Source organism: Pseudomonas sp. BMS12 (assembly GCF_001592875.1).
Lineage (GTDB): Bacteria > Pseudomonadota > Gammaproteobacteria > Pseudomonadales > Pseudomonadaceae > Aquipseudomonas.
In genome coordinates, this window is record NZ_LSOF01000006.1 from 109,085 (window position 1) to 166,755 (window position 57,671).

Consider the following 57,671-nt stretch of genomic DNA (forward strand, 5'->3'; position numbering starts at 1 on the left):
TGGCAAGCTGGACCGCGCCGCGCTGCCGGAGCCTACCTGGCAGAGCCAGGACTACGAGGCGCCGCAGACCGACAACGAGCGCATCCTCGCCGCCATCTGGGCCGAAGTCCTCGGTGTGGAGCGAGTAGGGCGCCAGGACCACTTCTTCGAGCTGGGCGGCGATTCCATCGTCGCGCTCAAGGTAGTCAGCCGCATTCGCCAGCAGGGTCTGCAGCTGCCGCTCAAGGCGCTGTTCGAGCAGAGCCGCCTGGTCGACTGTGCCATCGCGCTACAGCGCGAGGCGGCCGATGCGCCGGTGCTACGCGCGTTGCCGCGTGGCGGCGATCTGCCGCTGTCGCATGCCCAGCAACGCCTGTGGTTCCTCAATCGTCTCGATCCGAGCAACGGCGCCTACCATATGCCGGCGGGCCTCGATCTTCAGGGCCGCCTGGATCGCCAAGCGCTGCAGGCAGCTTTCGACCAGCTGGAGGCGCGCCATGAGGCGCTGCGTACCCGCTTCGTCGAAGTGAATGGCGAGGCGCGCCAGCGCATCCTGTCGGCCCAGGGCCAGCGCATTGACTGGCTCGACCTGCGTGAACTGCCCGCCAGTGAGCGTGAAGTCGAGGCGCGCGATTATGCGCAGAAGCTGCTCACGCGCCCGTTCAACCTGGCTTCCGAGCCGCTGCTGCGGGTGAGCGTGCTGCGCCTGGCCGATCAGGAGTACCGCCTGCTGCTGGTCCAGCACCACATTGTCTCCGATGGCTGGTCGATGCAGCGCTTTATCGGCGAGTTCTCCGCCGCCTACGCGGCCTCTGCCGAGGGGCGCAATGCGCAGTTTGCGCCGCTGCCGTTGCAGTACGCCGACTACGCCCAGTGGCAGCGTGACTGGCTGAAATCCAGCGAGGCCGCGCGCCAGCTCGACTACTGGAAGGCCCGCCTGGGTGAACACCAGCCACTGCTGGAACTGCCCACCGACCATCCGCGCCCGGCACATGGCAGCCGTCAGGGTCTGCGCTGGCGTTTCGAGCTGTCCTCGGCGCTCACCGCGCAACTGCGCGCCCTGGCCCAGCGCGAGGGCAGCACGCTGTTCAGCCTGTTGCTGGCGGCCTGGCAGACCTTGCTGCACCGCTACAGCGGCCAGGAGGATATCCGCGTCGGCGTGCCGGTAGCCGGGCGTAGCCTGGCGGAAATGGACGGCGTGCTCGGTTGCTTTATCAATACCCTGGTATTGCGCGGCGAGCTTTCCGGGCTCAAGCCGTTCCGCAGCTTGCTCGGCGAGCTGGCCCAAGCCAGCCGCGATGCCCTGGCCAATCAGGAGCTGCCGTTCGACCAACTGGTGGAAGCGCTGCAACCGACGCGCAGCCTGAGCCATCACCCGCTGTTCCAGGTGGCGTTCAACCATCAGCAGGTGGACTTCAGCGCCCTCGGCAACCTGCCGGGCCTGCGCGTGCAACCGCATGACCCGGGCGCCGCCGGCGCGCAGTTCGACTTGGCCCTGGATACCGAGGAGGCGGCCGATGGCAGCCTCAGTGGTTTCGTCAGCTACGCCGCCGAGCTGTTCGAGGCACGCACCATCGCCCGCCTGGCGCGGCATTTCGTGCGTCTGCTGGAAGGTATCTGCGCCGACCCGAGCCAGCCCATCGGCCTGCTGCCGTTGCTGGAAGAGGATGAGCAGGCCCAGCTCACCGCTTGGAACGACACGACCAAGGACTACGGCCCGTTGGTCAACCTCAGCGAGCAGATCAGCCAGCAGGCGGCACGCACGCCGCAGGCGCCAGCCCTGGTGTTCGGCGAGCAGGCGCTGAGCTACGCCGATCTGGAGCAACGGATCAACCAGCTGGCCAACCGCCTGCGCAGCCTCGGCGTGCAGCGTGGCAGCCTGGTCGGCATCAGCCTGGAGCGCTCGCTGGAGCTGGTGATCGGTTTGCACGCCATTGTCCGCGCCGGCGGTGCTTACGTGCCGCTCGACCCGGAATACCCGCTGGAACGCCTGGCCTACCTGCTGGAGGACTCCGGCGTCGACCTGCTGCTGTCGCACAGCGCGCTGGTCGAGCGCCTGCCACTGCCGGCCGGGCTCAAGGCGCTGGGCCTGGACCGCGAGGATTGCTCCAGCGAGAGCGCAACGCCGCCGGCCGTGAGCCTGCAGGGTAACGATCTGGCCTACGTCATCTACACCTCCGGCTCCACCGGCAAGCCCAAGGGCGCTGGCAACAGCCACGAGGCCCTGGCCAACCGCATTCTGTGGATGCAGGAGGCCTACCAGATTGGTGCTGGCGATGTGGTGCTGCAGAAAACCCCGTTCAGCTTCGACGTTTCGGTATGGGAGTTCTTCTGGCCGCTGATCACCGGCGCCTGCCTGGCCGTGGCCGCGCCGGGCGACCATCGCGATCCGCAGAAACTGGTGGAGCTGATCCACCGCCACCGCGTCAGCACGCTGCACTTCGTACCGTCCATGCTGCAGGCCTTCCTGCTGCACCCGGATGTGGAACAGTGCCAGAGCCTGACCCGCGTGATCTGCAGCGGCGAGGCGCTGCCGGCGGAGCTGCAGGTGCGGACCTTCCAGCGTCTGCCGCAGGCGGGCCTGTACAACCTGTACGGGCCGACCGAGGCGGCCATCGACGTTAGCCACTGGACCTGCGTGGAGGAGGGGCGGCATGCCGTGCCGATCGGTCGACCGATCGCCAACCTGCGCCTGCATATTCTCGATGCCCAGCTCAACCCGGTGCCGCAGGGCGTGCCCGGCGAGCTGTACATCGCCGGCATCGGCCTGGCGCGCGGCTACCATCGCCGTCCGGAACTGACCGCCGAGCGCTTCCTGCCCGATCCGTTCAGCACCGATGGCGGACGCATGTACCGCACCGGTGATCTGGTGCGCTGGCGCGCCGACGGCGCCATCGACTACCTGGGGCGCATCGACCATCAGGTGAAGATTCGTGGCTTCCGCGTCGAGTTGGGCGAGATCGAGGCCCAGCTCGGTGCCCAGTCGGGCGTCGCCGAGGCCGTGGTGGTGGCTCGCGATAGCCAGATCGGCAAGCAGCTGGTCGGCTACCTGGTGGCCGACCCGCTGCCGGCGGATGAGACCGCCTGGCTGGCCGGCATCAAGGCGGCATTGAAGAGCGAGCTACCCGAGCACATGGTGCCCTCGATCCTGATGCGCCTGGATCGCATGCCGCTGTCGCCCAATGGCAAGCTGGAGCGTCGCGCGCTGCCCGAGCCGGTGTGGCAGGCGCGCAGCTATCGGGCGCCGCAGTCCGTGCTGGAAATCACTCTGGCCAGCATCTGGCAGGAAGTGCTGGAAGTGGCTCAGGTCGGCCTTGACGACAACTTCTTCGAACTCGGCGGCCATTCGCTTCTGGCTACCCAGGCCGTGGCCCTGCTGCGCCAGCGCCTGGGCCTGGAGTTGCCGCTGCGCGCCTTCTTCGAGGCACAAGACCTGGCGGCCCTGGCCGCCGCCCTCGATGGCCAAGCTCCGGCTGCTGCCGAGGAAGAAGACCAATACCTGCGCGACATGGCCGCGCTGCTCGACGAACTGGAGGCCCTGTGACCGCGCCCATCGACAAGGCCGCCCTGGCGCGCCGTTTCCTCGCCCTCGGGTCCACCGAGCAGAAGCGTTTCTTCGAACTGCTGGCGACCAAGGGCATCCGCTTCGATCGCCTGCCGCTGGTACCGGCGCCGCGCGGCGAGCACCTGACCGCCTCGCACGCCCAACAGCGCCTATGGCTGGTTGCCCAGCTGGAGCCGGACAGCAGCGCCTACCATATGGTTGGCGCCTTTGCCCTGGAGGGTGAGCTGGATCGGGCCGCGCTGTTGGCGGCTCTGGAGCTGATTGTCGAGCGCCACGAGGCGCTGCGCACGCGTTTCTACGAGCATGCCGGCCAGCTGTGCCAGCGTATCGACCTGCCGGGCCCGTTGGCCCTGGAGGAGCGCGATCTGCGGGGCGAGCCGGAGCAGTTGCAGGCTCTGGCCGATGCTCATGCGGCGCGCACTTTTGACCTGATCGAAGGGCCGCTGCTGCGCGTGCAGCTGCTGCGTCTGGACGAGCAGCAATGGCGCTTGCAGATCGTCTGCCACCATATCGTCTCCGACGGCTGGTCGATCGGCGTATTTGCCGAAGAACTGGGCCGCGCCTATGCCGCCCTGCGCCAGGGGCAGGCGCCGCAGCTGGCCGAGCTGCCGATCCAGTACGCCGACTATGCCCAGTGGCAACGCGCCTGGCTGGAGGCCGGCGAGCGCGAGCGCCAGCTCGGCTACTGGCGCGAGCGCCTGGGTAGTGAGCAGCCGGTGCTGGCCTTGCCCTACAAGCTGAACGCCTCCGGCCAGCGGCATGCCGCGCGCCAGGCCATCGCCGTGCCGCCGGCCCTGGCCGAACGCCTGCGCCAGCTGGCCCAGGGTGAGGGCGCGACCCTGTTCATGCTGCTGCTGGCCGCCTTCCAGCTGCTGCTGGCGCGCTACAGTAACCAGCGCGATATCCGCGTCGGGGTGCCGGTGGCCAACCGCCAACGCGCCGAGACCGCGCCGCTGGTGGGCTTCTTCGTCAACACCCAGGTGCTGCGCGCCGAGTTCGATGCCGGCATGAGTTTCCGTCAGCTGCTGGCCGAGGTACGCCGCCATGCGCTGGACGCCCAGGACCAGCAGGACCTGCCGTTCGACCAGCTGGTGGAGGCCCTGGCGCCCGAGCGTAGCCTGGGCCAGACGCCGCTGTTCCAGGTGCTGTTCAACCACCAGAAGCGCGACCTCGGCGCCCTGCAGCTGCCCGGTCTGTGCCTGGAGCCGCTGGCTCAGGGCGTGCCGCACGCGCTGTTCGACCTGGCGCTGGACAGCCTGGAAGACAGCGCCGGCCAGCTGCGCCTGACCCTGACCTGGGCCCGCGAGCGCCTGGATGATGCGCAGATGCAGCAGATGACTGCCCATCTGCTGGGCCTGCTGGAGCAGGTCAGCACGTCACCGGATCAGCCCCTGGTTCAGTTGCAGCTGCTGAACGCCAATGATCAGGCCCGCCTGGCCAAATGGAACACTCCGTGCCAGTCGTTCGAAGCAGCACGCCTGCTGCCCGAGCTGATCGCTGGGCAGGCGTGCCGGCGTCCGGAGGCCATCGCCCTGGTGCATGACGGTGAACGTATTTCTTTCGCCGAGCTGGAGTCCCGCGCCAACCGCCTGGCTCATCTGCTGGTGGCCCATGGCGTGTGTGCCGAGTCCCGCGTGGGCGTGTCACTTGAGCGTGGCAACGCGATGATCGTGGCCATGCTGGCGGTACTGAAATCCGGTGGTGCCTTTGTGCCGCTCGATCCGGATTATCCGCGTGAGCGCCTGAGCTATATGGTCGAGGATTCTGGGCTGAGGTGGCTGATCACCAGTTCCGATCTGGCCGAACGTTTGCCGCTGGGCGAGGGCGTCGAGCCGCTGTATCTGGATCAGCTCGACCTGAGCGGCTTTGTGTCGTCAGTGCCGAGTGTTGAGCTATACCCGCTGAATCTGGCTTACCTGATCTACACCTCCGGTTCCACCGGCCAACCCAAGGGCGTGGCGGTGAACCACCTCGGCCTGACGATGCATGTGCAGACCATCGGCCAGCGCTACGGCATGACGCCGGACGATGTGGAACTGCACTTTGCTTCAATCAGTTTCGACGGCGCCCTGGAGCGCTGGACGGTGCCGCTGGCTTTCGGCAGCCGCCTGGTAATCCGTGACCAGGAGCTGTGGAGCGCGGAAAAAACCTGCCAGGTGATCGCCGACGAAGGCGTGACCATCTCCTGCCTGCCGCCGAGCTATGCCCAACAACTGCTGGACTGGGTGGAGAGCCAGAACCTCAAGCTGCCGGTGCGTTCCTGGACCCTGGGTGGTGAAGCCTTTACCCGCGAGACCTACGAGCGCCTGCAGAAAGTGCTGCAACCGCAACGGATCATCAACGGCTATGGCCCGACGGAGACTGTGGTGACTCCGCTGATCTGGGAAGCTTTCCCTGGGGATACCTTCGAGGCCGCCTATGCGCCGATCGGCAACCCGGTGGGCCCGCGCAGCCTCTATGTCCTGGATGCCGAACTGAACCTGCTGCCCATCGGCGTGGCTGGCGAGCTGTATATCGGTGGCGAAGTCGGTTTGGCCCGCGGCTACTTCCAGCGTCCCGAACTGACTGCCGAACGCTTCCTGCCCGATCCGTTCGGCGCCGCAGGCGAGCGTATGTACCGCACCGGCGACCTGGTGCGCTGGCGTGCCGACGGCACCCTGGACTACCTGGGCCGCGTCGATCATCAGGTGAAGATCCGCGGCTTCCGCATCGAACTGGGTGAGATCGAGAGCCAGTTGCTGGCCCTCGACGGCGTGCAGGAAGCGGCGGTGATCGCCCGCGAGACGCCGACCGGCAAGCAGTTGGTGGGCTATGTGGTCGCTCGCGACAACAGCGATACCAATTCCTTGCGCAGTGAGCTGGCCAAGATCCTGCCGGACTATATGGTCCCCGCGCAGATCATCGCCATGAAAAAACTGCCGCTGACCCCAGCCGGCAAGCTGGACCGTGCCGCGCTGCCGGAGCCGACCTGGCACAGCCAGGACTACGAGGCGCCGCAAACCGATAACGAGCGCATCCTCGCCGCCATTTTGGCCGAAGTGCTGGGCGTGGAGCAGGTAGGGCGCCAGGACCATTTCTTCGAACTGGGCGGCGACTCCATTGTCGCTTTGCAGGTGGTCAGCCGCGTGCGCCAGCAAGGGCTGCAACTGGCGCCGCGCGAGCTGTTCCAGTTCCCGCGACTGGCCGAGCTGGCCAAGGCGGCCCGCGCCGCCGGTGAGGAAGTGGCGCAGGAACCGGTCACCGGCGAACTGCCGCTTGCGCCGATCCAGGCGCACTTCTTCGCCATGGGCCAGGCCGAGCCAGCGCACTGGAATCAGGCGCTGAATCTGGAGCTGCTGCGACCACTCGACCCGGTCCTGCTGGAACAGGCGCTACAGGCGCTGGTGGCGCATCACGATGGACTGCGCCTGCGTTTCGAGCAGCACGACGGTCGCTGGACCCAGCGCTACGGTGAGGTACAAGCCGAGCAGTCGCTGCTCTGGCAGCACAAAGCGACCGACGACGCGCAGGCCGAGGCGCTGTGCAACGAGGCCCAGCGCAGCCTGGATCTGGCCCGTGGGCCACTGCTGCGCGGCCTGCACCTGCGTCAGGCGGGTAAGGCGAACCGTTTGTTACTCGCCGTCCATCACCTGGTGGTGGACGGGGTGTCCTGGCGCATCCTGCTGGAAGACCTTCTTGCCGCTTACCGTCAGCTGGAGGCCGGCCAGGCTGTGCGTCTGCCGAGCAAGAGCCAGTCCTACAAGCGCTGGACCGAGGCCCTGCAAGAATGGGCTGGCAGCGAAGCGGCGCAGGTCGAGCTGGACGCTTGGTGCAGCCGCCTGAGCGGCCCGGCGCGGGCCTTGCCGCGCGAACTAGACGGCATCAGTGCCAGCCATGGCGACAAACGCGAAGTGCGCTTGGCCCTAGATGCCGCCGAGACCAAGCGCCTGTTGCAAGCCCCGGCGCAGCTGGGCGTGCGTATCGACGCCCTGTTGCTCAGCGCGCTGACTCGCACCCTGTGCCGCTGGAGCGGGCATTCCGCCCTGCGGGTCAACCTCGAAGGCCATGGCCGCGAGGCACTGGCTGGCGAGCTGGACCTGTCGCGCACGGTCGGCTGGTTCACCAGCCTGTACCCGCTGCAGTTGCCGCAACTGGACGATCCGCAGCAACAGCTACAACGCGTACAGCAGGCGCTGGAGCAGATCGAGCATGGTGGCCAGGGCTACGGCACGCTGCGCTGGCTGGGCGATGCACAGGCGCAGTCCGCGCTGGCCGAGTTGCCGGCCGCCGAAGTGATCTTCAACTACCTCGGTCAGTATCAGGCCGGCGCAGCGGCGGACTGGTTCCGCCCGGCCGCTGGCGGTGGCGTGGCGGTGGCTGCTGACAACCCGCTGGCGGCGCGTCTGGCGGTCAACGGCCAGGTGTTCGACGGTCAGTTGCAGCTGTCCTGGGAGTACGCCGCCAACCAGTATCGCGCCGAGACCATCGAGACCCTGGCCGCGAACTATCGCCGGGAACTGCTCGGCCTGCTGGAACTGGCGCGTGGCCAGGCAATGCAAGGGCCATCGCCGCGGCTGCGCCTGACTCGCCAGGTTGCGCCGGCAGCGCCTGTGTTCTGCCCGCATCCGGTCACCGGCCGGGTCACCGGCTACCAGCCGCTGGCGGCGCGCCTGGAAGGGCAGCGCGAGGTATTTGGCCTGCAATGCCGCAGCTTCCTCGACCCGAGCTGGCGCGATGCCTCGCTAACCGAGATGGCCGATGCCTACCTGGCCGCGTTGCTCCAGCAGCAGCCGCAGGGGCCGTACCACCTGGTCGGCTGGTCGCTCGGCGGTAGTTTGGCTCTGGAGCTGGCAGCACGTTTGGAGGCACGGGGCGAGGAGGTGGCCTTCCTCGGCCTGCTCGATTGTTATGTTCCGGGCACCGAGATCGCCGGCGACGACGCCCGCCATCCCCAGGCGCGCGCCAAGCTGGTCGAACATCTGCAGCTGCTGGCGCCGGAGCTGCCGGCCAAGGCCTGGGATGGTCTGTTCGAACGACTGTTGCAGCTGGAGCCGCTGGACTGGCCGCAAGCCGCCAGCTCCTGGTTCGCCGCGCAGCCGCTGGACGGCATGACCCGCCAGAGTCTGGAGGAACTGCTGTTCGCCTGGGCGCTTGAGCAGCATATGCGCCGCCTGTGTGCTGGCTATGCACTGCCCAAGGTCAGGGTTCGCCCGCATTGCTGGTGGGCGGCGCAGCCGGCCGGGCGCGCGGCGCTGCTGGAAAGCGGTCTGGAGCAGGTGCAGGGCAGGGCGGCGCAGCATCGGCTGGTGGATACCGACCACCAGGGCATCGTGCGCCATCCGCAAGTGCTCACGGAGCTGGCGACACTGCTGAGCCAATAAGAAATGTAGGGAACAGTAAATTTTTTCAGAAGCGATACGTCTAGTAGAGGCAATGCATGCAAATGCGAATCCTTCTAATTAGATTTATCTGGGGAGTGGTTGATGGAACAGCAGTCGAAATACCAGCCCAAAGTGCCTTTCGCCAAGGCTCGCCTGCCATTGGCGATGGCCTGTGCGCTAAGCGCGTTCAGCGCAGGCTTGCATGCTGAGGAACAGGTGCTGGAACTCGGTGCTACCAATATCAGTGGTGAGCTGGATAGCCCGGTTGGTGAGGATCAGGGCTATGTCGCCAAGAACAGCCGCAGCGCTACCAAGACCAACACGCCACTGCATGAGACTCCTCGTTCGGTATCTGTCGTAACCGAACAACAAATGAAGGATCGCAACGTCCAGACCATCAGCGATGCCCTGCGCTATTCGGCAGGTATCCAGGCCGGCTATTTCGGCGACGACAACAAACAGGACTGGTTCATCCTGCGTGGTTTCAAACAGGCCAACAACGGCCTGTTCCAGGACGGCGTACGGGTCTACTCCAGCGGTTTCTACAGCTGGCAGGTCGATCCCTACATGCTCGAGCGGGTCGAAGTTCTGAAGGGGGCCTCCTCGGTGCTCTACGGCCAGTCCACTCCGGGTGGCGTCATCAACCTGCAAAGCAAGCGCCCAACGGCTGATGCGCAGAACGAGATCGGCGTGCAGTACGGCAGCTTCGACCGCAAGCAGATCAATCTGGACGTTGGCGGCAAGCTGGATGAGGAAGGCAACGTGCTGTACCGCGTGGTGGCGCTGAGCCGCGATACCGGTACCCAGGTCGATGACGTGGATGCCGAGCGTCTGCTGTTGGCACCGTCCATGACCTTCAACTTCAACGACGACACCTCGTTGACCTTGCTAGCCAGCGTGCAGAAGGACAACTCGGACCCGCAGCTGCAGTTTCTGCCGGCAGAAGGCACGCTGTACAACGGTGGCAATGGCTATATCGATACCGATACTGCCATCGGCGACCCGAGCTACGAGAAGTTCGACCGCACCCAGTACACCCTGGGCTACGAGTTGAACCATCGCTTGAGCGATGCCTGGGACTTCCAGCAGAACTTCCGTTACGGCCACATGGATGTAGAGCTGCAACAGCTGTATTACGCGGGGCATTCGATTGATCTTCTGCGCAGTGCCGCCTCGGCGTTGGTCGGTGGGGCAACCAGTGGCCCGGCGTTCGATTTCGCCTTTGCCGGTGTCAGCGCGGCCTATCCAGACCTGAATGATCCGAGCAGGCAGAAGGTGGTCCGTGGCCTCAGCTATACGGACGGCCAGGCGGACAACGTCTCGCTGGATAATCGTCTGGTCAACTACTGGAGCGGCGAGGGCCTGGAAAGCACCTTCCTGGTGGGTGTCGACTACCAGCAACTGAATATCGACGAGAAGTCTTTTGCCAGTGATCCGCTAATCCGTCAGCCTCTGAATGTCTACAACCCAAGCTACGGCGACGTAAGCCTGGTGAACGCCTCAACGCTGGCTCCAGTTACTGAGGCTGACCTGCAAGACAAACGTACTCGTGCCGATCAGTTGGGGCTCTATGTGCAGGAGCAGCTCAAGCTTGATGACCATTGGGTATTCCTGCTCGGTGGCCGCTATGACAACGCTCGCTCGGACATCGACAATCGTACTACCGATGTGCACAAGAATATCCGCGATGAGGAATTCACCTGGACTGCCGGTGCTGCCTATGTTGCCGACAATGGTCTGACGCCCTATGCCAGCTACTCGGAGTTCTTCCTGCCCGTCGCGGATCTGAACCCCAGTACAGGGGAACCCTACGAACCGGAAACCGGCGATCAGAAAGAGATTGGCCTGAAGTACCAACCCGCGGGTTTCGCAGGTGCATTCAATGTGGCTCTGTTCGAGATCACCCAGCAGAACGTACGCAAGACTGCGACAGGAAATATCCGTACCCAGCTGGGTGAAGTGCGTAGCCGCGGTATCGAGTTCGAGGCCAGCGCAGATGTCACCAGCAACCTGAGCCTGGTCGGCGCTGTGACCTTCCTGGATGCGGAAACCACCAAAACCAGCAACGCAGCCGAAGCCGAGAAAGGCAAGACACCGTCGCAGGTGGCGGATCGTCTGGCTTCCCTGTGGGCGACCTATCGCTTCAATGAGGGCTTGCTGAATGGCTTCGCCATCGGTGCAGGTGCTCGATACACAGGCGAAACCTATGGCGACAACCGCGAAACCGACAGCCTGCGCGTCCCGTCCTACACGATCTATGACGCGATGATCAGCTACCGCCTGCAGGATGTAACGCTCCAGCTCAACGCCAACAACCTGGCCGACAAGGAGTACGTTGCAACCTGCGACTACTACTGCTGGTACGGCAACCGTCGCAATGTTATCGCCAGTGTCAGCTATGACTTCTAAGCCGCTCGCAAGCCTGCCGTTGCCATCCGGGCAGCGGCTGGTGGCCCGTGACGATGGCGCCAGTCTGGCCCTGCACCTAGACGAGCGCGCGCTGTTGCGCGTTCGTCGCCAGGGTGAGGAGCTGATGCCACTGGAACTGGTTGTAGAGGAGCAGGCCGAGGCGCTGTGGGCGCTGGCCTACTGGTGCTTCGCCAATGATCCCCAGCTGCAGACCGTGCGCCTGCAACTGGGCCAGGTCGATCCGACCCTGTTCGCCAGCGGTCTGCTGGTCGGCAAGGGCGACAGTCTGCGCATCGAGCGTGCGCTGTTCTGGCAGCTGCCCGCCAGCTTCCTGCGCAATATCGGCAGCGTCGGTTACCCGCAGCAGATGGTCATGCACGACAGTGGTCGTCGCCATCCGCGCCGGGCGCCCAAACCGGTGGGCGAGGTCTACCGCCGTTTCGATGCCCGCTTGGGCGCCTGGATTTCGCTGCGCAGCCTGGACATCGACAGCGATCTCGAACGCTTCAACCGCTGGCAGAACAGCGCCCGCGTGGCCGCGTTCTGGCAGGAGGAGGGCGACCTGGCCAAGCATCGCCGCTACCTGGAAGAACTGGCCGCCGACCCGCGCGTACTGACGCTGATCGGCTGCTTCGACGACGAGCCCTTCGCCTATTACGAGGCCTACTGGGCCAAGGAAGATCGTATCGCGCCGTTCTATGACGCGGGCGACTACGACCGTGGTATCCACATGCTGGTCGGCGAGGAAGGCCATCGCGGCCCGCACAAGGTGGCCAGCTGGCTGAGTGCGCTGACCCACTACCTGTTCCTTGACGATCCTCGCACCCAGCGCGTCGTCGCCGAGCCCCGCGCGGACAACGCGCGGATGATCGGCCATATGCAGGCGCAGGGTTACCACAAGCTCAAGGAGTTCGACTTCCCACACAAGCGCGCGGCCCTGATGGTGCAGTCGCGTGAGGTGTTCTTCGATCATTGCAGCCTGGCGTGAGCCGGGTTGCCGGGAGCCTGCCATGCAGTTCAGGCATCCCTTTCTCACCGCAGTTTCTGGTGAGACACAACAACAGAGCCGTGCCCGAGCGCGGCCGTGAACTGATGAGGTTGGGCGAGGCTATCTGCCTCCAGGGGCTGACTTGGCCTTTACACGAACCATCCGCCGAGGATCGGGGCCTGACATGAGCATAGAAACACTGGAATACGATGTAATCGGCCTGGGCTTCGGTCCGGCCAACCTGGCCATTGCGGTGGCCCTGGAAGAGGATCGCCGCGTGCGCGAGCATGGCCTGCGCTACTGCTTCCTGGAAAAGAAACCCGCGTTCGCCTGGCATGGCGGCATGCTGCTGGACGACAGCCGCATGCAGATTTCCTTCCTCAAGGACCTGGCCACGCTGCGCAACCCGGCCAGCCGCTACACCTTCGTCAACTACCTGCATCAGAAGCAGCGCCTGGAAGCGTTCATCAACATCAGCACCTTTACCCCGTCGCGCCTGGAGTACAACGACTACCTGGGCTGGGCCGCCGCGCATTTTGCCGAGCGCGTGCACTACAGCGAGGAAGTGATCGGCGTGGAGCCGGTACTGGAAGGCAATGAGATCAGCCGGGTGAAAGTCATTTCCCGCCTGGCCGATGGCCGTACCCGCGCGCGCATCACCCGCAACCTGGTGGTCAGCATTGGCGGCGAGCCGACGGTGCCCGAGGTCTTCCGTCCGCTCAAGGGCGATAGCCGCGTCATGCATTCCTCGACCTATCTCGAGCGTATCCAGGGCTGCCAGGAGCCTCGCCGCTTGGCCGTGATCGGCTCCGGGCAGAGCGCTGCGGAAATCTTCAATGACCTGTGCGGGCGTTATCCCAACGCCGAAGTGTCCATGGTGATGCGCAGCCAGGCCCTGCGCCCGGCGGACGACAGCCCCTTCGTCAACGAGATCTTCGACCCGGCCTATACCGACGTGATCTATGGCCAGGCCCCGGAAGAGCGCGAGGCGTTCATCCAGGCCAATGCCCAGACCAACTACTCGGTGGTCAACCTGGACCTGATCGAGAGCATCTACCAGCGCCTCTACCAGCAGAAGATCACGGGCCATGCGCCGCACAACCTGCTGCCACAGCGGCGGATCGAGGCGGTGGAGGCGGGCGAGCAGGGCATCCGCCTGGCCATGCAGGGGCCGGAAGGCCACGAAGACTGTCTGTTCGACGCCGTGATTCTGGCCACCGGCTACCGCCGCGACGGCTACAAGCGCCTGCTGGCGGGCCTGCAGGAGCATCTGGGCGAAGGCGTCGAGCGCGACTATCGCCTGAGCTGCCAGCCGCAGCTGAGCGCCGGCATCTACCTGCAGGGTTGCTGCGAGGCCAGCCACGGCCTGAGCGATACGCTACTGTCGGTCCTGGCGATACGCTCCCAAGAAGTGGTCGACGCTTTGCTGGATAATCGCCGCCATCGTCACACGACAGGAGTCGCCAGCGCATGCGCTTGATCCAGGCAGGGAATCGATGATTCCAGCTATCGCCCCCCTGTTCCAGGGGGGCTTTGCCCACTACCGCGATGTGCTCACCCTTGCGGATGACCCACGCCCGGGATTACCCGGGCGTGAGTTCGTCAGCGCCGAGCGTCTGGAAGAACAGATGCTGCGCTTCGGCCCGGAGCATGCCGAGGGCGATCGCCGGGCGCTGATGTCGCTGTGGTCGAAGTATTACTTCCTGCGCCTGATCCCGCCGGTGCTGGCCGCCGGGTTGATCCTCAACTGGCGCCTGCCGCTGGATTTCGACGAGATCCAGGTCGTGGTCGGTGCGGACGGCCTGCCCGAAGCCTTCAAGCTGCCGCATGCCGGCGAGCGCTGGAGCAGCGCGCCGGCAAATGGTTTCGAGCGTTTCGAAGGCTTGCTCGACGACAACCTGCAGCCCTTCATCGAAGCCCTGCGCGCCCATCGCAAGATCGCCGCACGGGTGTTGTGGAGCAATGCCGGCAACTACTTCGAGTGGTTCATGAGCACCCTCGGCGGCCTGCCATTCCCCAAGCCGATGTTGGCCCAGGGCTTCGAAGTGCTGGAGTCCAGGCTGCGCCCGGACGGCCGCCGCAACCCCCTGTTCGAGCCGGTGCACTATGTGCCGCAGGGCGAAGGCTGTGCCCCCTGGCGGCAGCGCAAGCAGTGCTGCATCCGCAACGAGTTGGGTATGGAGATGTGCGACAACTGCCCGCTGCTGGAGGAGCCGCCGGCAGAGATTGCGGACGCATTGGCCTGACGCCCGGCTATGCTCTCACCCAAGGCCAGAGGCTCTTGGCCAGGGAGGTGAGCAAATGGCTTTCCGTGCCGCCCGGACGTTGGGCGTTCTTCTCTTATCTGCATCGTTAACCTTCATTCTCGGCCAACAGCTGAGCGCGCTGCGCCGCGACGAACTGCTCCAGCGACTGGATGTGCAGGCGGGGCTACGACAGGCATTGCTGCAGGAAAGCGTCGACCAGTTGCATCGACATGTGCAGTTTTTGGCGAGGGTACCGCCGATCCAGGGCATTGCTGCCGCGCAGAACATCGACTCGTCTGCGGCGAAAAGATCAATCAGCCAACAACAATGGAAGCGCCAGTTGCAGAGCATATTTGCCAGCTACATGGCCGTGCATCCGGACATTATTCAGCTGCGCTACATAGGCATGAAGGATGGCGGCAAAGAGGTGGTTCGAGTGGATAGGGTGGACGACATTGTGGTTGCCCTGGCCCCGCACCTGCTGCAAAGCAAGGCTGCACGCGACTACTTCAAGGCCACCGCGCGCCTGGGACCAGGCCAGATCTATACCTCCGATCTCAACCTGAACCGCGAGTTTGGCAAGATCGAAGTCCCTCACATTGCCACGCTCAGGGCCTCGATCCCCGTGTTCGGCCCGTCGGATGCCCGCGACGGCATGCTGGTGGTCAATATCAATGCCGGCAATATGCTCGCTCAGCTGAACAAGAATGTTCCGGCAGGGCTGCGCCTGTACCTGTGTAATGAGCGTGGCGACTTTCTACTGCACCCTGAGCCCGGCAAGAGCTTTGGATTCGACCTGGGCGAGCGGCATCTATGGAAGGAAGAATTTACGGCAGCGCCTGGTCCGGGGCCATTCGCCGAAGGGCAGGAAGCCGTCGACTCGCCGAGCGGCCGGGTCTATGTCGTTACCCGCCAAGTACAGCTGGATAACAAAGACGGGCGCATTCTGATACTGCGAATAACCGCTCCATTCGAGCTGGCTGCGTTACCCCTGGAGTCGCTTGTTCTGCTGATCCTGCTCGGCGCAGCGTTGGCCACGGCATTGCTGCTACTGGTAGGTCGCAGTCCCAAGGCCTCCGCACGAGTCGACCCTAGCCACGGCGATACAGGCACAGCATGAAATAGGCGCCACCGAGCAGCGAGGCCAGCAGACCCGCCGGCAATTGCGCCGGAAACAGCAGGGTGCGCCCCAGCCAGTCCGCCACCACCATCACCAGCGCACCGAGCAGCGCCGCGCCGAGCAGTTGCGGTACGGCACGGGCCAGGCCGAGCAGGCGTGCCAGGTGGGGTGCCAGCAAACCGATGAAACTGAGCGGGCCGACGATCAGGGTGGCCCCGGCGGTGAGCAATGCCGCCAGCAGCAGCAGGGCAAAGCGACTGCGCCCCAGCGGCACGCCCAAAGCGCGCGGCGTACCGTCGCCCAGTGGCAACAGTTCCAGCCAGCGGCCGAAGGGCAGCGCGACGAGCAGCAATACCAGGCTGCAGCCCAGCACCCACAAAGCCATCTGCGGGCCGACGAAATAGGTGGAGCCGGACATCCAGCCCAGCAGGTTCTGCCCGCGCGGGTCGCCGCCGGCCAGCAAAATCACCTGCAGCGCGTCAAACAGCGCGGTGATGCTGATGCCGATCAACAGCACGCGCTCGGGAGCAAAACCGGAGCGCCGCGACAGCCCCAGCAAGAGCAACAGGGTCAGCCCGGCGCCCAGGCCGCCCAGCGCCAGCTGCGCCAGCGGCCCGGAGTAGGGCAGCAGGAAGAGCAGGGCGATCAGTCCGAGCGCCGCACCGGCGCTGATGCCGAGTACCTCGGGACTGGCCATCGGGTTGCCGGTCAGGCGCTGGATCATGCAGCCGGCCAGGGCCAGCATGCAGCCGGCGCTGGCGGCGGCCATGACCCGTGGCCAGCGCCATTCGAGCAGCGTGCCGTCGACCAGGCTCCATTGCCAGCCATGCGTGCCCTGACCCAGGCCCAGGGCCAGCAGCAGCGCGCAGGCCAGCAACAGCAGCAAGGGCAGCAGGCGGTGCGCCGGCAAGGGGTGACGCGGAAAATGCTGGCCATCACCACTGTGTGGCTGGCCACCAGGCAGGCGCAGGCGTGGCAGCAGCCAGAGCAGCAGCGGTGCGCCGAGCAGCGCCGTGGCGGCGCCGGTGGGCACCAGTTCGGCCAGCGCTCCGGCCAGGCGCTGAATGGCCAGATCGGTGACGCACAGCAGCAATCCACCCAGCAGCGGCGCCCAGAGCAGACGCTGGGCCAGGGTGCGAGCGCCGAGCAGGCGTACCAGGGCTGGCGCGGCCAGACCGATGAAACCGATCACGCCGACCACGCTGACCGTGCAGGCGGTCAGGTACACGGCCAACACCAGGGTGGTGAAGCGCAGGAAGCGCAGCGGTACGCCCAGGCTCTTCACGCCGCTGTCGTCCAGTTCCAGCAGGGCCAGCGGGCGCAGCAACGGCAGTATCAGCAACAGGCCCACGGCCAGGCGCGGCAGCAACAGCTGAATACCGCCCCAGCTGTTCTGACTGAGCGAGCCCGAGCCCCAGATGAATACCGCATCGAGGTCCTGCTGCTGGACCAGCATCAGGGCGATGTTCAGCGCACTGAGATAGAGGGTCACTACCAGGCCGGCGAGGATCAGCGTCAGTGGTGCCAGGCCGCGGCGCCAGGCCAGGGCGAACACCAGCAGCGTGGCCAGGCCACCACCGGCCAGGGCCACCCATTCGCGGCCGAGTTCCAGCACCCAGGGCGCCCACAAGGTGGCGATCAGCAGGCCGAGCTGGGCGCCACTGGCCACGCCGAGGGTGGTAGGCGAGGCCAGCGGGTTGCGTAGAACCTGCTGCATCAATACGCCAGACAGCGCCAGTACCGCCCCGCAGAGCAGCGCCATGCACAGGCGCGGCAACCAGCTGAAATGCAGGATCAGCTGACGCATGTCGTTGCTGTCCGGGGCAAAGGCGGCGGACAGCCACTGGGCGGCAGGCAGGCGGGCACTCAGGTCGATGCCGATCAGCAGTACGACCAGGCCCAGCAGCAAGGCGCAGAGCCAGGCCGGATGGCTGGCGAAACTTCGTCGAGTGCGGGCGGGCAGCACGCCCGGAGCCAACAGGTCGCTCATGGCGCACTCTCCGGCGCCAGGCGCGCCTCCAGCAGGTTGGCAAAGCGTTCGGCGGCCATCAGGCCATTGAAGCTCCATACCGGCGGCAGGGCATACAGCCGCTGTTCGCGTACCGCCGGGAGGTGTTTCCACAGCTCGCTACGGGCCAGGCCATCGGCAGTGCCGGGCGGCAGGGGTTCCAGGTAGAGCAGGGCGGCACTCGGCTCGCCGGCCAGGCTGTCGATACCTTGCTGGCTGAAGCCCCAATAGTTGGTCGGGCCGGTCCAGGCGTTGCGCAGGCCGACGCGATCAAGCACGCCCTGGTAGATGCTCTGCTTGCCAAACAGGCGTACATGACGCTGGTCGAGGAAGGTCATCACATACAACGGCGGTAGATGAAGCGCGCTCAGGCGCTGACCGACCCGCGCCATGGTGGCCTCGATACGGACAATCATCGCCTCGCCCTCGGCCTGGCGGCCGAGCAGCTCGGCCAGCTCGCGAGTCACCCTCTGGGCGCCGACGTAGGCCTCGGCCTCCGGGGTGTAGATGGCCAGGCTGTGCACCGGGGCGATACGCTCCAGCTGGGCGCGGCTGGCAGCGAATTGCGGGGTGATCAGGATCATGTCCGGCTTGAGCTGGCTGAGCAGTTCCAGATTGGGCTCGATGCGCAGGCCCAGGTCGATCACCTCGGCGGGCAGCTCGGGCGCCTGTACCCAGCGCCGGTAGCCCTCGGTCTGGGCCACGGCCAGCGGCGTCACGCCCAGGCCCAACAGGGTCTCGGTCAGGCCCCAGTCGATCACCGCGATGCGCGGCTGGCGCGTATCGGCCTGAACCAGGCCCGCCAGCAGGACGAGCAGGCACAAGAACCCGCGCATCAGACCACCACGGCGATGGGCTGCTGGCCCTGTGGGTGGCTGAGTACCTGCATGGGCAGGCCGTAGATGGCTTCCAGGTTGCTGTCGGTCATCAGCTCGGCGGGGCTGCCGTCGAGCAGCAGGCGGCCGCTGTGCAGGGCGATGAGACGGTCGCAGTAGCGCGCGGCCATGTTGATGTCGTGCAGCACCACGATCACGCTCAGACCCAGTTGCTGGCTGAGCCGGTGCACCAGGCCGAGCACATCGACCTGATGGGCGATGTCGAGGGCCGAGGTGGGTTCGTCGAGCAGCAGATAGCGGCTGTTCTGCGCCAGCAGCATGGCCAGCCACACGCGCTGACGCTCGCCGCCGGAGAGGCTGTCGACCATGCGTTCGGCGAAGCGTGCGGTGTCGGTCAGCGCCATCGCCTCATCGACCTTGGCGTGGTCCTCGACGCCAAAGCGGCCGAGCAGGCCGTGCCAGGGATAGCGGCCAAAGCCGACCAGTTCCCGCACGCTGAGGCTGTCGGCGGCGGGCAACTGTTGCGGCAGGTAGGCGACCTGACGGGCGAAGTCGCGGTCCTTCCAGTCGGCCAGCGGCTTGTCATCGAGCAGAACATGGCCCGAGGTAGCCGCTTGCTGGCGGGCCAGCATCTTCAGCAGGGTGGATTTGCCGGAGCCGTTGTGACCGATCAGGCCGACCATCTGGCCCTGGGGAATGTCGAGGCTGAGCGGGTGCAGAAGCGTGCGCTCCGGCAGGCCGAAGCTGACTCCATCGAGTCGGAACATGGACAATCCTTGGCTAGCCGAACTAAGAGCCTATTCAAAGCCTGCTGCGCGTCGGCCATGCGTCGTCAAAAACCGCCTGGAGCGCCAGCCCGGTCAGAATGCTCATTTACCACTCGTAAACTCGCGTGCGAGCCCAGTGCGCTTCTTCGTCTGTTTTTGCCTAGCCTGGCTCTAGCTCGCGAGCCTTTGAACGGGCTCTAAACAAGTGCGCGAAGACGGCGACTTTATCCAAAATGATAATCCATGGCAAACGCAATGGATTCTCTGTCAGCTTACAAGTCGGCACGCATCTGCTTCAGGGCGGCGACCAGCGCCTGCTGGCGCTTCTCCAGCTCCGGTTTGCGCGCGACGTTGGCCTCGCCGATCTGCTTGGCCAGTTCACGCAATGTCCTGTCCTTGCCAATGGCCTTGACCAGCTCGGGCGAGCTGAGCACTTCCTCGGTCTGGGCCAGCGCCGCCTGGGCCGCGTTGAAGCGTGGCGTCAGGTACTTGCCGAAGTTCGCCAGCTCGTTACCCAGCAGGGTGGCCAACTGATCGTCCGGACCGTCGCTGGCGCGCTTGGCCTTGGCCTGCAGCTCCGGCAGATCAGGCACTTTGAGCACGGTGCCGGCGCGCAGGGCAGAGATCTCCTGTAGCTGCGGGTTGGCCTTGAGCAGCTCGCCTTCCACCTTCTCGCGCTGGCGCGGGGTGAGGCGGGAAAACAGCTTGTCGGCCAGCTCGCCAAGGTTCTTTTCGCCACGATACGTGATGACGGCCATGTCACTGCCTCCTAGAAACCGATGATGTTGGTCAGCGCCATGTCGTTGGGCACGGGCGCGCCGTTGATGACGCGGATGTTGCCGCTGCTGGTGTTGCCGATGACGATGGCCTGCTTGACCTGCGGGTCCGGATGCAGGTGCAGGGTGTCGTTGTCGCCTGGGCCCTGCAGGCGGTTGTGGCTCGCATTGAGGGTGCGCGCACGCAGGTCGCCGGACTGCGGACCGTCGTTGACCGCGCCGCTGCTCTGGCAGTGATTGCCGCTGAACAGGCAGTTGTCCAGGCCGGTGCAGAGGTTGAGCGACACATTGCTCGCCTCGGCGCGCAATTGGTTGTTCTGCACCGCCAGGTCGGCCGGCCGCCGCGCCACCGCGTAGGCACGGTTGGCGCTGAGCAGGTAGGCGGTTTCCGGCGCTGCCACCAGATAAGCCGCGCTGAAGTTGCCGGCACTACCGAGCGCAGCCGGGCCGACTTGGATGGCGCGCCAGCTGGCATTTACCGGTTTCTGCTGCGGGTCGTCGCCATTGCGTTCGAGGTGGTTGCTGTCGATCGCCAAACGGTCGAAGGGCGGCAGTACCTGTACCGCCGCCATCTCGCCGCTGCTACGGTCCGGGCCGATGCCGAGGAAACGGTTGCCACTCAGGCGCAGCTGGCCCACCGCTGCCGCGCGCAGGCCGGCGATGGCCGGTGAGACCACGGCGTCGCGCGCCACCTCGGCCACCAGGTTGTCGCAGAAGTCGCCACGCTGCACGCGGATCAACTGCACGGCGGCGAAGGCGCTGCCGTCGACATTGGCAGCCAGGCCAAGGTTGCGACAACGATTGCCGCTGACCATGAGGCTGCCGGCCGAGCCGGCCTCAGCCATGACCAGAGCACCCAGGCCAATACCATCGAGGCTGTTGTCGAGAATGCTGGCGCTATCCAGATGCTGGTGGATGAGAATGGCGTTGCCCCGCAGCTGGTTCAGGCGATTGCCTGCGATACGCGCATCGCCCAGGCCATGCGGGTCGAGGCCTTCCTCCAGCACGATGCCGTCGCCGCTGCGCTCGCCACTGCCGGTGATCTCGTTACCCTCGATGCGCAGCCCATCGACGCCGGCGCGGATGCCATCGCCCTGGGTGTAGATGACGTTGCCGGCAATGCCGAAAGGCGAGCCCGGCAGCACGGCACCGCTGGCGACTATGGCCGCTTGCGCGCCATTGATCATCAGGTTGCCTTCCAGGCGCGTGTTGCCGTAATGCAGGCTGATGCCGTCGAGATTGACCGCCCGCTGGCTGCAGAAGAACAGGTTGCGCGCCACCCGCAGCTCGGCGCTGAGCAGGTGCTCGCCGGTGCGCACGATGCCGCGTTCGGCCACCAGCACGCAGTCGCTGATACTGACGCCGAGCATGTTGCCGCCCAGGCCGACCGCAGCGCTGGCGCCCTTGTCGACCGCCAGGCACACGGCATTGATGTGCTCCAGCCGCAGGTCGACGCTGTTGCGCGCCATTACCGCCGCCATCGGGCTGGCGCTGCGGGTCGAGGCAATCAGGCTGAGGTTTTCCAGGGCGATGCCGGTGCTGGCGGATATTTCGAACAACGTTCCGGGCTGGCTACCGACCAGCAGGCTGGCCCAGCCCTGGCCGCGAATGCGCAGGGATCTGCCGCCATCCAACTCCAGCGGTTCGGCCAGGTTGTAGGTGCCGACGCCCAGGCAGATGGTGCCGCCGACATCCTTGATCGAATCGATGGCCTGCTGCAGGGTCGCGACCCCGCTGTTGTGCCCCTCGGCGCTGACGCACACGGTGCAGTCGCAGCCTTCGCCCTCGGCAATCGGCGGCCAGAGCACGCGGCAGTCGGTTTCACTGTCAGGGAAGTTGACCATCGCCAGGCGCGCGTAGTGATGGTGAATGCCCAGTGGCGGCGCCTGGTTCAGCTCCTCGATGCTGGCATCCACGGTGCGCGCGGCGAACACCCAGTAGTCACCCGTCTTGAACTGGCCGCCGGCCGGGGCCAGGCCGAACTCGACCAGAATGCCGTGTTCGAGGAACAGGCGGGTGCCGGCGGCGGGAATCTGGATATCACCGCCGGCCCCTGGCGCATTCAGGTCCAGCACCTGGTTGCCGTTCTCGCGGCGCACCACGCCAGCCTGGTCCCAGCGCCGCACCCGGGTGTTACGTGCCGCCTGGGTGGCCTGCTGGGCATCGGTGGGGAACATGCCGGCGGGCAGGGCCAGGTCGAACTGCAGGGTGCGTGCACTCTCGTCCACGCCGCCGGCGACGCGGATGCGGCGTAGCTCGCCGGGCAGGCCGTGCAGTTCGCGCCAGTCGTCGGTGACTTCGACCCAGTCGCCATCGTGGAAGCGCAACACGTCGTCACGACCGATGCTCTCGACCGTGATGCGCTCGCGCGCTGGATTGATATGGCTGACCCGCGACGCCACCGTGGCGTTGTCCCGCGACCACTTGAAAGTCGCCGTGCCGAGCGCGCCGCCACGGTGTACCTCGACCCGGTACAACTGGTTCTCCAGGCCGCGATAGCCGGCGGCCGGTGGCACCTGGCAGGGGTCCGGCTCGAAGTTGGGCACGCCAGTGGTGGTGGACAGACGCGCCGCCGAGGGAGCGATCAGCGCCTGCCAGCCGGGTACATCCTCATCCGCAGTGGCGCAGCCGCTGTTGCCGACATTGGCCAGCACCTTGACCTGCCACACCGTCTGCAGGCGCCCGGTGCTGTCCACGCCGACTGCCTTCTCGACCAGGTCGGGCACCTGCACGGCGGTGACGTCGCGCTGCCAGACATCGACGTAGACCAGGTGCGGTCCGCCCTGGGGCAGGGCCGGTGGGTTGGGGTAGTAGGGCTGGTTGGCATAGTTCAGCGGGTTGCTGCCGCGCAGTTCGGCCAGGCGTGGTTCCCAGGCATTGGGCGCGGCGCCGTGATTTTCCGCCAACAGGCCATCGACGTAGATACGCCCGGCGCCGATGGTGAAGCTGCCGCCACCGGCCTGGATACGAAAACCGTCCGGGGTGATGCGCGGGACCACGTTGCCACCGAAGGTATCCAGCGCGCCGGCCTGGATGCGCCGTGCCAGCTGGGCGACCCATTCGTTCCAGTCGGCGTCCAGCTGGACCCGGCCCTGTTGCATGACGACGCCGAGGAAGTCGCGGCGGACGTCGAAGCGGATTCGACTCAGATCGAAGCTCATGATGCGCCCTCAGGATTCGTGGAAGATGCCGGCGTGCAAGCCCACTCGCAGGTACTCCGCGAGGCGAATGCGCAGGTTGCCGAGCCGCTGCGCGCCGTACAGCTGGTGGAAAACGCCCATCTCGCTTTCGTCATCCGCGCCCTGCAACACTTCGGGTGGCGTGGCAGAGGCGAGCTGGCCATAGGCCGGGGTGCCGTAGCGCAAAGACGTGAAACGCGGCGCGATATGCCGCGCCGAGGACGCCGAAGCCGGCTGGCAGCGATGCCGGCGCGGCACGATGGATTCGAATGGCAGCCAACTGAAGCGCACGCAACCGACCTGCTTGCGTAGTGCGCGCACCGGGGCCGCCCAGCTGTCGGCCGGGGCCAGGGCGGCGAACAGAATGCTGTTGGAGATCAGTCCGACCTCACTGGTGTGCAGCTTGCCGACCAGGGTGCAGGCCTGCAGCGTCAGCGCCGCGCCGGGCGATTCACCGTCGCTTGCGGCGAAGGCCACGGCGTCGCGTGCACAGGCGTCGATCAGGCTGTCGCTGGCGGTGACCTGGCCATGCTCGTGGGCGCGGATGGCGCCGACAAGGCAGCTGGCAATCAGCGTCTGCAGGCCGGCGATATCCAGTTGCAGGCTGGCCACGCCGGGTTGCTGCGGTTGCCCGGCAGCATCCAGCTCGATACCGGGCACTAGGGTGCAGTGGCGCAGTTCCAGGTGGGCCAGGGCATTGCCGGCACCGGCCGCTACACGCAGCGGTGCGCCAGCGATCAGCAGGCCGTTGAGCAGGCAGGCGCTGTCCACCGCGCCGCGAATGTCCAGCTGGCTGAGTACCAGCACCGGGCGGCGGCCGTTGCTGGCGCGAATTTCCACCGCGCCATCGGCCACCACCTGGATATCCAGTGCTTCCTCGTAGCAACCGTTGTCGGTGATCTCCACCACGCCATCGCCAGCGATCGCGGCGAGTGCGGCGGCGATGTTCGGCTGCTCGTCCGGCACCCGCACCAGAAGGCGGTCAGCCGGCGGAGTGGGCAGCTCGGCGCCGCGTTCGTACTCGCCGCCACCGATATCGGCCGAAAAACCCTCGTGCCAGGTCAGCTGCACCTCGGTCGGGTCCGGCGTATCGGCGGGTAGGGCGATGCGCCCCAGCAATGGGTCGATGGAGTAGCAGCCATCGGCCGGCGGCGTATGCGCCCAGCCGGCGCCTTCATCGGCCAGGTTGCAGATGCAGATCTGCTCGCGTTCGATCAGGGTCCCAGCGACCCACAGCTGCAGGCTCGGTGCCGGGTTGTCCAACGGCGCCGCGGCATTGGCGCGGGCACCGTAGTGACGGGCCAGGTGCGCCTCCAGGCGCCGTCGCGACAGCGGCCAGGGCACGTTGTCCGGCTCGGCCAGGTGGCCGATGTCGTCCTCCACACGCGGTTTGTTGTACAGCGCCAAATCATGGCCCAGCGGACTGGCCCGGTAGCGCCGCACACCGGCGCGCAGGCACGGCGCCTGACTGCGCGCGTAGGCCTGGATGCGCCACAGGTGCAGGCCGACGTTGGCAATGTTGTGCCGCCCGCGGCCGGACTCGATACGCCGTACATCGACGCTGCGGTTGGCCGTCTCGAAGGCCGTGCCCAGCCATTCCAGCGCCTGGCTCTGGCGCAGGTCGACGGCCTGGATCGCCTGCGGGCGCGGGTGGTTCATGTACTGGGTTGCGCACAGGCGCTGGAAATACTCCACGGCGCGGGCGTCCCATCCGGTGACGTCGCGGGCCAGTTGCTCCAGCACGCTGGCGGTGCCCTTGCGCCGACGCAGGGCAATGGTGTGGGCCACTTCGGCACGCGGGCTGGCGACCCGTGGCACCACCTGGTGCAGGCCCTGGTAGCCGATCAGGTCGCCGATGTAAGGCACCACCCAGTCGGCGCAGGTTTCGATGAACAGGTCGTCGTAGAGCTGCTCCAGGCCTTCTTCGGCGACGCCGAGCTGCTCGGCGAGCAAGGCCACCAGTTCCTCCAGCGGGCCGCGCGCCAGGCCTTGGGCCTCGGCCAGCTCGGCATCGCGGATACGCTGGATGGCCGGCAGCAGATTGAACAGCGCTTGCGCATCCAGGCTCATGGCAGCACCTCCAGCTCGACCGGGGCCGCGCTCAGGGTCAGCAATTGCGCCGCCTGTGGCAGGCCGCTGGGCGACGCCACCGGCAGCGTGGCATACAGGCGTGGCACCAGGCCCGCCGGCTGACCCTGGCGATACAGACGGGTGACCTGCACCGCCTCTACGCCAGCAACGCGGTGGGCCACCGCAGCCAGTTCATCCACCGAAACGGTCTGGCCGAAATCGCGGCGGGCAAAACCGAAATGTTCGCGCAGGGCACTCTCAACCAGGCCGAGCACCCGTTCGCCGTCGTACTCGGCCAGCACCTTGACCGCCAGCCGGCAGCGGAAGCGGGCGTCGCCATAGCTGGCCATGCGCAGCGGCACCAGGGGGTCGCCATAGGTCAGCAGCGCGCTGCGCAGGGCGGCATAGGTGGCGTCCGCCTCGCTCACCGGCGCGCCATTGGCGCCGGCCAGGCTGAGGAACACGCCCCGCGCTGGGCCGCTGGGAATCCATAACGCGTGGGCCTTGTCGATGCCGGCGAAGGCACGGGCGAAGTTGGCGTAGTCGGCGATGGATACGGCGCGATCGAGGGTCAGCACGGTCAAGGGGGCATTGTCTCGGGCCTGCTCCAGCGCCTCGCCATCCTCGCCGCCGGTTGCGGCCACCGGGTTGACCACTTCGCTGACGCCCAGCGGGCGCGACAGCAGGGTGGTGAGCTGGCCGGCGGCCAGGTTGCCCGCCGCGCCGAGGCCCTTGCGGTAGTGCACCCGCACGTTGCTGTGGCCACTGGGCAGGCGTGCGCCTTCGTGGCCGTCGCCGAATTGCAGGCTGGTGTAGCCGGCCTCGTCCTGGCTGGTTTCGTAGCGCCGCGCGTTGGCAGCGCTCTGGTACAGCGTGGGCACCTCGCTCCACAGCACCTCGTTGACCCGCACCTCCAGGGATGAAACCCGGCCGCTGGGCGTGTTGGCGCTGAGGTAGGTCAGCGGCGCCTGGTTGAGGGCGAAGCGCTGGTTGGCCTGCGCCGCGTTGCCATCGCCGAGGATGGCCTCCACCGTCTCGCCGTGGCTGGCCGCGGCGACGTTGGCGTTGATGCGCAGGCTGGCGCGCTCGAACACATGCTCAAGCGCGGCCTGCAATTTGAGCGTGCTGTGGTCGCGGTCGTGGCTGAGTGCATCCTCGGTGTCGCCGATAAAGGCGATCTGGCGCACCAGCGGGTCGTCCTTGTGCCCCGGCGCCAGGCGAATCTGGCTGGCCTTGGCCTGTAGCCAGCCACTGCGCCCATCACGATCCAGCAGGCTCAGACGCAGGGTGACCGAGGCGCTGCCGAGCAGCCCGGCAAACTCCTCGGCGCCCAGGGCCACAGGTGTGCTGCCGAACAGGCGATCCGCCGGGGCCAGCATGAACAGCTCGTCGTCCTGCTCCAGCGCTACGCTGCCGCCTTCGGTCAGCTGCAGGGCCAGCCCGCTGGCGCGTACGGCAAGGCGCTGGCGCCGGCCGCCAAGGGCCAGGGCCTGGCCCGGTTGCAGGCCATCGACGCGCCGATCGAGCTCCAGCAGGTCGCCGTGGGCCGGATGGAACAACGGGGTGGCGATGACTTCCAGCGCCTCGCTCTGGGCCAGCACCAGGGTCTGGCGCAAAGGGAAGGTGGCGCTGGTGAGGTTCTCGCTGCTGTCCGGCGTGATGCGGGTGACCTTGCCGGACAGGGCGAAGGCGCTGCGGGTGCGATGGATCACCCGGGTGGTACGATACAGCTCGACATAGCCAGGCAGGTCGGCGCTGCCGTAAGCGGGGTTGTTGGAGACCAGGGCGAACCAGCTGCCGGCGACGATCTTGGCATTGTCGGTGTCCAGGTCGATAGCCGCCGGGTCGAGAGCGAAGTTGGCCCAGCGCCAGTTGTTGGTCGTGCTCTTGTCGATCTGATGGCCGATCTGCGGGTTATCCGGGCCGAACAGGTTGGGATCGGGCGCGTTGTGGCCGAACAGCGCGGTGCGCTGGCGCAGCGCGAACAAACGGGCGCCGCTGCCGCTCGGGCTCATGGCGGGAAAACCACTGCCCAGCGGATGGCTCCAGGCCAGGCGCGTGCGCTGGTTGTCGTTGTCCGCCTCGACCTGGGCCAGCACCCGCACGTCCCAACGCTCGCTGCCGGGATCACTGAGGCGCTCGTCGCCGACGATCAGGATGGCGTCGCCGGGTTGCAACTGGCTGGTCACGCCGGCCAACCACAGTTCGGTGTCGCCCTTGCGCGGGCGCCAGGCTCGACTGGCCAGGGCCGGCACGGCATTCCATTCGGCCCGCGCCGGGGTCGGCGCCAGGGTCTCGAAGGTCTGCGCCTTCTCGTCCTGGCCGGGCACGCTCTGCACCTTGCTGCCCGCTGGTATGACGATGGGTACGCTGGGCTGCCCGGGCGTGCTCTGCAGGGTGAAGGCCAGGTGGGTGGAGGCGGCCACGCCGGGCGCCAGACGATAGCCGATCAGGCGCGCCATCTGGCGGACCGACAGCTGCTCGGTGGCGGTGCGCAGGTAATGCTCCTGGGCATAGCGCTCGGTATAGAAACTCAGCACATCCAGGGAGCAGGCCAGGGCATCGCCCAGGGCCAGGGTGAAGTCGCTGCTCTCGCGGGTGCTGAGCGCGGCCAGAGCCGGGTAATCGGCGCTGGACAGGCGCGCCTGCAGGCTGGCGAGAAAGTCGGCGTGGCGGCCGATGCGGTAGTCGATCGCTGCCAGCCCCGGCGGGTTGGCGATGCGCAGAGGGGTGTCCGCGTCGACGCCGGCGCAGCAGTCGCAGTCAGTCTTGCCGCTCATCATTTGCCTCCATGCAGGGCGAGGCGCAGCACGCCGTGCTCGGGGAAGTTGGGGTCGTTGTCGAGGCGGGCGATTTCCAGGCGACCGAGGTGCATGAAACCGTCGGCCAGGGGCTTGGGATCGGCCTGACCCTGGCGCTGGAAGCGCGTCACCTGCACCGCCGCCACGCCCGCCACGGTGCGTGCTGCGGCGTACAGCGGGCTGAGGTAGAAGGTCTGGCCGAAGCTGAAGTTGTCCGGGTGGAACAACCCCAGGCGGCCAAAGGCGTGACGGCGATTGCTCAGCACGTCGAGCAGGCCGCGGCGCACGTCGCTGCGAAAATAGCCGGCCTTGACGCACACCAGCAGGTCGAGCTCCAGCGACACGTACAGCGGCTCGTTGACCCGCAGGTCGTGGCCGGCCATGCGGTAGCGATCCAGGTGTTCGACCACTTGACTGGCAAAGGGCACATCGACCGGTTCGCCCGCGTCGCGGTCGACAGTTACGAACACCGTGTGCCAGCTGCCTGTCCAGCGCAGCCCGGCGGCGGCGCGTTGCACGCCGGCCAGACGCTCGGTGACCTGCGCGTAGTCATCCGGGGTTACCGCACGTTCCTGGGTGCGAAAGGCCTGGGGCGCGGCGCGACGCAGCTCGGCGACGTTCTCTGGCGCGACGCCGCCGCGCGCCGGCAGGGGATTGCCCAGCGCCAGGATGCGCGCCTCGGCGCTGACCACGTGGGCAATGCTGCCGGCGCCGACATTGCCGGCCGGGCCGTTGCCGACCCGGTAGAAGGCGCGAAAGGCGGTGCCACTGTCCGGCCGTCGGCCGTGGTGGTCGTCGCCGAAGCGCAGGCGGGCACTGCCGTCGTGCTCCGTTTCGAGGACGAAGTGGCGGTCCTCGGCCTTGCTCTCCAGCAGGTTGCATTGGCCGCTCCAGTGTTGCGGGCTGCCACTGCTGCCACTTTCCAGGCGCAACGCGGCAATCGCGTCGGCGCTGCGCCAGCGCAGGGCTGCGCTGGCCGAAGCCGCAGGATCGAACAGCACCCACTCGCGACGCAGCAGGCCGCCTTCCAGCACCCGCCGCTGCACGCGTCCCTGATGGGTTACCGGTGCTTCAGCCAGTAACGGGCGGTAGCGTGGTGGCAACGGCTCCGGCGCCTGGCGTTGGCAGGCGCCGCCGCTGGCGGGGTACTGCCAGGCAGGCGCCGGTACGCTCTCCAGCGTCTCATCGGCGATGCTGCGGCCATGGTCGACCAGCAGCATGTTGCCCAGGGCGATGCTGACATCGTCGAGCTGCGCGCTGCCGTGGGCCTCGTCGGCTTCGCTGGAGATGCACAGGGCAAAGGGCAGGGCATCGTCGGCGTGCCAGGCGATCTCGGTGATTTCGCTGTCGTCCAGCGGATCGAGCAGCGGGTCCGTGCCATCGAAGGCGCGCACCTGGGTCAGGCGCACCGCATGGCGCCGCGCCGGGTCGGCGTCGGCCGGCTCGCCACTGAGCGGGCCCATGACCTCCTGCAGCAGCAACACGTCGCCGGCCGCCAGATCCGGCAGATGACCGCGCAGGGTAGCCGCCGTGGCGCCTACGGGCAGGCAGCAGCGGGCGTCGCTCCAGGTGTGGAAGAACAGGCGGTTGTGCGCCGCACGCAGAACCACGCCATGCATGGGTTCGAACACCAGCGGGCGGCTCTGCAGCGCCAGGCGCTCCTCCGGCGAGTCGGCGAGAATACGCGCCGGCACACCGGGCACCTTGGTGTAGAAGCGCAGCCCCGCGGGCAATGCGAAGGGCCCGCCGCTGACCTCGAGGTGCAGCCAGGCGCGGGCGTTGCAGCCTTCGTGCAGCTGGTAGTCCACCAGCAACGCATGACGGCGCAGGCTGCTGCGCTTGCGCGCGCTGTGCAGATAGGCCTCGGTGCTGACGGCGTCGAGCTGGTAGTGCTGCAGATCACCGACGTAGGCGATCAGTTCGCCCAGGGTGGTGGCCAGGTCCGCCGGGCTGCGGTCGCGCCAGCCGGGCATCTGCCGAGCCAGGCGGTCCATCACCAGACGACGCAGGCTGGCGTAGTCGCGGGCCAGGTAGTTGATGTCCGGCGTGGTCTGTGCCGGTTGCGGACAGTCGTGCTGTGGCTTGCAGTCGAAGTCGCTGGGGCACTCGACCTTGAAGGCGAAATCCACCGCCGACAGCCGTGGATCAAAATTCGGCAGCGCCGTTGCCAGCGTGCCGGCCTGGTGCAGCTGCAGCCGGTAGGTCGAGTGGTCACCTTCGCTGTCGGTACGCACTACCAGCACATGCTCGGGCTGCGTCAGGGCCAGCAGCAATGCCTGCTCGGCGGCGCTGGCCTGGGCCGGTGGCGCGCTGGCGATGCCCAGCCATTCGACGCCGATCTGGCGAATGCGCTCGCCACCGTCGATGTGCAGGTTGTCCGGGCTCAGACCCGCCGGCACCGGCTTCAGCAGGCGTACCAGCAGCGTGCGCTGGCGCGGACTGCCGGGCGGCGCGTCGAGGTCGAGCACCTCGAGGAAGTCGATGCCATTGAGGCTGGGGTGGGCATCGACCAATGCCCGGCGATGCAGGTCGCAACAGTGGTAGATCATGCCGCCGCTCCCTGGACGAAGCTGTCCTCGCGCCGCTGGTTGGTACGCAGGATGCGGTACTGCACCTGCACAGCCAGGCGCGCCTCGACGGCGCTGACGGCCACCGACTCGACCTGGATCAAGTCGGCCAGCCACTGTTGCAGGGCGCCCTGCACGAGAAACTGCACGGTGGCGGCCAGCTCCGGGCTGTTCGGCGCGAACACCAGTTCGCGCAGGCCGCTGCCGAAATCCGGGCGCATCACCCGTTCGCCGGGCGCGGTGAACAGCACCTGTTCGATCAGCCCGCGAATCCAGCTGGCTTCGTCTGCTTCGCGACTGCGGCCGTGGCCATCGAAGCTGTAGGGAAAGTGCAGTCGCTGGGTCATGGTTCAGCTCCCGATCACCCGTGTCTGTGCCGCTACCGGCAGCAGCGGCGTGCCGTTGGGGGCGCACACCGCCTGGCTGTCCATCAGCACCAGCGGTTGGCCGTTGGAAAGCACCCGTGTCGCCGCCACCACCCATTGCCCGGTCACGCAGGGCACCGGGCTGCCGGAGACATTGAACGGGCAACCGGCAATCACGTAGGGGCCGCTCATCAGCACGGTCGGCTGGCCACTGACCAGCACCCGCGGGTTGGGCACCGTGGGGGTGGCAGTACCGCCGTGGGCGCAGAGCACGCTGGCGCCGACATGAAGTAATGGTCCTGGCATCTCAGATCACCGTCAGCGCGCCGTTGTTGATGGTGACGGTCGGCCCAACCAGGGTGAGCATGGCGCCCTTGCCGTTCTGGATGTAGATGCCGGTGTCATTGACGATCAGGGTCGCGCCGGTGGCGCTCTTGAGCATGATGCCGCCGGTGGGGCCGGGCAGGTCGGAGATGGTCAGGCCGTTCTGCAGCGGAGTTTGCAGGGTGATGGCCGACAACCCCGGCGGGGTGGCCAGAGCCAGTGCGGGGATCTCCGCGGCGCTGCCCCAGAAGCAGCCGACCCAGATCGGGTGGTCCGGGTTGCCCTGCTCGAACTCCACCCACACGCCGGAGCCGATCATCGGCAGCGCCACCATGCCGTTCTGGATGCCGGCAATCGGCACGCAGGGCATGGCCCAGCTGGCCGGCACCAGGCCCGCCACGTCCGGCACCTGCACCTGCAGGCGGCCCTGCTGCATGGGGTCGATGTTGTTCAGCACCATGCCGCGATATTTGCCGTAGTAGCGTTGCTGGCTCATGCGGGCACCGTTGGCGTAATGGAGATCAAACCGTTGCGGGTCAGGTTGAAGCTCTGGCTGAACTTGCCGCGGGCCAGGGTGCTGGTAACGCTGCTGACGTAGTACAGGCCGTCGTAGGCGACCCCGGCGCCGCGCACGCCGACCAGGCGCCGCGGACGCAGGATGCGGCCATAACGCAGCACATCCAGGCTGCCACTGGCGCTGACCGAGTCCTGAGACTTCTTCGCCTCGGCCAGGCCGGCGCAGATGGCCTGCATGGGGCTCATCTTGGCCGTGTCCTTCATCATCTTGAGGTTGGCCAGCGGCGTGGAGAGCACGCCCAGCGGCGGTTGCAGCGGGTTGAGGTTGGGGATCGGAATGGGGATGGGCACGCGAGTCATCTGGTTCTGGATGAACACGATGGGCAGCACCCCCTTGGTCGGGTCGAAGCTGAAGTTCAGCGACTCGACGTTGGTGTGCGCATCCATGTCGATGTTCAGCGCCGGCTGTGGCGGGCCGACTTTGATCTCCGGGCCGAAGTAGGCAATGTTGGTCAGCGGCACCTCACCCGGCTCGATATAGAACACATGGCCGACTTCCTCGGCCAACTGGCGGACATAGGCCAGGTCCGTGCCCTGCTGGGCGGGGATGCGCTCGATGGGAATCGGTACATCGGGGAAGAACGAGGGGATCGGCAGCGGAATGATGCCGAACGCCGCATATTTAGCGCAGATCAGTGCGAAACGTGCTTCGACCGGCATGGCCGGGTAGGGCAGCCCGGAGAAGTCGATCAGGTCCATCACCTTGGTCAGGTCCTCGCCGGTGATGGTGATGCTGCCCGGCTGGCGGTTCTGCCCGGCCTGAACCTCGACATTGGTCAGCACGCCATCGAACAGCGGCTGCGGCCGCCCGCCCAGGGTCACGATCAGCACCACCCGCAACGGCGGTGTGCCCAGCGTGGTGTTGTTGCCCACAGCGATCAGGAACAGGGTGTTGAGTTCCGATTTGCTGTTGACCTTGAAGCGCAGCTGGAAGCCGCTGGCACCTTCACTGGCACTGGTCACCGTGACTTCTTCCAGGGCGTCGATCAGCACGGCCGGCACCGGCAATGGAATCACCGGGCCGATTAGCAGGCTGAGGTGCACGGCATTGCTCATGAGTCCGCCCCCGGCACGCCTTCCGGCAGGGTAATGCGCAGAGTCCGGCCGGGCGTTTCGGTCAGCTCGGCCGGGCGCAGGGCACCGTTGCCGTCGCACAGGCGCCAGTACTGCTGCGGGTCGCCCAGATGGCGAGCGGCCAGGTTGTCGATGCGGTCGCCAGCCTCCACCCGGTGCTCGCCGAGGGTGGCGAAGTTCTCCGGTGGCGGCACGAAGCGTCGGTGCACATAGCTCAATACCTCGCCATCGGCGCGCGTCCACTGGGCGATGTCCAGGCCGTGGTAGCGGCTGTCCGGGGCGAAGGCCGGGGCGGTGAGGGCGTTGGCCTGCATGAAGGCCTTGAGCGGATCGGTCATGGCAAACCTCCAATACCCAATGCATCGAAACCGAAGGTGGCGGCCCTGCTGGCCAGTTTTTCCCGCGATTGCAGGTAGGCCATGAACAGCCCGCCGCCCTTGTGATCGAAGCCGAGGTCGTCCACCGAGAGCACTCGCAGGCTCAGGGTGCAGGTGGCGTTGATCGGGTTGAGCTGCGGGTCGAAGGCTTCCTCGGCAATCGAGAAACTGGTCACCCGTACCGGCACGATGCGCTTGGCGCCCCACACGAACAGCACCAGGGCCGACTCCATCGGCGCGATCTCCAGGGTGCCGGCCGCCGCCAGCGCCTTGCCGGCCAGCAGGTCGGCCGCCGTGGGGTTGACCAGCGACTCCAGCACGGCCAGCTGCGGGGCGATGCCTGCCTCGACCACGGCCTGATGCTGTTCGGGAAACTGCAGCTGGTCGGCGGCATCGATCTCCGCCTCCAGCTGGAAGGTCTCTACCGCCGGCCCCTTGAGCCGCAACGCCTCGGAACGCTCGGAGCCCTCGTCGGCACCCTGTACCTGCAGGCTGCGGGTGAGCTTTTCCGGGTTGTACTGCAGGGCGATCACCCGGCGTACCTGGGCCGACTGCGGATCGATCATCACCAGGCCGGCTTTGATCAGGCGGGGGGAGCGATCCAGGCTCATGATGGCTCTCCCTGCGGGTCTATGCGGTGCATGAGTACGGCAGTGGCGTGCGGTCGCGAGGCCTTACCGAGATTTGCCGCTATCCACTCGTGATTGAGAACGCGGCCCTCGAAGTCGATCCAGATGCGCGGGTCCTTGGCGCAGCTGTAGCGCCGACAGACGCCGGGACGGTGGTCGTAGATGGCGCAGCCCTTACCCGTCTGGTGGACACAGCAGCCATCGGGTTGCTTGCGAATGTGGTAGGGCTGGCCCAAGTCCCAGCGCGCGTGGCCTTCTTCTATTTCCGCGACGCTGAGGGCGAAATTGAGGCGACAGCACACGGCTTTGCAGATCGGCAGGCGGCTTTCGCAGTCGACCATGGCCGTTGGCGGCTGGTCCTCGATGGTTTCGACGCGGATCAAAGTGCCTGGGCCCAACTGCTCGCCACGCTGGCGCAGTTCTTCATCCACCCGCTGCATGGCATGGCCCAGCTCAGTGCTGTCGATAACGCCCTTGGCAATCAGCAGGTCGGCCAAACCGTGCACGACTGCCTGCAACTGGTTCAGACGAAGGGCGTTCTCGCCCAGGGCGGTATGAGCGAACAACGTGCCTCGTTCGAGCTGGTTATTGAGTTCCGCAACCGGGTTGATACGTTTGCGTTCAGTCATGACCCTGCTCCTTGAGCCAGCCCCGCCAGGTTTCGACTGCCAGGCTTCGACGGGCCTCACTGGCGTCGTAGGCGTAACCACCGTGAGTAGCCCAAAGTTCGCGGAAACGGTTTTCATCGTCACTGCAGGCAAAGCCGCGACCCCGGACGAAACCGAAGTCGCGCATGACAATGCCCTCGAAGGCGCGCTGCGCGTGCAGGCGCGTATCCGCCGCGTCGGCCAGCATGAGGTCGAGCAGGGCAGGGGCAGCCACCCAACCCAGCTCGGCCAGCGCCAAGACGGCTGGCGTGATATCGCCATGCAGCTCATCCGGCGCGTTATCGAGCGCGGCGAGCAGTTCGGCCAGACGGACATCGGCAGACATTGGGCGCCTGCTCCTACTTGGTTGGCGCGGTAGAAGCGCCAGGATTCTTGTAGAACTCGTTGAATGCCGTCAGCGCGGCATTGAAGGTCGCTGACTGTGCGTAGTGCGCCGCTGCGTGCTCGGCCGTCACCTTTCCTTTGGCTGGATCGCTGATGGTGAAGCCCCAGGTCAGGGTGGCGTAGATGTAGCCGGTGTCGGCAGCCTTTGCGGCCGTTTCAAAACTGAAGCGACATTTCTGGCTCCAGCCTGGATAGTCCCAAAGCGATGCTTCTGTGACGGTTTTACCTGCCTTGCTCCCGTCCTGGCTGCTACTCGCATTCGGCCAGTAGTCCCGGTAATAGGGCGATACGGCCGCGTCTGCCTTGGCCGTACGTGGTGACGCTGCGGCCGCTGAGTGGTCAACAAAGAATCCGGCCTCGACACCAGAGCTGCTATCGGCGGTGGTCTGAACCTTGTTGCGGTCAGCCTCTGCGCCAGACCACACATAGTCTTTCCCTGTACTCAGATCTTCGAGCCTGACGACCTGCAGCAAACGAATGTTTTTCGAGTCCGGCGCGGTGTCGCTGGCCGTGAACTTGATCGTGCCGCTCATGCCGTTCTTGGCCCCGGCATGGCTCTCGGTCTTGAGGTCGGTCTTGAAAGTGCCGTCGGTGGATTTGTATTCCTTCTTCAAATCGCGCTGCACATGGGGCGCCACGTTGCGCTGCACGCTGCGCAGCACCTGGTCACGAGCCGCCAGCGACGGCGAGGGCGTGTGATCCAGCAGGTCGGCCAGCTTATGGGCCTCATGTTCGGCAGGGTCGCTCGGGCGGCTCACGGGCAGATGCCCGTCAGGCCTGACTGCACGCCCACTCTGCTGCACCGTGTGAATGGCCTCGTGCGCCAACAGATGTTGGCGCTCACGGGCAGGAAGCCCCAGGGCCTCGCTACCCAGGTGAATATCCCGGCCCAAGGTGTAAGCCCGCGCGCCCAGTTGATCGGCTGCGGCCATGGACGCGCGCCCGCTATGCACACGAACCTGGCTGAAATCATGGTTCAGGTGCGCGCCCAGACGCTGCAGCAGTGCTTGCGGTAGTGCAGTAGCGGACTCATCCGCCGCCTGGGTCAGAGCGTCTCCCGGAGAGCGTTTGTTGGTTCTGCCCGGAGCCGTGGTGGCAGCAGTGTGGCTGGTCGCCACAGGGCTACTTTCTTGTCGAGTCTGTTTCATTGTTCTGCTTCCTCTATAGAGAGAAACAACGGGGTCTTTCTGGCGTCTGGTGGTTTCTCCCGAGTACTGCCGCCCTACGACGATCAATGGACATGGCTCACCCCCTATTCGCTTGGAGCGCCAGATGAGCCGGGGTTCTTGTAATACTCATCGAATGCAGCAACTGCCGCCCCGAAAGTCGGGGAAGGTTCGAGCTCTCCTATGGCGTGTTCTGCACTTACCGAGCCCTTGGTCGGGTCATTGACGGTGAAGCCCCAGTTCAGGGTGGCGTAGACATAACCGCTGTCCGCTGCCTTGGCTGCCGTTTCGAAGGTGAAACGGCGCTTTCCAGCTGATCTTGGGGAGTCCCAGAGCGAGGCTTCATTGACGTCGGAGCCCTTCTTGCTACCGTCCTGGCTGAAATTCGGCACATAGTCTCGGTAGTAGGGGGATACGGCCGCATCGGTCTTTGCCGTACGAGGAGAGACCATCTTGGCTAGATGGTCGACGAAGAACCCTTCCTGCACTCCCGTAGCGCTGTCAGCGGAGGTCATTATCTCGTTACGGGGCTCTTCGGCTCCCGCCCATACTTCCTCCTTGCCGGTATCCAGGTTTTCAACTCGAACTACCTGCAACAAACGAATGTTTTGCGAGTCAGGCGCAGTATCGCTGGCCATGAACTTGATGCTGCCGCTCATTCCGCTCTTGCCCGTTGGATCTCTCACCGTGCTGAGGGCTGTTTTGAACGTGCCGTAGGGAAGCTGGTGTCTATTCTTCAAATCGCGCTGCACATGCGGCGTCACCCGATGTTGAACCCTGCGCAGAACCTGATCGCGCACCGCCAGGGATGGCGATGGCATGTGGCGGATCAAACCGGCCAGCTCATGGGCCTCATGCTCGGCAGGATCGCTCGGATGACTGACGCTCAGGTGCTCGCCTGGGGCGACTGCATCCCCGCCCTGTTGCGCGGTATGAATAGCCTCATGCGCCAAAAGCTGCAGGCGCTCGTCGCAAGCAAGCGCGGCAGCCTCGCTACCCAGGTGGATGTCCCGTCCCAGGGTGTAGGCGCGAGCTCCAAGTTGCTCCGCAGCAGCCATTGAGGTGCGCCCGCTGTGCACCCGCACCTGGCTGAAATCATGAGATAGATGAGCGCCGAGACGCTGCACCAGTGGCGGGGGGAGTGGGCTCGCTGACTCTTTCGCGGCCTGTATCAGCGCCTCGGCGGGAAAGCGACGATCAGCACTGTCCTGGGCCGTGCGGGCAGTCTTGCCGCTTGCCACTGCTGGACTGCTTTCTGTGCTGAGCTGCTTCACCGTGCCGTGTCCTCTATCAAGAGCAACAACCGAGTCGTCAACAAGCCCTTCGCGGCGGCAAGGGCGCTAAATGTCATGTTCTGGGTGCAGTCCGCGGACAATGCTTCTGCCGATGGCTTGCCCCAGACCTTCGCTACCTGGCGTTGTGCTGCGCACTTCACCAGCCTTCATCCGCGCCAGATGGCCAATACCGCTCAGCGTTTCAGCCATGCCCGCTATCGCGAGCTGGCGCTGTAGCTCGGCCTGCAAGGCGGCGGAAAAGGCTTCCGCGTTCCGCGCATCGATACCGCACAAAAGCAGGCGGTCGATATGCAGCACGATGCGGCTCATACCCACCCCCGGGTTTCCGCATCGGAAATCGGTTTGTCGCGTTTGGCAGCCTCGATATGCGCGGCCCGCAGCAGATGCGGCATGCCCACGGACGTGCCCGCCTCGGCGGCGAGAAAAGCGGCGGCCAGGGCAATGTTGCGAATGGTGCCGCCAGGCACGGCCAGGTTCGCCAGCTTGCGATAATCCAGCGGCTCCACTGGCGTGGCAGCCGGGAACACACCCTGCCAGAGCGCTTCGCGTTGCGCCTGATCGGGGAAGGGGAAGTGCACCACGAAGCGCAGACGCCGGGCGAAGGCGCCATCCAGCGCAGCCTTGTGGTTGGTGGTGAGAATAGCCAGGCCGCGATAGGCCTCCATGCGCTGCAGCAGGTAGCTGACTTCGATATTGGCGTAGCGGTCGTGGCTGTCCTTGACCTCGCTGCGCTTGCCGAACAATGCATCGGCCTCGTCGAACAGCAGGATGGCGCCTAGTTCCTCGGCTCTGTCGAAGACGTTGCGCAGGTTCTTTTCGGTTTCTCCAATGTACTTGCTGACCACTGCCGACAGGTCGATGCGGTAGAGCGCCAGGCCCAGGGTATTGGCCAGGACTTCGGCAGCCAGAGTCTTGCCGGTACCGGAGTCGCCCCAGAACAGGGTGGCAATGCCCAGACCGCGCGCCCCCTTGTCGGCAAAGCCCCAGTCGTGGTGCACGGTAAGGCGGTGACGGGTATGCACGGCAATTTGCTGCAGAACCCGACGCTGCGTTTCGGGCAACACCAGATCGTCCCACTCGGCGCACGGTGCTATGAGTTGCGCCAGCTCGCTCATGCCTGGGGCCTCGGCCCGGCAGGCAGAGTGCAAGGCGGCCAGGTCGACCTGCGTAGCAAGGTGCTCGGCGATAGCGGCGATCCGTCGAGCGCCAAGCCGGTACTGCCCGGCCAGACTGTCGATGATCGTAGTCAGTTCGTCTCGGCGCCGGCCCAGGGCCTCGCGCCAGAGGCGACGTTGCTCGGGCACGTCGGGGCGATCGACCTTGAAATGCTCCCCATCCAATGGAACTGGCGCTCGCGAGGCGATGATCAATATCCCGCCGAGACGTTCGACAAAGCGTTCGAGCGTCTTGCCGTCGTTATCGTGCAACTCGATCAACAGGGCGCTGCCGAGCAACGCGGCCTCGCGCTGCCACAGCGTGGCCAGTGCGGCCTGCTCATGGGCGCTTGTGGGGACGTCCGCGGCACGCAGGCCATACAAGGTCACGCCCAGGCGCCGGGCAATGTCGGCGGCGACATCCTGCTGGCCCTGGGCATCATCGCCGCTCAGGAGGACGGTTCGCGGCCTGGCCACGGCGCCTTGCAACCTGGCGCTGGCGGCCGCGCTGACTGCAATGTGCGCTCGACACATCAGACCCGCGGGCGGCAGCACCTGCAGCAGCGGTTGCAGGCGTTGATCCAGATAGTTGAGGCCGGCCAGGTAGTGCAGCACGCGCTCGTCCATGCGCAGGCGCCCGACCGTCAAACCGGCACTTTCGTCCACCTCCAACAGACACCAACGCCGCAGCGGCTCGGTAGGTGCCAGGGCATCCCAGTGGGCGCCGGGCAGGGCGCTCATGGCCAGCGCGAAGTTTGCCCAGGGCCGATTGACCTGGCCACTGGCCTGCGCGCACAGCTGTCCCAGGCGGGCATCCATCTCCACGCCGGCAACCAGGAGCAAGAGAGCACGTTCGAAACCGCTCAATTCGAACAGCTGGGTCAGGGTGTCGATAGCGGGTGGCGCGCTCATCTCTGCGCCAGGCACGAAGGTCTCCGCAGGCGGCTCTTCGTCAGCGCCGAGCAAGGCGCGCAGGCGGGCGAACTCGGCCACCAGACACTGCTGATTGGCGCTCGACCAGTCCAGGGCAGCCGGGGCGTTCATGTGATGGTCAGCCGTTGATTGAGGAAGGTTGGCGGGGTACTGCTGTGGTCGACAATGGGGCTGTCGATGCCGTCGATACGTAGGCGCAGCAGGTGTTCGCCGACTTCGGCCTGTTCGATCAGGAAGTCCAGCGTTGCGGTCGGCGCGGCAAAGCTCTGTGGCAGCACCTCGCGCTGGCCGACTAGCAGGCTGACACGCTGACCAGCACGCAGTTCGGGGGTGAAGTCGATGCTTATCAGGACATCGCCATCATCGTCGCGCGCCAGATTCTGTGGCAGATTGGTGATGTCCGGCGCCAGGGTGAAGGCCAGGCGATTGCTTTCCCGCGCGCTGCTTTCGCCACTGCGCACCAGTCGCGCGCTTGCCTCATAGATGCCCACCGGGAAGTCGGCGGCGCGTGCTACCGGTATCAGCAGCTCCATGCTCGCGCCGGAGTTGGCCCCGCTGGCCGCCAACATATCGCTGACCTCGTAGCGCGGGTTGCTCACTCGCACCTCGCGCGCGCTGCCATCCAGGTGATGGCCGCGCAGCACGATGTTCTGCCCAAGACGTGCGGCTGGCTGATTGCCAGCCGGCACTATGGCCTCCAGGGTTGGCAAAGCCGGCACCAGAGCAGGGGAGACCTGCACGCCACGCTCGCGCCCGGAAACCGGATGCACTTCGCCGCGGGTCAGCACGGGCAGGGGGGCGAGGGCAGGGCGGGTGGCTTCGATCAGCACCACCGAGACCTGGTACGCCGCCGTGGGGCGCAGGCTCGACTGGGTCGCCGACCACAGTTTCGAGCTTTCCTCGGTATTGAGCGTCAGCGGGGTGATGCGCAGCAACTCGACCTGTTCGGCCAGCCCCGAGTCAGCCAAGGCACGCAGGGCCGGTGGTAGCACCACGCCAAGATCCGGTGAAGGGGTGAGGGCGGTGCGAATCATCTCGCGGGTGATGATGGGAAACTCATGCATCAGTTGCATGGCATAGCCCAGCAGTATCTCGGCATGCAGATCACCGCCGCTGTAGGCAGAGATCAGGTAGTGCAGGTCCAGGGCCAGAGGCGGGTTGCTCACGCGTTGCCGGCCGCCAGCGTCGTATGCGGGCAGGCCCTGGTTGCGCCAACTGGCGTTGGGCATGACCTGATAGAGGAACAGGTTGAGCTGGCTCGACTCGGTGCCATCCGCCGGTACCACGCGATCAGGCGCCAGCACGCTGACAGTCACGGTGCTGCCCAGCACGCCGGCGACGTTATGGTTGACCAGTCCATCGTTGAGGCGGTCGCGCAGCACGGCAGTGACGCCGGCCAACGCCAAGGCGGTGCTCATCGGCCGTCTCCCTTGCGTTTGGCCAGGTAGTCATCCAGCGACAACGGTGGCTGGCCCTTGCGCGCCTCGCGCGGGCGTGGCGCAGGTTCGCGGATGGCGGTGACCTCGATGCGGCCGATATGGATATGCACCTCGTCGGGTTCGCGCGCAGGCGGGCTGGCGGGCGCTACAGACACACTAACCGGGGCAGGTTGGCTGCGCCGGGGGAGCAGGGGCTCAGGCACGTCCGGTGCCATTCGTGTGGCTTGCGCCGGTTCGTCTGGCGCCGCGACGACATTTGGCATGCGCATGCCACGAGGGCTGCTCGACTGCTGCGAAGCCTTGATCTTGGCGCTGGCCTGCATTGGCGGTGATGCCACCGTTGGCGGCACGAGCCTTTCGGGGGCGAACGGCGCCGAAATAGTCGGAGGTTCATCTGTCGCTGCCTGGATGGCGCTGGGTGGCTGCATCCGCTCCAGGCCAGCGACATGCGGGCTGCCATCATTCGCTTGAGCACTACGCGCATCACCCACTTGCTCGGACACCTGAGCATGTGCGGGAGCGTCGAGTAGCACTTCTGGGAAGGGTGTTGCTTGCCGCCGGGGTTGGGTTGTAGCGGTAGGTGCGGATGGCGCAGCACTCTGACGAGCAACCGCCCTGGTTCGGGACTGAGCCTCTTTATTGTCGGGCGCAATCAAGTCAGGTTCCGCGGCGTAGGGCGGTTCGCCGGGGTTGTGAAAAGGCAAGCTCACCGTTGCATGCAGAGTCGCGGCGGGGCGTCCAAGGGCCTGGCCGGCCAACCTGCGAAAGAGGCTGCTCATGCCATCACCCGCGCCAGGTAAGCGCTGCGGCGACTGTCGCTGAGGGCAAGGATTTCGGCCTCGTTCCAACCATAGGCCTGGGCCAGCAGATGGATATCGTCCAGCAGGCTCCGCGCCTTGCAGTCGATCTCTTCCCACAGATAGGCCGCGATATCCAGGCTGGCCTCGCCAACATACGCGCAAGCCGGGCAGCAAAACTCCAGCGCCAGGTCGGCCCAGGGATCGGCCGCCTCGATGGCGCTCTCGATTTGAGCACACCTCTCGGGGCTTGCACCGCAGGCCTGCGCCAGCTGCCGCGTCGCCGTATCCACATCCGTGCAGCCGACGAGCTGTGCCAGATCACGGCTGGTGGGGCAGCGATAGAGCTGCCCATCCACCTCAACCGATTCCGGCGGAGCCAGCATCGTGGGCAGTTGCTCCGCCGTCAGCTCGAACTCCATGCGCTCGCCACAGCTCGGGCAGTCCAGCCAGAGCGCCAGGCGCGGGCCGAAATTGCGCCAGCGCAGGCGCATCAGGGCGGCATTGCGATCGCCCAGGGGGCGGTCTGCGAGCTGGTCGGGCGCAAGGTCGGGCCGCACCTGGGCGTACAGCAATAGCGCCCGATCCAGCGGGTGGCGGATCACGCCATGCTCCCAGATAGCCAGCAGGCGTTCGCTGCTCAGCGGCGACATGATGATCAGGCCGGCTCGGTGAAGCTGGGCTCGCTCGGTTCGGTCACGTCGTAATCGCGCTCCCAACCCTCGTTCTCCAGCTTGATGGTCTGGATCGCCACCGCATTGGCGTTGGCGTCCAGGTCCGGCAACGCCTGATACTCGGACACCCAGCAGCGGAACACCTTGTAGGCGAGGGCGAGCTGACCGGCTTCGTTGTAGACCTCGATGATCAGGTCCTTGCGAAAGTCCTTCAACGACACCTCGGCGCCGAGCCCCGCGCCGAAGTTCCAGACCTTGTTGGCCCACTTCTCGAACTCGGTGTCGTGGGTGACCCCTCGCTCCAGGGTGATGGCCTCGAACTTGGTACGCCCAGGCGACTTGCGCGACGTGGAGGGGTCGCCACCTTCACGGTGCTCGACCAGTTCCGTACTGCGCTTGAGCGAGCCAACCTTGCTGATGCCGGCGACGTAGCGACCGTCCCATTTCACCCGGAATTTGAAGTTCTTGTAGGGATCGAAACGCTGTGCATTGACGCTGAACTGGGCCATGGCCTGTCCTCCTAGACGTCGATCTGTCCGGCCATCTGCTGCAGCTTGATGACCACGAACTCGGCGGGTTTGAGCGGGGCGAAACCGACGAGGATGTTCACCACGCCTCGGTTGATATCGCTCTGCGTGGTGGTTTCACGGTCGCATTTGACGAAGTAGGCATCGCGCGGGCTGGAGCCCTGAAACGCGCCCTGACGAAACAGATCCTGCATGAAGGCGCCGATGTTCAGGCGGATTTGCGCCCACAGCGGCTCGTGGTTCGGCTCGAACACTACCCATTGGGTGCCGCGAAACAGGCTTTCTTCGAGGAACAGCGCCAGTCGGCGCACCGGCACGTATTTCCATTCGGAAGCCAGCAGATCAGCGCCGGCCAGGGTGCGCGCGCCCCAGACCAGATGGCCGGCCACTGGGAAGGTGCGCAAACAGTTCAGTCCCACGGGGTTGAGCACGCCGTTCTGCGGGTCCGTCATGGTGTAGGTGAAACCCTGCACCCCGGAGAAGGATGCGGCCAGGCCGGCCGGGGCTTTCCACACGCCACGCTGCACGTCCGTACGGGCCATGATGCCGGCCACTGCGCCGCAGGGCGCGAAGTCGGCGATGCGGTTTTCCGACAGCGGATCGGGCATGCGCAGCCGCGGGAAATACACGGCGGCGTTGATCGCATCGTCATTGCCAACCGCCGCGCGCAACGCATTCACCCCGGTCCCGGCGGTGGCGATGGCTGTGCTCTGGTTGGCCGTCCAGAGCGCTGGTGAGTCGATGACCAGCAGCGCTCGACGCTCCTGGCAGTAGCTCGCCGCCGCCGCCCAGGTCGCGGCGACGAGATCGCCATCGCGGGTGAGGGGAGGGATGCACATCAGGTTGAACAGGTCGGCATCTTCGAGGGCGAAGATGCCGGTGCGCTGGTCGCGATTGCCGGTGATCTGGCCATCGGTGATGGCGACGCCATCGCTACCCAAGGTGCCGGCGGCACTCGCGGTCCCGTCCGGGTTGGCGACGCTGACGGTGCCGTTATTCGGGCTTTCATCGGCTGGTGCAGCAGTCCGTACGCTGACCAGGGCCGACTGTTCGTTGAGCACGGTGTTGACGAAGCGCGGGCTGAGTGGGTCGACCGAGACGTTGCGGAACTCTTCCGAAGCCACGGTCGCGCTGCCGCCGGGGCGGTCCAGCTCCTCGATCAGCAGGTTGAACAGCAGCAGATCGCTGGTATCACGGGTCGCGTGGTCGACCGTCGCGCGCAGACGGTTACCCCAGGTGCCGGGGCTGGCGGCTTCGAGCAGTAGCGAGCCGGTCGCGGTTTCCAGCTCAAGCGTGGCCGTGCTGGCGGCAATATCGCCGTTGAATACCCGCACGATCAGGGCGTCGCTGCCGCCATGCTGGAAGAATTGCAGCGCTGCATAGCTCAAGGTGCTCGGTTGCCAAAGGCCACCGAACAGTCGCGAATACTCGGCAAAGCTCTGCACGCGAACCGGGTCGTTGACCGGACCGCGAAGCGCGCGCCCGACAAAGGCCGTGATGGAGGTGGCGACACCGGTGATGCTGCGCACACCGCTGGGTACTTCTTCGATATAGACGCCGGGGTAACTCAGGTTTGCAGGCATGGCTGGACTCCTCAGAAGAATCTGCTGCCCGGCCTAATACAAGATGGCGCGCAAACCGGGCATGAAACCACTCGGTGCACAAGGAGATCGATGCGGACGATACGAATGCGCGCAATCAGGAAAGACGAGCGTCCAGGCCCAAATGCGGCGGAGAGGAAAAAGCTAGGCTTCCGTCCTTGAAACTAGGCGTCAAACGCGGACTGCTGGAGCCCGATTGGCCATAGGGCCGATGAATCTATCTAGACCTTAGGACAGCGTTGCCACGCCGCAATGCTGTCAAACTGCCAGTCTGACGAGAGGTCTGTACGCTAGTGCTAGAAGCGATGACTCGGCGCGGTGGATAGCCATCCATAGATTCGCATAATGTATATTATGTTAAATAGCATGTAGAGCAATGGATCCTCAATTCAGCCTTGTGATCGGGTGAATTTGAAACAGAATGCATGTGAACACCCCTCTCGTGAGCAGTCTGGAAGACAAATTTGAAACATCATCCTCTATGATTCTGTAAATTTGAGACTCCATCTGTAGGTGTATTCATCACCATCTCGCGCTCGAGGGCTTTAGAGAGCTCATCGTGCACAGATTTCAAATCCTCACTGAGGGTGATCAGCTGCCTGTCTCGGTCGGCGATCTGCGCTTCCGTCGTATGAGCGAGGAAGTAGTAGTCAAGGCTCATGGCTAATCTGTCTTTCCCCTCTTTAGCTAGTTGTTTCAGGAGGGCTGTGCACTCCGTTTCGGCAACAGCTAAGACCTTTTTGTGTGCTGCCTGCTGTCTCGCAAATTCCACTGAATCTCTTCGCTGGCGCTCCTCAGACTCCTGAAGCTGCTTCGACCGCAATTTGAGCATCTGTTTCATGCTAACGACTTCGTTATTCAAATACGTCAGCTCGCGCGTTTTCGCATCCAGTCTCTCCTTCAGTCTGTGAGCCATTTCGGTAGCTTCGGCATGCCTCTCCGACATCTTGGTCAAGGCTCTATCGGCATTTTCATGCTCCGTTAGTGCGCGAGCGAGCTCATTCAGCAGTGTTCCATTAGACAGTCTCTCTATACGCAGATGAGCCTGTAACACCTCAATCTTGCTTTGTGCCTCAGTATGAGCAATGCCGACCTCTTCCTGGAGCATCTCTTGGAGTTGGCTTTGCGAGTCCGGCAAAGATGCTTGGAGCATCCCCTGTTCACCGAAAGACTCGCCCTTACTCTTCGTTTCAAATTCGAGCAACTGCGTCTGGATGGTGTTAGAGCCCCCAGTCTTCGTCAGGATTTTACGGACGCTTGGCTTCAATCTTTGTCTGAGGAGTTGGTCTCGGGCTTTCCGCACCTCCTTCAACGATATGCCGTCTTTCGCCATCTCTTTCGCCGAATATAGAACTTAGCTCGCACGTCTCGTACGGTGCTTAGGTTGGTCTATCCATGAATAGTAACCGCTTGAAGTGGAAATGCCTGAGTCGACGTCCGCATCGCCCAGAGCTGCACGTGCTCGGTAGCGCATTCTTCCCGATCAAACGCACCTTGGGGTTTCTTGTGTCCAGTCCCTGAGAGACACATGCATGCAGCATGCTGATCGACTTTTTAGGCAACGCCGGGCCCTCTAGAATGAGCTTTATAGTCGATTATAAAGTGATTATAGAGCGATTATAGAATCCGCTTTTGGTATCTAGATTGGGTATCCGCGCCTCCCCGCGCTTCAGGTCGCCGGGCTTTGTGCTAGCGCGCCGAGTGGGTCTTGCGAATCCTACAAGCTTGAGAAATCCGCTTAAACGGAGCTACCAGTTGAGCCCGATACCCAGTCGGGTAGTCACGTTCTCGCAGTCCTACCTGGGCATCGCCGAGCTTTTCTGCCGCGTCATAGAAGGTTCTAAACAGGTGATCCCACAGCAGTAAGAACTCGCCGAAATTGACCTGAGCATCTTCGAACTCCCGTTTGTGGTGCCAGCGGTGTGTCTCCGCGACGCCAATCACATTGCGCATCCAGCCTAGCGAGTAGTCCAGGTTGGAATGCTGAAATGCGAGATGTACTGTCAGGATGCCAAACCAGGTTGCGACGAGAGCTGAAGGTGTCCCCATCGCGAAGAGCACCAAGAGTCCAGGGCCCGCCATTATCGCTGCGTGTAGTGGATGTCGACGCTCGCCATTCATCCAATAGAGGCGCTCTGCACTGTGATGGGGCTCATGTAAGCGCCATAGCCACGGCACATAGTGGCTGAGTCGGTGCATGGCATAGAGACTGAGATCCAAAACCATGGCTACGATGAGCAACTGGCCCCACAGAGGCCAGGCCGTTGGAAAGGTGCGCGCGGCATCAGGCACCCAATCGCCAAGTTGAGCCAGAATCGCAGCAGTGAACTGGATGACGGACAGATTCACAATCAGGTGAAGCAGATCGGTCAGTGTATCGCCGTGGTCGGTAAGCCAGCTCTGACGGAACGGTTGTAGACGCTCCAGCATGGCGACCGGAATAATTCCGACTACGGCAATCAGGGCTGTGCTGGGCCAATATGGCACGCCCTCGTAAAGCTGCCAGATCATCCAGCCAGCCGTACCGCCAAATATGACGGGATAGCTGAACCAGCGGATCATAAACCTGAAGCAATTGCTCATCATGCAGCCCCCTCTTCTTGATACCCCTACGTTAGGCGGCCCCCAGGGTTCTGGCTTGAACAAAAAAGCTGACCTCAGCTGCTGAGACTGACCTGGCTCAGAGCTGAAGAAGGATCGAGGCCAAATAGGCTGCGAAAGGTGCGGGAAAAGTGCGCGGAATCCGAGAATCCTGCAGCATGGGCGGCCCCTGTCAGACTTTGGCCAGCCGTAATGAGTTGTAACGCAGCGACCAGGCGAAGCCACTTACGGTAGCTGCGCAATGGCAAGCCAGTCTGTTCAACAAACCAATGAGAAAAACGAGTCGTCGACAGGTGCATCAGGTCTGCCAGTTCTTGTCTGCCATTGGCGGGCTCGTTCAAGGCTTCAAGGACAAGTTGCAGCCGTGAATCGATGATCGGCAGATCGGTGAGATTAAGAAATTGGCGAACCGCTCCCCGCATTTGCTGTGCGTTGATACAGGGAGTTGCCAACAGTCTCTGCAGAGACAAAATGCTTTGCACATCGATAGGCAAAATGCTCGTAGAGGCATTGAATGCCCGTGCCTCCTCAGAAAGTGCATCAAGGTAAATCGAAATAACCTCAACTGCTTCGATTCGATGAGTGACACCCGCGTGAATGCAAATGGCTCGGGCCGTGACGTGGCTATCAGGTGTAGTCACCGTCAAGTCGCGGTTGATACCAATGGTGATCTGGTGAGCCATGTGGCGATGCCAATCATGATTGCCTACCTGCCCTAAAAACACCCCGAAACCTGGAGATACCCAGGCTTTGCCGTGCCAGCTGGCACTCTGTGATGCAATCACCTGACAGTTCCTCTGCTTTCGGCACCCTACCCTGCATGACACTCTATTTGATCCAAATCAACGAAGTGCTGTTATCGCCAAAACGAGCGTTCATGCCCCGGGGCAATCTGCTATCGTCGCCCTATCGCCCCGCCTGGTGAATTGCTGTGCGTCGGATTGGATTGATCCTGGTAATGATTGCTAGCCTCGTGCTGCCGGCCTTCGGCGGTATGGCTTTCAGCATGCCTGCACAACCTTGCCCGATGCAGAGCGCCGATCATCAGGGCCATGCAATGGCCGATGCTCCGTGCTGCGAGCAAATGGATAAGTCTGATGGGGTGGCCAGTAAGTCCCCCTGCAAATCCGGCCAGGAATGCAAGACCGGAGGACTTCTCCAGACCACCGTTATCAAGAGCATATCCCCTCTTCCCTCACGCCCCGAGATATTGCTGACCCAGTCGGTGATTAAGCGAGAGCCCGCAGGACTCTGGCGCCCTCCTCGTTTCGTCTAATGCAGTGATCTTCGCGCCTTTAAACCAGGCGCATCGTCGCGACCACGCTTTTGGTGGCGACCTCGATCAATCGCATTGGAGGCGAAAGCATGCCCGCTTTCCTTTTCCCACGCCGTGGCTATCTCGGTGTGTTAGCTGCCGCATTCTTGGCAGTTCCCTGGGTTGCTGCACAGGCGCAGCCCCTAACCTTCGAACGAGCGCAGGCGCTCGCCGAACAGCGCGCACCTGAGAACCTGGCGCGACAAGCACAGGTCGCCTCGGCACAGCAGGCCGTAGGTCCCGCAGACGCCCTGCCCGATCCCAAGCTGATTCTCGGTATCGATAACCTGCCCATCGAAGGGCCTGATCGTTACACCCTGAATCGGGATTCGATGACCATGCGCCGCATTGGGCTCATGCAAGAGGTTCCCAATGGTGACAAACGCCAGGCCCGCCGCCAGTTGGCCGAGGCCTCCGTTGTCCGGGCCGAGGCCGAGCAGCGCGCCATGCAGCTTGAGGTCAAACGCCAGACCGCATTGAGCTGGCTGGATGTGTACTACGCCGAGCACAGTGTTGGTCTCTTCGATCAACTGGACCGTCAGATCGAGCTGCTCCGCTCGACGGTGCAATCGCTGATCGCCGGCGGCAGCGCTCAGCCTGGCGAACTGCTGCAGGCCGACCAGGAGGCTTTGGCTTTGCAAGATCGACGGGATGAACTGAATCGCGACGTGGCGATTGCTCGGGCCAAGCTGCGCCGCTGGATAGGCAACGAAGCCGATCAGCTACTGGCGGGAGATGTACCCAACCTGAGCTTGGACGCCCCCCATCTGCAGCACCGATTGGCTCAGCATCCCGACTTGCGTGCCGCATCTGCCCGGGTTGGCGAGGCCAGTGCAGAGTTGAATGAGGCTGTAGCCGAGAAGACACCTGACTGGGGCGTAGAATTTGCCTACAACAACCGCGACAACCAGTTCGGCGACATGGTGATGGTGCAGTTTACCTTCGACCTGCCGTTGTTCGTCGGCACCCGTCAGGGCCCCAAGATCAACGCCAAGCAACAGAGCGTGTCGCAAATGGAAGCCGAGCAGGAAGTGCTGCTGCGCGCCCATCAGGCTGAGCTGGAAAGCGGTATTGCCGAGTTGGAGCAACTACGCAGAGCTCTGGCGCGTACCGAGAAAACCTTGATCCCTCTGGCGAGCAAACGTGCCGATCTCGAGCTGGCCGCCTATCAGGCCGGCAAAACTCAGCTGGCATCCGTCATCACCGCCCAGCGCGAACTGATCGAGGCTCAGCTGCGACAGATCGAACAGCAGCGCAAGCTGAGCCAGCTCTCCGCGAGCTTGTACTACGCCTATGTGGAGGGCCTGCAATGAAGATTTCAGCATTAGGTTTTTCCGCGGCTTTGCTGACCATGGGCATTGCCGCGGCAGGCGGTGGCTACTGGCTGGCCGAGAGGCTGGCCAACCATGAGGTCATGCCAACTCCCGCACCGACGGATGAGCGCAAAGTGCTCTACTGGTATGACCCGATGCAACCTGAGCAGCGCTTCGATAAACCGGGCAAGTCCCCCTTCATGGATATGGAGCTTGTCCCCAAGTACGCAGATGCAGGGCAGGACTCCTCGACCTTGAGCGTGCCCTCGCAAGCCGTGCAAAACCTCGGGATGCGCACCGCGCCAGTGACTCGCGGTGTGCTGCCTTCGGGTATCGAGGCAGTCGGTTCCCTGGCCTATAACCAGCGCGAGGTGGCGAACCTGCAGGCCCGAGCGGGTGGGTTCGTCGAACGGGTCTACGGACACGCCCCTGGCGATGTATTGCCCGCCGGTACGCCCCTCGTCGACCTGCTGATTCCCGAATGGTCTGCCGCCCAGCTGGAGTTCCTGGCAGTGTTGCGTACCGCTGACACGCGCTTGATAAGTGCGACCCAGGAGCGCCTGCGCCTGCTTGGCATGCCTCAATCGTTGGTCGAGCAGGTTCGTCGCAGCGGCCAGCCACGGGCGGTTCAGACCATCACCACGCCCATCGCCGGCGAGCTGCAGGCATTGGAAGTGCGTGCCGGGATGACCGTGGCAGCCGGCCAGGACCTGGCGCGGATTAACGGGCTGTCCACGGTCTGGCTCGATGCCGCAATCCCCGAAGACCAAGCTGGAGCGGTTCAGCTTGGCGCGAGCATCACCGCCACCCTGACCGCTTTCCCAGAACAGCCTCTGCAAGGTCGTGTCGTCGCCTTGCTGCCGAGTGCCGACTCGCAGACGCGTACGCTCACGGTGCGCAGCGAGCTCGCCAATCCCGCCGGTAAATTGCGCCCCGGCATGTTCGCCGCCGTGCGCCTGAACAGCAGCGTCGAACAACCCGCGCTACTGATCCCGAGTGAAGCTGTGATTCGCACCGGTAAGCGTGCGCTGGTGATGCTGGCCGAAGCCGATGGGCGCTACCGCCCCCTGGAGATCACTTTGGGCCGCGAGGCCGATGGGCGTCTGGAGGTGTTGTCCGGTCTTGAGGAAGGACAGTCGGTCGTTACCTCCGGCCAGTTCCTGATCGACTCGGAGGCCAGCCTCCAGGGTGTCGTGGCCAGCCATGTCGAGCAGAACAATGCAAAGAAACTCCATGAGTCCCATGGCGTGATTCGTGCCCTGGACGCCGAGGAGGTCACCCTGGAGCACGGTCCATTCGAGAGTCTGAACATGCCCGGCATGACCATGGCATTTCCGCTGGCCAGCCCTGAAGTGGCTGCGGGACTCAAGCCCGGGGATCACGTACGCATCGGCGCTCGTCAGACGGACTCCGGCTTGCAAATAGAGCGGCTCGACAAGCAAGGAGAGCAGCCATGATCGCGCGCCTGATCCACTGGTCGATAGGCAACCGCTTCCTGGTGCTGCTGGCGACCCTGTTCATCACCGCTTTAGGGATCTGGTCGTTGCGCAACACGCCGGTGGACGCGTTGCCGGATCTCTCCGACACCCAGGTCATCATCAGAACCAGCTTTCCCGGCCAGGCGCCGCAAATTGTCGAGAACCAGGTGACCTATCCGCTGGCCACCACGATGCTCTCGGTCCCGGGGGCGAAGACGGTGCGCGGCTACTCGTTCTTCGGCGACTCCTTCGTCTATGTGCTGTTCGAGGACGACACCGATCTCTACTGGGCGCGCTCGCGCGTGCTGGAGTACCTCAACCAGGCCCAGGAACGCCTGCCCGAGGGCGTCACCACCACCCTCGGTCCGGATGCCACAGGCGTGGGCTGGATCTACCAGTACGCCTTGGTCGACCGCAGCGGCCAGCATGACCTGTCCCAGCTGCGGGCGCTGCAGGACTGGTTTCTCAAGTACGAGCTCAAGAGCCTGCCCAACGTGGCCGAGGTGGCTACCCTCGGCGGCATGGTCAAGCAGTACCAGGTGCTGCTCGATCCGCAGAAGTTGGTGGCTTATGGGGTAACTCAGCAGGAGGTCGAAGCGGCGCTGAAGAGCGCCAACCAGGAAACCGGCGGCGCCATCCTGGAGCTGGCGGAGCGCGAGTACATGGTGCGGGCCTCGGGCTATTTGGAGAGCCTGGATGATTTTCGCAATGTGCCGCTGCGGGCTTCGGCAAGCGGAATTCCGGTGCTGCTGGGCCAGGTGGCCACCATTCAACTGGGGCCAGAGATGCGTCGCGGTATCGCCGAATTGGACGGCCAGGGTGAAGTGGTCGGTGGCGTGGTCATCCTGCGCTCCGGCAAGAATGCCCGGGACACCATCGCTGCCGTGAAGACCAAGCTGGACAGCCTGAAAGCCAGCCTGCCCGCCGGCGTCGAAGTGGTCACTACCTATGACCGTTCGCAACTGATCGACCGTGCCATCGACAACCTCAGCTACAAGCTGCTGGAAGAGTTCGTGGTGGTTGCCTTGGTTTGCCTGATCTTTCTCTGGCACCTGCGCTCGTCGCTGGTCGCGATCATCACCCTGCCCCTGGGCATTCTGATGGCCTTCATCGTCATGCGCTACCAGGGCGTCAATGCCAACATCATGTCGCTCGGCGGGATCGCCATCGCCATCGGCGCCATGGTCGATGCCGCCGTGGTGATGATCGAGAACGCGCACAAGCACATCGAGGCCTGGAAGGCGCGGCACCCCAATGAGCCGCTCCAGGGTGAGGCGCACTGGCGAGTCATCGGCGAAGCCGCGGCCGAGGTCGGGCCGGCACTCTTCTTCAGCCTGCTGATCATCACCCTATCGTTCCTCCCGGTCTTTACCCTGGAGGCCCAGGAAGGACGCCTTTTCGGCCCGCTGGCCTTTACCAAGACCTACGCCATGGCCGCTGCTGCCGGCCTCTCGGTCACCCTCGTACCGGTGTTGATGGGCTACTGGATTCGTGGGCATATCCCCAGCGAACAGCAAAACCCCTTGAACCGCTGGCTGATCGGCGCATACCGGCCGGTGCTGGAGTGGGTGCTGGCCTGGCCCAAGGTGACCCTGGCGCTGGCCGTGCTGGTCTTTGTGTCCAGTCTGTGGCCCCTCAGCAGACTCGGGGGAGAGTTCCTACCGCCCATGGACGAAGGCGATCTGTTGTACATGCCTTCGGCCCTGCCCGGCTTGCCGGCGAGCAAGGCAACCCAGCTGCTGCAGCAAACCAACCGCATGATCCTCACGGTGCCGGAGGTGGCCCGAGTATTTGGCAAAGCCGGGCGAGCGGAGACAGCTACCGATCCGGCGCCGCTGGAAATGTTCGAGACCACCGTGCAATTCAAGCCGCGCGAACAATGGCGCGCGGGAATGACGCCGGAGAAGCTGATTGAGGAGTTGGATCGGGCGGTGAAAGTCCCTGGGCTGTCCAACATCTGGGTGCCGCCAATTCGCAACCGCATCGACATGCTGGCCACGGGGATCAAGAGCCCCATCGGCGTGAAGGTCTCCGGTACCTCACTGGCCGATATCGAGCGCATTACTCGCGATATCGAGGCGGTGGCCAAAGACGTACCTGGGGTGAGCTCCGCGCTGGCAGAGCGCCTCACCGGCGGACGCTATGTGGATATCCAGATCGATCGCCTGGCCGCGGCACGCTACGGCCTGAGCATTGCCGACGTACAGGCGGTGGTATCGGGTGCCATTGGCGGCAGCAACATCGGCGAGACGGTCGAAGGATTGGCCCGCTTTCCGATTAACCTGCGCTACCCCAAGGAGTGGCGGGACAGTCCGCAGGCGCTAAGGCGTATGCCGATCCTCACCCCTGCCGGCCAGCAGATCACCTTGGGCACCGTAGCCCAGGTCAGCCTGAGCGAGGGGCCGCCGATGCTGCGCAGCGAGAACGGGCGCCTGTCCGGCTGGGTCTATGTCGATGTCCGTGGGCGCGACTTGGCATCGACCGTGCGCGAGCTGCAGCAACGCGTAGCTGAGCGGGTACAACTCGACGCCGGCATGACCGTTTCTTACTCCGGTCAATTCGAGTTCCTAGAGCGCGCCAATGCGCGGCTGTCCTGGGTGGTGCCGGCGACCTTGTTGATTATCTTCGTGCTGCTCTACCTGACCTTCAGCCGCTTCAGCGAGGCCCTGCTGATCATGGCCACCCTGCCCTTCGCCCTGTCGGGGGGCATCTGGCTGCTCTATTGGTTCGGCTTCAACCTGTCGGTGGCCACTGGGGTCGGCTTCATTGCCCTGGCCGGCGTCTCGGCCGAGTTCGGGGTGATCATGCTGTTGTATCTGAAGAACGCCTGGCATGCTCGGCTGGACTCCGGACGCAGCGGTGATCCGGCCCTGCTTGAGGCCATTCGGGAAGGCGCGGTGCTGCGTGTCCGTCCCAAGGTGATGACGGTTGCCGTGATCATCGCCGGCCTGCTGCCCATTCTCTGGGGCGGTGGAGCGGGTTCAGAGGTGATGAAGCGCATTGCCGCCCCCATGGTTGGCGGCATGATCACCGCCCCGCTGATGTCCATGCTGGTCTTGCCGGCAGCCTACTGGCTGATGCGAAGACAGCGCACAGGAAAAGTTCGCGCTCCGCAGGCGCTGTAACTCCAGACGCTCAGGTGAGCCGCACTCCAAGTGCGGCTCACCTGAGTAGCAGCACAAACCGCATTACGACGATGTAACTTTGACTTCATTTTTGTGACAGGTTGCGAGGGTATATTCAAATTACTACTTGGACGGAGTGATTGAATATGAAAACTCTCAACGCTGTTGCCGCATTTACAATTATGGCTATTTCTTCTGCAGCCATGGCAGAAGGTGGCGCTGATCGTGTTTATGGTCGGATGATTCAAGCCAATGAACAGGCCATGCAAGAGCATGCTGCGACTAACGGGAAGAATCGTCCCGAAGTCGTTCACTACCGCTATGGCATGAAGCTTGACATCGCCAAGGTCGTAGCCAGCACCCCTACGGATGCGAGCTGTGGCGTGATGCCGGCTCAAATGACATACGAGGATTCCAACGGCAATCTGAGTATTCTTGAATACCGAATAGCCGGAACTGGCTGCCGGAACCAAAACTAAAAATCCAGATTGCATTTAATATGGAATACTAAAGCCCTCAACGTCAGCCTGCATACCCTTAATGCAAGCGCGCCGCTATACCTTGAGCGCTCGGTAATACCGAGTCGCTAACAGCACCAGGTGTGAGATATACAGCGGATTATTCAGCGCCAAACTACACCTTAGTTTCCCTGCCACTTAATGATGGTGGCTTTTCCCAACATGGGTGTGCCCATCATCCGGAAGCGCACTGACTCCGCCGGTGGTGTTTAGGCGCTGAAGAATTCCACATTCATCTACGCCCCGCTCAGAGGCGCAGCGGTGGCGCAACTCAACCAGCTGTTGTTGCAGCGCCAACAGGCTGGTCACGCGCGCTTGCACATGCTCAATGTGCTCATCCACTAAGCTATTTACACCCTCACAGTTCTCCTCTGGCCGATCCATCAGAGCCAGCAGGCTTCTGATCTCGTCCAGGGTCATGTCCAGCGTTCGGCAGTTGCGAATGAACGTAAGTCGCTCAAGGTGCTCACTGCTGTACAGGCGGTAGTTACCCTCGCTGCGAGCCGGAGCCGGCAACAGCCCCTCGCGTTCGTAATAACGAACCGTTTCAACCTGGCAATCGGCAAGCCTGGCCAACTCTCCAATTTTCATGCAATACCTATTCGACATACGCTTGACCCTGTAGTGGCTTCAGGGTGTTCACTCTGCACAACTGAACAATGAGGATACCCCCATGGCTGGCTGCTGCGGTAACGAACACAACCCTGAAGCGATTTCAAAGGATGTCTGCTGTGACCCAGGTGACGCGAATAAGTGCTCCTCCGTTGCAGCCACAACAGTGAATGCCGTAGCAGGTTTCAGGCTCAGCAGCTTCCGCATTCAGCAAATGGACTGTCCTACCGAACAGACACTGATCCAGGACAAGCTGAGCAAGCTTGCAGGTGTAGATAAGCTCGACTTCAACCTGATCAATCGCATTCTCGGTGTATGGCACAACTTGCCGTCGACCTCTCCTATCGAAGCGGCGATCTCATCTCTGGGCATGCAGGCAGAGCCGCTCTCTGCTGAAGGTCAAGCCCGCATCAAAATCGAACAGATGGACTGCCCAACGGAAGAAAAGCTGATCCGCGACAAGCTCTCCTCAGTGCCCGGCATCAGCGCGCTGGAGTTCAACCTGCTTCAACGCGTACTTATGTTTAGCCACACAGCAGAAGCATTGCCAGCAGCACTGGCAGCGATTCGCGAGCTTGGTTTCACGCCAGTGGTTGAGAGTTCAGCAACAGCAAACGATGAAACGCAAGCAGCGCCGCGCAAGAAGGCTTGGTGGCCTTTGGCGCTATCAGGTGTGGCTGCCGTATCGGCGGAAGTACTGCATTTCGCCGAGCTTGCTCCCGAGTGGGGTGTGGCCGGCGTGGCATTGCTGGCCATTCTGCTGTGCGGCCTGACGACGTATAAGAAGGGCTGGATCGCCCTGAAAAACCGTAACCTGAACATTAATGCGCTAATGAGCATCGCGGTTACCGGTGCGGTGCTGATAGGGCAGTGGCCGGAAGCCGCCATGGTCATGTTCCTCTTTTCTGTCGCCGAGCTGATCGAGGCGAAGTCGCTGGATCGGGCGCGCAATGCTATCCGTGGCCTGATGGATCTGACTCCAGAGCGGGCCACGGTGCAGCAGCCCGACGGTTCATGGCTTGAAGTTGAGGTTAAAACCATCGCCTTAGGCGCATTGGTCAGGGTTCGACCTGGCGAGCGGATCGGCCTCGATGGTGAGGTAACTGCCGGCAACTCCACCATCAACCAGGCACCGATCACAGGGGAAAGCCTGCCCGTAGAGAAAACCATTGGCGACCCGGTTTTTGCCGGAACGATCAATGAAGCCGGCTCGTTGGAATACCGCGTTGTGGCCGCCGCAGCCAACACCACGCTGGCCCGCATCATTCACGCCGTCGAAGACGCGCAGGGTTCACGTGCGCCAACCCAACGCTTTGTCGATCAATTCGCCAAGGTATACACCCCCGTCGTATTCCTTTTCGCCCTGGCTGTCGCCATCGTGCCACCGTTGTTTATGGCCGAGCCGTGGTACGACTGGATCTATCGCGCCCTGGTGCTGCTGGTCGTCGCTTGCCCTTGCGCCTTGGTCATCTCGACACCCGTCACCATTGTCAGTGGCCTGGCAGCGGCGGCGCGTAAAGGCATTCTGGTCAAAGGCGGCGTCTATCTGGAAATCGGCGGCAAGCTTGGCTTCCTGGCTCTCGACAAGACGGGAACCATTACCCACGGCAAGCCGGTGCAGACTGATTACATGCCGTTGGTTGAGCAGGATTCGGAAGCCTACCGCACCCATGCCGCCAGCCTCGCCGGCCGGTCTGACCACCCAGTTTCGCAAGCTATAGCCAAGCATGCCGCGGAGAATGGGCTGACGCTTTCTGCCGTTGACGGATTCGAAGCCCTGCCAGGCCGAGGTGTGCGAGGCACCATTGAGGGCACGACCTTCCACCTGGGCAACCACAGATTGGTCGAAGAGCTTGGTCTCTGTTCACCAGCGCTGGAAGCGACACTTGAACGTCTCGAGCGCCAAGGAAAAACGGTGGTGGTGCTATGTAATCCGCAGCGTGCCATTGCCATGTTCGCAGTTGCTGACACGGTCAAAGACTCCAGCCGCAAGGCAATTGAAGAGCTTCACGCGCTCGGGGTTAAAACCACCATGCTGACCGGCGACAACCCGCA

At 64.4% G+C, this 57,671-nt stretch carries 41 protein-coding genes (1 of these 41 cut by a window edge); 12 read left to right on the top strand and 29 right to left on the bottom strand.

From position 1 onward, the window contains the following. The 7 genes from AYB31_RS06605 to AYB31_RS06635 form a co-directional block, all read left to right on the top strand. Positions 1-3,523, top strand: a 3,523-nt coding sequence (locus AYB31_RS06605; protein ID WP_161489376.1) for a non-ribosomal peptide synthetase, incomplete at its 5' end; no start/stop codon positions are given. Further along, positions 3,520-8,904, top strand: a complete 5,385-nt coding sequence (locus AYB31_RS06610) for a non-ribosomal peptide synthetase (RefSeq protein WP_068827002.1) — start codon at positions 3,520-3,522, stop codon at positions 8,902-8,904. The genes AYB31_RS06605 and AYB31_RS06610, both read left to right, overlap by 4 nt. 102 nt (positions 8,905-9,006) lie before the next feature. Then, the gene (locus AYB31_RS06615) at positions 9,007-11,313 is read left to right on the top strand and encodes a TonB-dependent siderophore receptor (protein ID WP_068827003.1); all 2,307 of its coding nucleotides are present in this window, start codon (positions 9,007-9,009) and stop codon (positions 11,311-11,313) included. Further along, positions 11,303-12,301 (top strand): GNAT family N-acetyltransferase, encoded by a 999-nt coding sequence (locus tag AYB31_RS06620; RefSeq protein ID WP_068827005.1) that lies wholly within the window; start codon positions 11,303-11,305, stop codon positions 12,299-12,301. Before AYB31_RS06615 ends, AYB31_RS06620 begins: the two co-directional genes overlap by 11 nt. A gap of 184 nt (positions 12,302-12,485) precedes the next feature. Then, positions 12,486-13,781 carry a lysine N(6)-hydroxylase/L-ornithine N(5)-oxygenase family protein gene (locus tag AYB31_RS06625; protein ID WP_068827006.1) on the top strand — a complete coding sequence of 432 codons (1,296 nt, stop codon included), beginning with the start codon at positions 12,486-12,488 and terminating at the stop codon, positions 13,779-13,781. A 16-nt stretch (positions 13,782-13,797) separates the two neighbouring features. Continuing rightward, on the top strand, positions 13,798-14,547 hold the full coding sequence (fhuF, locus tag AYB31_RS06630; protein ID WP_068827008.1) for a siderophore-iron reductase FhuF: 750 nt from the start codon (positions 13,798-13,800) through the stop codon (positions 14,545-14,547). 55 nt (positions 14,548-14,602) lie between these two features. Continuing rightward, on the top strand, positions 14,603-15,667 hold the full coding sequence (locus AYB31_RS06635) for a cache domain-containing protein (protein ID WP_068827009.1): 1,065 nt from the start codon (positions 14,603-14,605) through the stop codon (positions 15,665-15,667). Here the strand turns inward: AYB31_RS06635 and fhuB are convergent. The 28 genes from fhuB to AYB31_RS06780 form a co-directional block, all read right to left on the bottom strand. Then, complete coding sequence (fhuB, locus tag AYB31_RS06640; RefSeq protein ID WP_082805224.1) at positions 15,639-17,657, bottom strand: Fe(3+)-hydroxamate ABC transporter permease FhuB; 2,019 nt, start codon at positions 17,655-17,657, stop codon at positions 15,639-15,641. The genes AYB31_RS06635 and fhuB overlap by 29 nt on opposite strands. After that, on the bottom strand, positions 17,654-18,511 hold the full coding sequence (locus tag AYB31_RS06645) for an ABC transporter substrate-binding protein (RefSeq protein WP_068827011.1): 858 nt from the start codon (positions 18,509-18,511) through the stop codon (positions 17,654-17,656). The genes fhuB and AYB31_RS06645 overlap by 4 nt, the downstream gene beginning before the upstream one ends. Further along, positions 18,511-19,278 carry an ATP-binding cassette domain-containing protein gene (locus AYB31_RS06650; RefSeq protein WP_068827013.1) on the bottom strand — a complete coding sequence of 256 codons (768 nt, stop codon included), beginning with the start codon at positions 19,276-19,278 and terminating at the stop codon, positions 18,511-18,513. Before AYB31_RS06650 ends, AYB31_RS06645 begins: the two co-directional genes overlap by 1 nt. Positions 19,279-19,550: 272 nt before the next feature. Next, positions 19,551-20,036, bottom strand: coding sequence for a hypothetical protein (locus AYB31_RS06655; protein ID WP_068827015.1), 486 nt, complete (start codon positions 20,034-20,036; stop codon positions 19,551-19,553). Between the two features lie 11 nt (positions 20,037-20,047). Further along, positions 20,048-23,215: a DUF6519 domain-containing protein gene (locus tag AYB31_RS06660; RefSeq protein ID WP_068827017.1), complete on the bottom strand. Its 3,168-nt coding sequence runs from the start codon at positions 23,213-23,215 to the stop codon at positions 20,048-20,050. 9 nt (positions 23,216-23,224) lie between these two features. After that, positions 23,225-25,303 carry a hypothetical protein gene (locus tag AYB31_RS06665; RefSeq protein ID WP_068827020.1) on the bottom strand — a complete coding sequence of 693 codons (2,079 nt, stop codon included), beginning with the start codon at positions 25,301-25,303 and terminating at the stop codon, positions 23,225-23,227. Continuing rightward, positions 25,300-28,083, bottom strand: coding sequence for a putative baseplate assembly protein (locus AYB31_RS06670; RefSeq protein ID WP_068827022.1), 2,784 nt, complete (start codon positions 28,081-28,083; stop codon positions 25,300-25,302). The genes AYB31_RS06665 and AYB31_RS06670 overlap by 4 nt, the downstream gene beginning before the upstream one ends. Continuing rightward, positions 28,083-30,653: a putative baseplate assembly protein gene (locus tag AYB31_RS06675; RefSeq protein WP_068827024.1), complete on the bottom strand. Its 2,571-nt coding sequence runs from the start codon at positions 30,651-30,653 to the stop codon at positions 28,083-28,085. The genes AYB31_RS06670 and AYB31_RS06675 overlap by 1 nt, the downstream gene beginning before the upstream one ends. Further along, entirely contained in the window at positions 30,650-31,018 is a 369-nt protein-coding gene (locus AYB31_RS06680; protein WP_068827026.1) for a GPW/gp25 family protein, read from the bottom strand. Before AYB31_RS06680 ends, AYB31_RS06675 begins: the two co-directional genes overlap by 4 nt. 3 nt (positions 31,019-31,021) lie before the next feature. Continuing rightward, entirely contained in the window at positions 31,022-31,342 is a 321-nt protein-coding gene (locus AYB31_RS06685) for a hypothetical protein (protein ID WP_068827028.1), read from the bottom strand. A gap of 1 nt (position 31,343) precedes the next feature. After that, complete coding sequence (locus tag AYB31_RS06690; RefSeq protein WP_068827030.1) at positions 31,344-31,856, bottom strand: phage baseplate assembly protein V; 513 nt, start codon at positions 31,854-31,856, stop codon at positions 31,344-31,346. After that, entirely contained in the window at positions 31,853-32,992 is a 1,140-nt protein-coding gene (locus tag AYB31_RS06695; RefSeq protein WP_068827032.1) for a hypothetical protein, read from the bottom strand. Before AYB31_RS06695 ends, AYB31_RS06690 begins: the two co-directional genes overlap by 4 nt. Further along, the gene (locus AYB31_RS06700; RefSeq protein ID WP_068827034.1) at positions 32,989-33,348 is read right to left on the bottom strand and encodes a hypothetical protein; all 360 of its coding nucleotides are present in this window, start codon (positions 33,346-33,348) and stop codon (positions 32,989-32,991) included. The genes AYB31_RS06695 and AYB31_RS06700 overlap by 4 nt, the downstream gene beginning before the upstream one ends. Next, positions 33,345-33,998: a hypothetical protein gene (locus tag AYB31_RS06705; protein ID WP_068827036.1), complete on the bottom strand. Its 654-nt coding sequence runs from the start codon at positions 33,996-33,998 to the stop codon at positions 33,345-33,347. Before AYB31_RS06705 ends, AYB31_RS06700 begins: the two co-directional genes overlap by 4 nt. Continuing rightward, positions 33,995-34,645 (bottom strand): YkgJ family cysteine cluster protein, encoded by a 651-nt coding sequence (locus tag AYB31_RS06710; protein ID WP_068827038.1) that lies wholly within the window; start codon positions 34,643-34,645, stop codon positions 33,995-33,997. Before AYB31_RS06710 ends, AYB31_RS06705 begins: the two co-directional genes overlap by 4 nt. Further along, complete coding sequence (locus AYB31_RS06715) at positions 34,638-35,009, bottom strand: hypothetical protein (protein ID WP_068827040.1); 372 nt, start codon at positions 35,007-35,009, stop codon at positions 34,638-34,640. The genes AYB31_RS06710 and AYB31_RS06715 overlap by 8 nt, the downstream gene beginning before the upstream one ends. Positions 35,010-35,022: 13 nt before the next feature. Beyond that, a complete protein-coding gene (locus tag AYB31_RS06720) occupies positions 35,023-36,216 on the bottom strand; it encodes an eCIS core domain-containing protein (RefSeq protein WP_082805225.1) in 1,194 nt (397 codons plus the stop codon). 104 nt (positions 36,217-36,320) lie between these two features. Then, positions 36,321-37,508, bottom strand: a complete 1,188-nt coding sequence (locus AYB31_RS21055; protein ID WP_082805226.1) for an eCIS core domain-containing protein — start codon at positions 37,506-37,508, stop codon at positions 36,321-36,323. A 66-nt stretch (positions 37,509-37,574) separates the two neighbouring features. Further along, positions 37,575-37,838 (bottom strand): hypothetical protein, encoded by a 264-nt coding sequence (locus AYB31_RS21370; RefSeq protein WP_153020658.1) that lies wholly within the window; start codon positions 37,836-37,838, stop codon positions 37,575-37,577. Next, positions 37,835-39,727 carry an ATP-binding protein gene (locus tag AYB31_RS06740; RefSeq protein ID WP_068827050.1) on the bottom strand — a complete coding sequence of 631 codons (1,893 nt, stop codon included), beginning with the start codon at positions 39,725-39,727 and terminating at the stop codon, positions 37,835-37,837. The genes AYB31_RS21370 and AYB31_RS06740 overlap by 4 nt, the downstream gene beginning before the upstream one ends. Beyond that, a complete protein-coding gene (locus AYB31_RS06745) occupies positions 39,724-41,034 on the bottom strand; it encodes a DUF4255 domain-containing protein (RefSeq protein ID WP_068827052.1) in 1,311 nt (436 codons plus the stop codon). Before AYB31_RS06745 ends, AYB31_RS06740 begins: the two co-directional genes overlap by 4 nt. Then, positions 41,031-41,258: a hypothetical protein gene (locus AYB31_RS21375; RefSeq protein WP_236715511.1), complete on the bottom strand. Its 228-nt coding sequence runs from the start codon at positions 41,256-41,258 to the stop codon at positions 41,031-41,033. The genes AYB31_RS06745 and AYB31_RS21375 overlap by 4 nt, the downstream gene beginning before the upstream one ends. Positions 41,259-41,830: 572 nt before the next feature. Further along, positions 41,831-42,505, bottom strand: a complete 675-nt coding sequence (locus AYB31_RS06755) for a hypothetical protein (protein ID WP_068827056.1) — start codon at positions 42,503-42,505, stop codon at positions 41,831-41,833. Between the two features lie 5 nt (positions 42,506-42,510). Then, positions 42,511-43,035, bottom strand: coding sequence for a phage tail protein (locus AYB31_RS06760; protein WP_068827058.1), 525 nt, complete (start codon positions 43,033-43,035; stop codon positions 42,511-42,513). Between the two features lie 11 nt (positions 43,036-43,046). Then, entirely contained in the window at positions 43,047-44,636 is a 1,590-nt protein-coding gene (locus AYB31_RS06765) for a phage tail sheath family protein (RefSeq protein WP_068827060.1), read from the bottom strand. Between the two features lie 490 nt (positions 44,637-45,126). After that, positions 45,127-45,987: a DNA-binding protein gene (locus AYB31_RS06770; RefSeq protein WP_068827062.1), complete on the bottom strand. Its 861-nt coding sequence runs from the start codon at positions 45,985-45,987 to the stop codon at positions 45,127-45,129. 356 nt (positions 45,988-46,343) lie between these two features. Beyond that, complete coding sequence (locus AYB31_RS06775) at positions 46,344-47,240, bottom strand: sterol desaturase family protein (protein ID WP_236715512.1); 897 nt, start codon at positions 47,238-47,240, stop codon at positions 46,344-46,346. 71 nt (positions 47,241-47,311) lie between these two features. Next, a complete protein-coding gene (locus AYB31_RS06780; protein ID WP_068827064.1) occupies positions 47,312-48,040 on the bottom strand; it encodes an AraC family transcriptional regulator in 729 nt (242 codons plus the stop codon). A 580-nt stretch (positions 48,041-48,620) separates the two neighbouring features. Here AYB31_RS06780 and AYB31_RS06790 point away from each other — a divergent pair. The 4 genes from AYB31_RS06790 to AYB31_RS06805 all read left to right on the top strand — a co-directional run bounded on the left by AYB31_RS06790 (position 48,621) and on the right by AYB31_RS06805 (position 54,965). After that, positions 48,621-49,883 carry a TolC family protein gene (locus tag AYB31_RS06790; protein WP_068827068.1) on the top strand — a complete coding sequence of 421 codons (1,263 nt, stop codon included), beginning with the start codon at positions 48,621-48,623 and terminating at the stop codon, positions 49,881-49,883. After that, positions 49,880-51,340: an efflux RND transporter periplasmic adaptor subunit gene (locus AYB31_RS06795; protein ID WP_068827069.1), complete on the top strand. Its 1,461-nt coding sequence runs from the start codon at positions 49,880-49,882 to the stop codon at positions 51,338-51,340. The genes AYB31_RS06790 and AYB31_RS06795 overlap by 4 nt, the downstream gene beginning before the upstream one ends. Then, entirely contained in the window at positions 51,337-54,486 is a 3,150-nt protein-coding gene (locus AYB31_RS06800) for an efflux RND transporter permease subunit (RefSeq protein WP_068827071.1), read from the top strand. Before AYB31_RS06795 ends, AYB31_RS06800 begins: the two co-directional genes overlap by 4 nt. Before the next feature lie 146 nt (positions 54,487-54,632). After that, positions 54,633-54,965, top strand: a complete 333-nt coding sequence (locus tag AYB31_RS06805; protein ID WP_068827073.1) for a DUF2790 domain-containing protein — start codon at positions 54,633-54,635, stop codon at positions 54,963-54,965. Positions 54,966-55,142: 177 nt separating this feature from the next. Here the strand turns inward: AYB31_RS06805 and cadR are convergent, their stop codons facing one another. Then, on the bottom strand, positions 55,143-55,595 hold the full coding sequence (gene cadR, locus AYB31_RS06810; protein WP_068827074.1) for a Cd(II)/Pb(II)-responsive transcriptional regulator: 453 nt from the start codon (positions 55,593-55,595) through the stop codon (positions 55,143-55,145). Positions 55,596-55,830: 235 nt separating this feature from the next. Between cadR and AYB31_RS06815 the strand changes: the two genes are divergently transcribed. Beyond that, a protein-coding gene (locus AYB31_RS06815) for a heavy metal translocating P-type ATPase (protein ID WP_068827075.1) crosses the window boundary here: on the top strand, positions 55,831-57,671 show its 5' portion. 442 nt of this gene lie beyond the right edge of the window; 1,841 of the gene's 2,283 nt are visible here — the first part of the coding sequence; it begins with the start codon at positions 55,831-55,833; its stop codon lies off the right edge, out of view.

What these genes read in the sequence shown, in the direction of transcription:
- AYB31_RS06625 (WP_068827006.1), top strand. Translation starts at nt 12,486, where the DNA reads ATGAGCATAGAAACACTGGAATACGATGTAATCGGCCTGGGCTTCGGT.
- AYB31_RS06795 (WP_068827069.1), top strand. Translation starts at nt 49,880, where the DNA reads ATGAAGATTTCAGCATTAGGTTTTTCCGCGGCTTTGCTGACCATGGGC.
- AYB31_RS06765 (WP_068827060.1), bottom strand. Translation starts at nt 44,636, where the DNA reads ATGCCTGCAAACCTGAGTTACCCCGGCGTCTATATCGAAGAAGTACCC.
- AYB31_RS06615 (WP_068827003.1), top strand. Translation starts at nt 9,007, where the DNA reads ATGGAACAGCAGTCGAAATACCAGCCCAAAGTGCCTTTCGCCAAGGCT.
- AYB31_RS06705 (WP_068827036.1), bottom strand. Translation starts at nt 33,998, where the DNA reads ATGAGCCTGGATCGCTCCCCCCGCCTGATCAAAGCCGGCCTGGTGATG.
- fhuB (WP_082805224.1), bottom strand. Translation starts at nt 17,657, where the DNA reads ATGAGCGACCTGTTGGCTCCGGGCGTGCTGCCCGCCCGCACTCGACGA.
- AYB31_RS06655 (WP_068827015.1), bottom strand. Translation starts at nt 20,036, where the DNA reads ATGGCCGTCATCACGTATCGTGGCGAAAAGAACCTTGGCGAGCTGGCC.
- AYB31_RS06745 (WP_068827052.1), bottom strand. Translation starts at nt 41,034, where the DNA reads ATGAGCACCGCCTTGGCGTTGGCCGGCGTCACTGCCGTGCTGCGCGAC.
- AYB31_RS06660 (WP_068827017.1), bottom strand. Translation starts at nt 23,215, where the DNA reads ATGAGCTTCGATCTGAGTCGAATCCGCTTCGACGTCCGCCGCGACTTC.
- AYB31_RS06645 (WP_068827011.1), bottom strand. Translation starts at nt 18,511, where the DNA reads ATGCGCGGGTTCTTGTGCCTGCTCGTCCTGCTGGCGGGCCTGGTTCAG.
- AYB31_RS06800 (WP_068827071.1), top strand. Translation starts at nt 51,337, where the DNA reads ATGATCGCGCGCCTGATCCACTGGTCGATAGGCAACCGCTTCCTGGTG.
- AYB31_RS06690 (WP_068827030.1), bottom strand. Translation starts at nt 31,856, where the DNA reads ATGAGCCAGCAACGCTACTACGGCAAATATCGCGGCATGGTGCTGAAC.
- AYB31_RS06715 (WP_068827040.1), bottom strand. Translation starts at nt 35,009, where the DNA reads ATGTCTGCCGATGTCCGTCTGGCCGAACTGCTCGCCGCGCTCGATAAC.
- AYB31_RS06755 (WP_068827056.1), bottom strand. Translation starts at nt 42,505, where the DNA reads ATGTCGCCGCTGAGCAGCGAACGCCTGCTGGCTATCTGGGAGCATGGC.
- cadR (WP_068827074.1), bottom strand. Translation starts at nt 55,595, where the DNA reads ATGAAAATTGGAGAGTTGGCCAGGCTTGCCGATTGCCAGGTTGAAACG.
- AYB31_RS06650 (WP_068827013.1), bottom strand. Translation starts at nt 19,278, where the DNA reads ATGTTCCGACTCGATGGAGTCAGCTTCGGCCTGCCGGAGCGCACGCTT.
- AYB31_RS06680 (WP_068827026.1), bottom strand. Translation starts at nt 31,018, where the DNA reads ATGACCCAGCGACTGCACTTTCCCTACAGCTTCGATGGCCACGGCCGC.
- AYB31_RS06770 (WP_068827062.1), bottom strand. Translation starts at nt 45,987, where the DNA reads ATGGCGAAAGACGGCATATCGTTGAAGGAGGTGCGGAAAGCCCGAGAC.
- AYB31_RS06675 (WP_068827024.1), bottom strand. Translation starts at nt 30,653, where the DNA reads ATGATCTACCACTGTTGCGACCTGCATCGCCGGGCATTGGTCGATGCC.
- AYB31_RS06695 (WP_068827032.1), bottom strand. Translation starts at nt 32,992, where the DNA reads ATGAGCAATGCCGTGCACCTCAGCCTGCTAATCGGCCCGGTGATTCCA.
- AYB31_RS06700 (WP_068827034.1), bottom strand. Translation starts at nt 33,348, where the DNA reads ATGACCGATCCGCTCAAGGCCTTCATGCAGGCCAACGCCCTCACCGCC.
- AYB31_RS06720 (WP_082805225.1), bottom strand. Translation starts at nt 36,216, where the DNA reads ATGAAACAGACTCGACAAGAAAGTAGCCCTGTGGCGACCAGCCACACT.
- AYB31_RS06790 (WP_068827068.1), top strand. Translation starts at nt 48,621, where the DNA reads ATGCCCGCTTTCCTTTTCCCACGCCGTGGCTATCTCGGTGTGTTAGCT.
- AYB31_RS06805 (WP_068827073.1), top strand. Translation starts at nt 54,633, where the DNA reads ATGAAAACTCTCAACGCTGTTGCCGCATTTACAATTATGGCTATTTCT.
- AYB31_RS06775 (WP_236715512.1), bottom strand. Translation starts at nt 47,240, where the DNA reads ATGATGAGCAATTGCTTCAGGTTTATGATCCGCTGGTTCAGCTATCCC.
- AYB31_RS06760 (WP_068827058.1), bottom strand. Translation starts at nt 43,035, where the DNA reads ATGGCCCAGTTCAGCGTCAATGCACAGCGTTTCGATCCCTACAAGAAC.
- AYB31_RS06740 (WP_068827050.1), bottom strand. Translation starts at nt 39,727, where the DNA reads ATGAACGCCCCGGCTGCCCTGGACTGGTCGAGCGCCAATCAGCAGTGT.
- AYB31_RS06685 (WP_068827028.1), bottom strand. Translation starts at nt 31,342, where the DNA reads ATGCCAGGACCATTACTTCATGTCGGCGCCAGCGTGCTCTGCGCCCAC.
- AYB31_RS06635 (WP_068827009.1), top strand. Translation starts at nt 14,603, where the DNA reads ATGGCTTTCCGTGCCGCCCGGACGTTGGGCGTTCTTCTCTTATCTGCA.
- AYB31_RS06620 (WP_068827005.1), top strand. Translation starts at nt 11,303, where the DNA reads ATGACTTCTAAGCCGCTCGCAAGCCTGCCGTTGCCATCCGGGCAGCGG.
- AYB31_RS06665 (WP_068827020.1), bottom strand. Translation starts at nt 25,303, where the DNA reads ATGAGCCTGGATGCGCAAGCGCTGTTCAATCTGCTGCCGGCCATCCAG.
- AYB31_RS21370 (WP_153020658.1), bottom strand. Translation starts at nt 37,838, where the DNA reads ATGAGCCGCATCGTGCTGCATATCGACCGCCTGCTTTTGTGCGGTATC.
- AYB31_RS06710 (WP_068827038.1), bottom strand. Translation starts at nt 34,645, where the DNA reads ATGACTGAACGCAAACGTATCAACCCGGTTGCGGAACTCAATAACCAG.
- AYB31_RS06670 (WP_068827022.1), bottom strand. Translation starts at nt 28,083, where the DNA reads ATGAGCGGCAAGACTGACTGCGACTGCTGCGCCGGCGTCGACGCGGAC.
- fhuF (WP_068827008.1), top strand. Translation starts at nt 13,798, where the DNA reads ATGATTCCAGCTATCGCCCCCCTGTTCCAGGGGGGCTTTGCCCACTAC.